General features: G+C 62.5%; 50 protein-coding genes and 4 pseudogenes (2 of these 54 cut by a window edge). 33 read left to right on the plus strand and 21 right to left on the minus strand.

Annotated features, from left to right (window positions below; translation table 11 throughout):
- The 4 genes from IVA74_RS16775 to IVA74_RS16790 all read left to right on the plus strand — a co-directional run.
- On the plus strand, nucleotides 1-165 hold the 3' portion of the coding sequence (locus tag IVA74_RS16775) for an ATPase domain-containing protein (RefSeq protein ID WP_247345932.1). It extends 1350 nt beyond the left edge of the window; only the last 165 of its 1515 coding nucleotides appear in the window; the start codon falls outside the window, past its left edge; it ends in the stop codon at nucleotides 163-165.
- Entirely contained in the window at nucleotides 162-1868 is a 1707-nt protein-coding gene (locus IVA74_RS16780; RefSeq protein WP_247345935.1) for a response regulator, read from the plus strand. Before IVA74_RS16775 ends, IVA74_RS16780 begins: the two co-directional genes overlap by 4 nt.
- A 247-nt stretch (nucleotides 1869-2115) precedes the next feature.
- Nucleotides 2116-2679: a hypothetical protein gene (locus tag IVA74_RS16785; RefSeq protein ID WP_247345938.1), complete on the plus strand. Its 564-nt coding sequence runs from the start codon at nucleotides 2116-2118 to the stop codon at nucleotides 2677-2679.
- A gap of 702 nt (nucleotides 2680-3381) precedes the next feature.
- Nucleotides 3382-3537, plus strand: a complete 156-nt coding sequence (locus tag IVA74_RS16790; protein ID WP_247345941.1) for a hypothetical protein — start codon at nucleotides 3382-3384, stop codon at nucleotides 3535-3537.
- On the opposite strand, the gene IVA74_RS16795 is transcribed toward IVA74_RS16790, so the two are convergent.
- The 3 genes from IVA74_RS16795 to IVA74_RS16805 form a co-directional block, all read right to left on the minus strand.
- Entirely contained in the window at nucleotides 3534-4829 is a 1296-nt protein-coding gene (locus tag IVA74_RS16795) for an MFS transporter (protein ID WP_247345944.1), read from the minus strand. The genes IVA74_RS16790 and IVA74_RS16795 overlap by 4 nt on opposite strands.
- Nucleotides 4830-4939: 110 nt before the next feature.
- Nucleotides 4940-6136, minus strand: coding sequence for an acetyl-CoA C-acyltransferase (locus tag IVA74_RS16800; RefSeq protein WP_247345947.1), 1197 nt, complete (start codon nucleotides 6134-6136; stop codon nucleotides 4940-4942).
- Between the two features lie 140 nt (nucleotides 6137-6276).
- Nucleotides 6277-7047, minus strand: a complete 771-nt coding sequence (locus IVA74_RS16805) for an enoyl-CoA hydratase (RefSeq protein ID WP_247345950.1) — start codon at nucleotides 7045-7047, stop codon at nucleotides 6277-6279.
- A gap of 154 nt (nucleotides 7048-7201) precedes the next feature.
- Between IVA74_RS16805 and IVA74_RS16810 the strand changes: the two genes are divergently transcribed.
- Both IVA74_RS16810 and IVA74_RS16815 read left to right on the plus strand, forming a co-directional pair.
- Nucleotides 7202-7735 carry a PaaI family thioesterase gene (locus tag IVA74_RS16810; protein WP_247345953.1) on the plus strand — a complete coding sequence of 178 codons (534 nt, stop codon included), beginning with the start codon at nucleotides 7202-7204 and terminating at the stop codon, nucleotides 7733-7735.
- Between the two features lie 64 nt (nucleotides 7736-7799).
- Nucleotides 7800-8420: a TetR/AcrR family transcriptional regulator gene (locus IVA74_RS16815; RefSeq protein WP_247345957.1), complete on the plus strand. Its 621-nt coding sequence runs from the start codon at nucleotides 7800-7802 to the stop codon at nucleotides 8418-8420.
- A 157-nt stretch (nucleotides 8421-8577) separates the two neighbouring features.
- Here IVA74_RS16815 and IVA74_RS16820 read toward each other — a convergent pair whose 3' ends face one another.
- Entirely contained in the window at nucleotides 8578-9486 is a 909-nt protein-coding gene (locus IVA74_RS16820) for a LysR family transcriptional regulator (RefSeq protein ID WP_247345960.1), read from the minus strand.
- Between the two features lie 103 nt (nucleotides 9487-9589).
- Between IVA74_RS16820 and IVA74_RS16825 the strand changes: the two genes are divergently transcribed.
- From IVA74_RS16825 to IVA74_RS16860, 8 genes and pseudogenes are all read left to right on the plus strand, one after another.
- Nucleotides 9590-11086 carry a CoA-acylating methylmalonate-semialdehyde dehydrogenase gene (locus IVA74_RS16825; protein ID WP_247345963.1) on the plus strand — a complete coding sequence of 499 codons (1497 nt, stop codon included), beginning with the start codon at nucleotides 9590-9592 and terminating at the stop codon, nucleotides 11084-11086.
- A 118-nt stretch (nucleotides 11087-11204) separates the two neighbouring features.
- Nucleotides 11205-12350: an isobutyryl-CoA dehydrogenase gene (locus tag IVA74_RS16830; protein ID WP_247345966.1), complete on the plus strand. Its 1146-nt coding sequence runs from the start codon at nucleotides 11205-11207 to the stop codon at nucleotides 12348-12350.
- Entirely contained in the window at nucleotides 12347-13414 is a 1068-nt protein-coding gene (locus IVA74_RS16835) for an enoyl-CoA hydratase/isomerase family protein (protein ID WP_247345969.1), read from the plus strand. Before IVA74_RS16830 ends, IVA74_RS16835 begins: the two co-directional genes overlap by 4 nt.
- Before the next feature lie 13 nt (nucleotides 13415-13427).
- A pseudogene (gene mmsB, locus IVA74_RS16840) lies at nucleotides 13428-14336 on the plus strand (3-hydroxyisobutyrate dehydrogenase); the annotation flags it as partial.
- Nucleotides 14336-16054, plus strand: a complete 1719-nt coding sequence (locus IVA74_RS16845) for an AMP-binding protein (protein WP_247345976.1) — start codon at nucleotides 14336-14338, stop codon at nucleotides 16052-16054. The pseudogene mmsB and the gene IVA74_RS16845, both read left to right, overlap by 1 nt.
- Entirely contained in the window at nucleotides 16055-16534 is a 480-nt protein-coding gene (locus tag IVA74_RS16850) for a MaoC family dehydratase (RefSeq protein ID WP_247345979.1), read from the plus strand.
- Nucleotides 16535-16768: 234 nt separating this feature from the next.
- Nucleotides 16769-17686, plus strand: a complete 918-nt coding sequence (locus IVA74_RS16855; RefSeq protein ID WP_247345982.1) for an SDR family NAD(P)-dependent oxidoreductase — start codon at nucleotides 16769-16771, stop codon at nucleotides 17684-17686.
- On the plus strand, nucleotides 17683-18900 hold the full coding sequence (locus tag IVA74_RS16860; RefSeq protein ID WP_256467598.1) for a TIGR03862 family flavoprotein: 1218 nt from the start codon (nucleotides 17683-17685) through the stop codon (nucleotides 18898-18900). The genes IVA74_RS16855 and IVA74_RS16860 overlap by 4 nt, the downstream gene beginning before the upstream one ends.
- A gap of 111 nt (nucleotides 18901-19011) precedes the next feature.
- On the opposite strand, the gene IVA74_RS16865 is transcribed toward IVA74_RS16860, so the two are convergent.
- The 3 genes from IVA74_RS16865 to IVA74_RS16875 are packed head-to-tail and all read right to left on the minus strand — an operon-like array spanning nucleotide 19012 to nucleotide 22406.
- Complete coding sequence (locus IVA74_RS16865) at nucleotides 19012-20091, minus strand: D-TA family PLP-dependent enzyme (RefSeq protein ID WP_247345987.1); 1080 nt, start codon at nucleotides 20089-20091, stop codon at nucleotides 19012-19014.
- 3 nt (nucleotides 20092-20094) lie between these two features.
- Nucleotides 20095-21900 (minus strand): ATP-binding cassette domain-containing protein, encoded by a 1806-nt coding sequence (locus IVA74_RS16870; RefSeq protein ID WP_247345990.1) that lies wholly within the window; start codon nucleotides 21898-21900, stop codon nucleotides 20095-20097.
- An 8-nt stretch (nucleotides 21901-21908) separates the two neighbouring features.
- On the minus strand, nucleotides 21909-22406 hold the full coding sequence (locus tag IVA74_RS16875) for a YaiI/YqxD family protein (protein WP_247345994.1): 498 nt from the start codon (nucleotides 22404-22406) through the stop codon (nucleotides 21909-21911).
- 154 nt (nucleotides 22407-22560) lie between these two features.
- On the opposite strand from IVA74_RS16875, the gene IVA74_RS16880 reads away from it, so the two are divergent.
- Nucleotides 22561-23364, plus strand: coding sequence for a hypothetical protein (locus IVA74_RS16880; protein ID WP_247345997.1), 804 nt, complete (start codon nucleotides 22561-22563; stop codon nucleotides 23362-23364).
- 164 nt (nucleotides 23365-23528) lie between these two features.
- Here IVA74_RS16880 and IVA74_RS16885 read toward each other — a convergent pair whose 3' ends face one another.
- A complete protein-coding gene (locus tag IVA74_RS16885; protein ID WP_247346000.1) occupies nucleotides 23529-25895 on the minus strand; it encodes a xanthine dehydrogenase family protein molybdopterin-binding subunit in 2367 nt (788 codons plus the stop codon).
- A gap of 209 nt (nucleotides 25896-26104) precedes the next feature.
- Between IVA74_RS16885 and IVA74_RS16890 the strand changes: the two genes are divergently transcribed.
- Both IVA74_RS16890 and IVA74_RS16895 read left to right on the plus strand, forming a co-directional pair.
- Nucleotides 26105-27175, plus strand: a complete 1071-nt coding sequence (locus IVA74_RS16890) for a Ppx/GppA phosphatase family protein (protein WP_247346002.1) — start codon at nucleotides 26105-26107, stop codon at nucleotides 27173-27175.
- Between the two features lies 1 nt (nucleotide 27176).
- Nucleotides 27177-27863: an RlmE family RNA methyltransferase gene (locus IVA74_RS16895; RefSeq protein WP_247346005.1), complete on the plus strand. Its 687-nt coding sequence runs from the start codon at nucleotides 27177-27179 to the stop codon at nucleotides 27861-27863.
- Nucleotides 27864-27903: 40 nt separating this feature from the next.
- Here the strand turns inward: IVA74_RS16895 and IVA74_RS16900 are convergent, their stop codons facing one another.
- Nucleotides 27904-29343 (minus strand): MFS transporter, encoded by a 1440-nt coding sequence (locus IVA74_RS16900; RefSeq protein WP_247346008.1) that lies wholly within the window; start codon nucleotides 29341-29343, stop codon nucleotides 27904-27906.
- Here IVA74_RS16900 and IVA74_RS16905 point away from each other — a divergent pair.
- Nucleotides 29318-29779: a hypothetical protein gene (locus IVA74_RS16905; RefSeq protein WP_247346800.1), complete on the plus strand. Its 462-nt coding sequence runs from the start codon at nucleotides 29318-29320 to the stop codon at nucleotides 29777-29779. The genes IVA74_RS16900 and IVA74_RS16905 overlap by 26 nt on opposite strands.
- 451 nt (nucleotides 29780-30230) lie before the next feature.
- Here IVA74_RS16905 and IVA74_RS16910 read toward each other — a convergent pair whose 3' ends face one another.
- Nucleotides 30231-34310 carry a hypothetical protein gene (locus IVA74_RS16910; RefSeq protein WP_247346011.1) on the minus strand — a complete coding sequence of 1360 codons (4080 nt, stop codon included), beginning with the start codon at nucleotides 34308-34310 and terminating at the stop codon, nucleotides 30231-30233.
- 393 nt (nucleotides 34311-34703) lie between these two features.
- On the opposite strand from IVA74_RS16910, the pseudogene IVA74_RS16915 reads away from it, so the two are divergent.
- Nucleotides 34704-35237 (plus strand): annotated as a pseudogene (locus tag IVA74_RS16915) (recombinase family protein); the annotation flags it as partial.
- A 982-nt stretch (nucleotides 35238-36219) separates the two neighbouring features.
- Here IVA74_RS16915 and IVA74_RS16920 read toward each other — a convergent pair.
- Both IVA74_RS16920 and IVA74_RS16925 read right to left on the minus strand, forming a co-directional pair.
- Nucleotides 36220-36489 (minus strand): hypothetical protein, encoded by a 270-nt coding sequence (locus IVA74_RS16920; RefSeq protein WP_247346014.1) that lies wholly within the window; start codon nucleotides 36487-36489, stop codon nucleotides 36220-36222.
- Nucleotides 36490-36587: 98 nt separating this feature from the next.
- Entirely contained in the window at nucleotides 36588-36833 is a 246-nt protein-coding gene (locus IVA74_RS16925; RefSeq protein WP_247346016.1) for a hypothetical protein, read from the minus strand.
- 342 nt (nucleotides 36834-37175) lie between these two features.
- Between IVA74_RS16925 and IVA74_RS16930 the strand changes: the two genes are divergently transcribed.
- Both IVA74_RS16930 and guaB read left to right on the plus strand, forming a co-directional pair.
- Nucleotides 37176-38126, plus strand: coding sequence for a site-specific integrase (locus IVA74_RS16930; RefSeq protein WP_247346019.1), 951 nt, complete (start codon nucleotides 37176-37178; stop codon nucleotides 38124-38126).
- 537 nt (nucleotides 38127-38663) lie between these two features.
- Nucleotides 38664-40157, plus strand: a complete 1494-nt coding sequence (guaB, locus tag IVA74_RS16935; RefSeq protein WP_247346022.1) for an IMP dehydrogenase — start codon at nucleotides 38664-38666, stop codon at nucleotides 40155-40157.
- Here guaB and IVA74_RS16940 read toward each other — a convergent pair whose 3' ends face one another.
- Nucleotides 40158-40697: a hypothetical protein gene (locus IVA74_RS16940; RefSeq protein ID WP_247346025.1), complete on the minus strand. Its 540-nt coding sequence runs from the start codon at nucleotides 40695-40697 to the stop codon at nucleotides 40158-40160.
- 476 nt (nucleotides 40698-41173) lie between these two features.
- Between IVA74_RS16940 and IVA74_RS16945 the strand changes: the two genes are divergently transcribed.
- Both IVA74_RS16945 and IVA74_RS16950 read left to right on the plus strand, forming a co-directional pair.
- Nucleotides 41174-42196: an NADP-dependent oxidoreductase gene (locus IVA74_RS16945; protein WP_247346027.1), complete on the plus strand. Its 1023-nt coding sequence runs from the start codon at nucleotides 41174-41176 to the stop codon at nucleotides 42194-42196.
- 150 nt (nucleotides 42197-42346) lie between these two features.
- Nucleotides 42347-42643 (plus strand): hypothetical protein, encoded by a 297-nt coding sequence (locus tag IVA74_RS16950; protein ID WP_247346777.1) that lies wholly within the window; start codon nucleotides 42347-42349, stop codon nucleotides 42641-42643.
- Between the two features lie 15 nt (nucleotides 42644-42658).
- Here the strand turns inward: IVA74_RS16950 and IVA74_RS16955 are convergent.
- Nucleotides 42659-42999 (minus strand): annotated as a pseudogene (locus IVA74_RS16955) (metallophosphoesterase); the annotation flags it as partial.
- A 146-nt stretch (nucleotides 43000-43145) separates the two neighbouring features.
- Between IVA74_RS16955 and IVA74_RS16960 the strand changes: the two are divergent.
- Together IVA74_RS16960 and IVA74_RS16965 are read left to right on the plus strand one after the other, a co-directional pair.
- Nucleotides 43146-43568, plus strand: coding sequence for an MAPEG family protein (locus IVA74_RS16960; protein WP_247346033.1), 423 nt, complete (start codon nucleotides 43146-43148; stop codon nucleotides 43566-43568).
- Nucleotides 43569-43615: 47 nt separating this feature from the next.
- Complete coding sequence (locus IVA74_RS16965; protein ID WP_247346036.1) at nucleotides 43616-44917, plus strand: RsmB/NOP family class I SAM-dependent RNA methyltransferase; 1302 nt, start codon at nucleotides 43616-43618, stop codon at nucleotides 44915-44917.
- A gap of 105 nt (nucleotides 44918-45022) precedes the next feature.
- Here the strand turns inward: IVA74_RS16965 and IVA74_RS16970 are convergent, their stop codons facing one another.
- From IVA74_RS16970 to IVA74_RS16980, 3 genes are all read right to left on the minus strand, one after another.
- Nucleotides 45023-45232, minus strand: a complete 210-nt coding sequence (locus tag IVA74_RS16970; protein WP_007592195.1) for a cold-shock protein — start codon at nucleotides 45230-45232, stop codon at nucleotides 45023-45025.
- A 259-nt stretch (nucleotides 45233-45491) separates the two neighbouring features.
- Nucleotides 45492-45824: a DHCW motif cupin fold protein gene (locus IVA74_RS16975; protein WP_247346038.1), complete on the minus strand. Its 333-nt coding sequence runs from the start codon at nucleotides 45822-45824 to the stop codon at nucleotides 45492-45494.
- Nucleotides 45825-45911: 87 nt separating this feature from the next.
- On the minus strand, nucleotides 45912-46283 hold the full coding sequence (locus tag IVA74_RS16980) for a nuclear transport factor 2 family protein (RefSeq protein WP_247346043.1): 372 nt from the start codon (nucleotides 46281-46283) through the stop codon (nucleotides 45912-45914).
- A gap of 148 nt (nucleotides 46284-46431) precedes the next feature.
- On the opposite strand from IVA74_RS16980, the gene guaA reads away from it, so the two are divergent.
- On the plus strand, nucleotides 46432-48030 hold the full coding sequence (gene guaA, locus IVA74_RS16985; protein WP_247346046.1) for a glutamine-hydrolyzing GMP synthase: 1599 nt from the start codon (nucleotides 46432-46434) through the stop codon (nucleotides 48028-48030).
- 113 nt (nucleotides 48031-48143) lie between these two features.
- Here the strand turns inward: guaA and IVA74_RS16990 are convergent, their stop codons facing one another.
- Nucleotides 48144-48569: a VOC family protein gene (locus tag IVA74_RS16990; protein ID WP_247346049.1), complete on the minus strand. Its 426-nt coding sequence runs from the start codon at nucleotides 48567-48569 to the stop codon at nucleotides 48144-48146.
- Between the two features lie 544 nt (nucleotides 48570-49113).
- Between IVA74_RS16990 and IVA74_RS16995 the strand changes: the two genes are divergently transcribed.
- The 3 genes from IVA74_RS16995 (at nucleotide 49114) to IVA74_RS17005 (ending at nucleotide 52415) form a co-directional block, all read left to right on the plus strand.
- Nucleotides 49114-50013 carry an HNH endonuclease gene (locus IVA74_RS16995; protein ID WP_247346051.1) on the plus strand — a complete coding sequence of 300 codons (900 nt, stop codon included), beginning with the start codon at nucleotides 49114-49116 and terminating at the stop codon, nucleotides 50011-50013.
- A gap of 158 nt (nucleotides 50014-50171) precedes the next feature.
- Nucleotides 50172-51053, plus strand: coding sequence for an AraC family transcriptional regulator (locus IVA74_RS17000; protein WP_247346054.1), 882 nt, complete (start codon nucleotides 50172-50174; stop codon nucleotides 51051-51053).
- Nucleotides 51054-51149: 96 nt separating this feature from the next.
- Nucleotides 51150-52415 (plus strand): serine hydrolase, encoded by a 1266-nt coding sequence (locus IVA74_RS17005; protein WP_247346057.1) that lies wholly within the window; start codon nucleotides 51150-51152, stop codon nucleotides 52413-52415.
- 6 nt (nucleotides 52416-52421) lie between these two features.
- On the opposite strand, the gene IVA74_RS17010 is transcribed toward IVA74_RS17005, so the two are convergent.
- Nucleotides 52422-53642: a carboxylesterase family protein gene (locus IVA74_RS17010; protein ID WP_247346102.1), complete on the minus strand. Its 1221-nt coding sequence runs from the start codon at nucleotides 53640-53642 to the stop codon at nucleotides 52422-52424.
- Between the two features lie 35 nt (nucleotides 53643-53677).
- A pseudogene (locus IVA74_RS17015) lies at nucleotides 53678-53971 on the minus strand (carboxylesterase family protein); the annotation flags it as partial.
- A gap of 125 nt (nucleotides 53972-54096) precedes the next feature.
- Here IVA74_RS17015 and IVA74_RS17020 point away from each other — a divergent pair.
- Genes IVA74_RS17020 through IVA74_RS17030 form a run of 3 tightly spaced genes read left to right on the plus strand, consistent with a single transcriptional unit; the run spans nucleotide 54097 to nucleotide 55975 of the window.
- Nucleotides 54097-54894 carry a helix-turn-helix transcriptional regulator gene (locus tag IVA74_RS17020; RefSeq protein WP_247346106.1) on the plus strand — a complete coding sequence of 266 codons (798 nt, stop codon included), beginning with the start codon at nucleotides 54097-54099 and terminating at the stop codon, nucleotides 54892-54894.
- Nucleotides 54895-54950: 56 nt separating this feature from the next.
- Entirely contained in the window at nucleotides 54951-55613 is a 663-nt protein-coding gene (locus tag IVA74_RS17025; RefSeq protein WP_247346109.1) for an SRPBCC family protein, read from the plus strand.
- Nucleotides 55613-55975 (plus strand): metalloregulator ArsR/SmtB family transcription factor, encoded by a 363-nt coding sequence (locus IVA74_RS17030; RefSeq protein ID WP_247346113.1) that lies wholly within the window; start codon nucleotides 55613-55615, stop codon nucleotides 55973-55975. Before IVA74_RS17025 ends, IVA74_RS17030 begins: the two co-directional genes overlap by 1 nt.
- A 42-nt stretch (nucleotides 55976-56017) precedes the next feature.
- Here the strand turns inward: IVA74_RS17030 and IVA74_RS17035 are convergent, their stop codons facing one another.
- Nucleotides 56018-56515, minus strand: a complete 498-nt coding sequence (locus IVA74_RS17035) for a peptide deformylase (protein ID WP_247346116.1) — start codon at nucleotides 56513-56515, stop codon at nucleotides 56018-56020.
- Between the two features lie 77 nt (nucleotides 56516-56592).
- Between IVA74_RS17035 and IVA74_RS17040 the strand changes: the two genes are divergently transcribed.
- A protein-coding gene (locus tag IVA74_RS17040; protein ID WP_247346119.1) for a TetR/AcrR family transcriptional regulator crosses the window boundary here: on the plus strand, nucleotides 56593-56938 show its 5' portion. Its footprint extends 239 nt past the window's final position; the window shows 346 of its 585 coding nt (coding positions 1-346); the start codon lies at nucleotides 56593-56595; the stop codon falls past the right edge of the window.

Below are 56938 nucleotides of genomic sequence, written 5' to 3' on the forward strand. Positions count from 1 at the left end.
TCGGTCGTGAAGAAACGCAGCGGCAATCATGAAAATACCATCCGCGAGTTTCGCCTTGGCCGTGCCGGCATCACGCTGGGTCCTCCGCTGAGCGAGTTCAGCGGCATCTTCTCCGGAAATCCACGTTATACGGGCACGGAGATACCAGAAGGACCGGCGGAATGAGCGCTGCCCGCGATCATTGCGTTCTCGTGTTTGCCCCGATCGGCCGCGATGGACCGGCATCGGTCGAGCTTTTACGTAATTCGAATCTCGTAGCGATCAATTGTCGAGGTCTCCCTGAACTGGTCAGCGAGATGTCGGCGGGCGTGGGCGCGGTCCTTCTGGCCGAGGAGGGGTTGTTCGGGAAGGATACCCAGCCGCTGGCACATTGGATCGAGAGGCAGCCGCCCTGGTCTGACCTGCCCTTTGTCATTCTCACCAGCCATCGGGAGCAGCCGGCGGTGGTTGCCTGGCGCCGCAGTATCGTCGAGACACTCCGCAACGTTTCGCTGCTTGAACGCCCGGTTCAGCCGATCACGCTGACGAGCGCGGTTCAATCCGCAATGCGGGCCCGCCGGCGGCAATATGAAATTCGAACCTTGCTGCAGGCGCGCGAGCGGACGGCCCAGGAGCTCGAGAAGCTCGTGGTCGAGCGCACCCGTGCGCTCGAGGAGGCCAACAAGCATCTGCGGGCCGAAATGGAAGAGCGCGCCCGCGTCGAGGAGACCCTTCGTCAGGCCCAGAAGATCGAGGCCATCGGACAATTGACCGGCGGCGTAGCTCACGACTTCAACAATTTGCTAATGGTGATCTCCGGCGGCCTCGATTTGCTCGACCGGCAGACAGATCCTGATCGTCGGCGTCGTCTCATGGAAGGAATGGTCCAGGCGGCGCAGCGCGGTGCCGGCTTGACCAGGCAGCTTCTGACTTTTTCGCGGCGGCAGAAGCTCCGGCCCGTGGCTGTCGACATCGCATCGCAGATCGGCGGCATGCGCGAATTGCTCGATCGGAGCCTGAGAGGCGACGTTCACGTCGAGTTCGATTTTCCGGATGGTCTTTGGCCGGTGGAAGTCGATCCGGGAGAGCTCGAACTGGTCATTCTCAACCTGGCGGTCAACGCCCGCGATGCGATGCCGAGCGGTGGCACGATCGTTGTCCGTGGCGAGAACCTGGCCGGCCTGACCGAGGACGAGATCGCGGGCGATTACGTTCGTCTGTCCGTGGTCGATAGAGGTGTTGGAATGAGCCCGGAGATCCTGGCGCGGGTCTTCGAGCCGTTCTTCACGACCAAGGATGTCGGGAAAGGCTCGGGCCTGGGGCTTGCCCAGGTCCACGGATTTGCGACGCAGTCACGAGGGACGGTTCGAATCAAATCGACGGTCGGCGAGGGCACCAGCATCGAGCTCTATCTGCCGCGATCCAGGAACATCCCTTCTGGTGAACGCCATTTCATCGATCTGAACAGGGCGCGGCCGAAGAAGGCCAACCATGGCCGGATCCTCCTCGTCGAAGACGATGACGAGGTCGCCGCGCTGGTGAGCGAGATGCTGGCGCAACTCGGCTACGAAGTGACGCGCGCGGCGAGTGCTGCGGCGGCGCTCGGTGCCCTGGCGGACGGCCGCTCCGTCGATCTGGTGTTTTCGGATATCATGATGCCGGGCGGCATGAACGGTGTCGAACTCGCGCGCGAGATCAAGAGACGGCGAAGCGACATCCCGGTTCTGCTGACGAGCGGATACGCCGAAGCCGCGGTTCGCGACGCCGAAACGGCCGGCGTCCAGATTTTGCCGAAACCCTACCACATCGACGAACTCGCCGCAGCGCTCGGCGCAGCCAAGTCGGACTTTCGAATTGACGCGGAAAGCAAGCGCTCTGGGGCGTCGTGATTGGGCCTCATGATCGGCTTGCAGTCCGGCGTCAGTAGCGAATGCACACGCAGCCGCGTCTCAGTTGCAACGATAAGCATTCGCGTTCTGCGAGCCAATCATGCCCGTCGCTACGTGTGGATTATGATGATTGCAGGGAGCGGCCTGCAAGGGCAGCCACTTTCAGCCGCTCTTTGAGCCCATTTCAGCCAAACTGTTGTTGGTTTCTCGTTGTCGGGGCAGGGTCCTTCCAATTTGGAGCCCTGCAATGTTCAAGCCGGTTCTTTCTGCGTGTCTATTTGTTGCCTTTAGCTCAGTCGCTTCCGAAGCACGGCCCTATCGAATTCATCAAGCACCCGAATGCAATGTCACGATGCCCTGCGACCTTTCGTATTCGCAAACGCGCCGTGAGCGGATTCCCAGGTCCTCGCTAACGTCCAGGTCCTCATTACAAGCCTATCGCGCGACGCAACTGACAGTGACCGACGCAGGCGGCGCCGCGACGGCGAGCATCGCTGGGGCTCGCATTGTCGGCAGTCGTCCGGCAGGTTGCCCTTCCTCCTTCTGCGGCTGCGGCGCGGCTCTGCGCGTGTTCGGCCGTATCGTGCCGGAGTTGAATCTTGCGGCGAACTGGCTGCGCTTTCCGCGGACATCACCCGCACCGGGAATGGTCGCAGCCCGACGCGGACATGTGTTCGTCCTCGAACAACACCTGGGAGGGGACACCTGGTTGGCCTACGACGCCAACTCGGGCGGACACGCGACTCGAATGCATGCGCGTTCATTGCGTGGGTATACGATCGTCAACCCGCGCGGCGGTTCGGTCACTTGAGAGACCAGCCGGCCAAGGGCAGGGGGCACGTAACGAGCCGTGGAGCCGTCGGGCAAAACACCCTGTCAAGCCTGCGCTGGAATGATATTCGTATTTACAGAAGTTCGGATAAGGCGTAGTTTGCGCTCATCCCGGCCCGCTACAAGGGCGTTTCGCGATCGTCACGAGACGCGGGCCGGGAGGCGGTGGCCGCGACTGCGTCGGCGCGCTGGGCAAGCTGCAGGGCGGGTTTTCCCGTGAGCAACTGCACACGCGGTACGACACGGCGCTGACAGCGTCCCCGTTCGGTCTCGATGGCGAGCGCACGCCAGGCATCGGGGACAGGGGCGGGGAGGTGCGCGGACGGCAAAATCGTGTGGTCCTGACGCCCGGGGTCTGTGCGTCAAGTCTTGTGGTGATGCTGCTGCCCAACCGGGCCAGCACATCAGCCATCCGCGAGGCGACGGGGGCAATAGTGCATCGCTCCCCGGGGAGAGCGCGTCATAAGCCGTAATACCATTCGCGCAGGGAAGGCCGGTTGCTCGGCGTCACCTGTGGTCCACCCCGTGCGCGTCTGGTTCGCACACGGGACTGCGGGTGCCAGCCGGCGCCCGGCCTTCCCTGTGCCCTTTCTTGCGAGAGGGTGCGAAGACGAGAGCAAAGCTCGGGCGAATGAGCCGCGAGAATGCGAAGCCATGCGTTCTGAGAAGCCATGCGTTCTGAATGGAAGGAATTTATGCGCAGTCTCGTGCCCCGGACGCAGCGCAGCGTCGCTTTGACGGTGCGCTGAAGAGCCGGGGCCCATATCACTGCGACGGCGCGCGCAATCTCGACGTCGACGCTGCGGTCTTCGGCGTCACCACCACGATCAGGTACTAGGCCATCGCGGCTTGCGGCTTTGGCTTCGGTTGTCGCGAGAGCGTCAGCACGATCAAGGAGGCGAACACGCAGAGTGCGCCGGCGATGAAGAAGGCGGGAAGATAGCTCTGATACACCGTCCGCGAAAATCCGGCGCCGAAGGCGGCGGTGCCCGCGCCGAGCTGGTGGCCGGCAAAGATCCAGCCGAACACCAGATTGGCGCGCTCGGGTCCGAATTTCTGGGCGGTGAGGCGCACCGTGGGCGGCACGGTTGCGATCCAGTCGAGCCCGTAGAACATCGCGAAGATCGAGAGCCCATAGAACGAGAAATCGCTGAAGGGGAGGAAGATCAGCGAGAGCCCGCGCAGGCCGTAGTACCAGAACAAGAGGTAGCGGTTGTCGTAGCGGTCCGACAGCCAGCCCGACATGATGGTGCCGAAGAAGTCGAAGATGCCCATCGCAGCCAGCAGACCGGCAGCCTGCACCTGCGGAATGCCGAAATCGAGGCACATCGGGATCAGGTGCACCTGCACGAGGCCGTTGGTGGATGCGCCGCAGACGAAGAAGGTCGCAAACAGGACCCAGAATGCGCGCGACTTCGAGGCGTCGCGCAGCGTGCCGAGTGCCACAGCCGTGATCGAGCCGTGGCTGACCGGCGGGGCGGGCAGGGGCTCGGTGCCTTCGTCGCCGAAGGGGCGCAGGCCGACGTCGCTCGGGCGGTCCCGCATCACGAGGAGAACTCCCAGAGCGGAAACGCAGAGCGCGATGCAGACAAAGCCGAGTGCAAGCCGCCAGCCGTATCGTTCGGTCAGGCTTGCAAGCAGCGGCAGGAAGACGAGCTGGCCGGTGGCGACGCTCGCGGTCAAAATGCCGACGACGAGGCCGCGCCGCGCCGCGAACCAACGGGTCGCAATGGTGGCGCCCAGCACCAGCGCGGTCATGCCGGTGCCGAGGCCGATCACGACGCCCCACAGTACGACGAGCTGCCAGACCTCTGTCATGCCGAGCGACAGGATCAGCCCGGAGACGACGATGAGCTGAGCCAGCAGCGTGACGTTGCGCAGGCCGTAGCGGTTCAGGAGCGCGGCAGCGAACGGCGCCATCAGCCCGAACAGGATGAAGCGGATCGACAGCGCGGACGAGATCTCCGCCGTGCTCCAGCCGAACTCTTTCTGAAGCGGAATGATGAACACGCCGGGCGCACCGACCGTGCCGGCGCTGATCAGCGCGGTGAGGAAGGTCACGCCGACCATCACCCAGCCGTAATGAATATTGCGGCGGCCCAGTGTTGCCGCGAGCCAGTTCGAGATCATTGGGCCTCAATCTTGGTGGGCAGGATTTGAAACACCTGCGCGAGTTTGCAGAATGGCACGGGACGCGTCTGTCGGAAATGACGGAGTTCCCGCATTTCCGGACTTTTGCGTCAATGCGTCAGGCGCTCCACCGCGATCGCAGTGGCTTCGCCGCCGCCGATGCAGAGCGCCGCCACACCGCGCTTGAGGTTTTTTGCTTCAAGCGCATGCAGCAGCGTCACGATCAGCCGTGCGCCGGTGGCGCCGATGGGGTGGCCGAGCGCGCAGGCGCCGCCGTTGATGTTGAGCTTCTCGCGGGGAATGCCGAGATCGCGCTGCGCCGCCATCGCCACCACGGCGAAGGCTTCGTTGATCTCGAACAGATCGACATCGCCGGCACTCCAGCCGACCTTGTCCAGGAGCTTGCGGATCGCCGGGATCGGCGCCGTGGTGAACCATTGCGGCTCCTGGCTATGGGTGGCGTGGCCCTTGATCTCTGCCAATGCGGGCAGGCCGTTGCGATCGGCGAGCGACCGCGTCGTCAGCACCAGCGCGGCGGCGCCGTCGGCGTTGGCGGAGGAGGCCGCCGGCGTGATGGTGCCGTTGGCGCGGAACGCCGGCTTCAGCCCGGGAATCTTTGCGGGATCGACCTTCAGCGGATGCTCGTCATTGGCGACGATGCGGGGGCCTGCCTTCTCGCTCAGCGTGATCGGCGCGATCTCGGCCTTGAACGCGCCACCCTCGACCGCCTTGCGCGCGCGACTCAGCGTCTCCATCGCATAGGCGTCCTGGTCCTTGCGGGTAAACTGATAGGCTTCCGCAGTCGCCTCGCCGAAATCGCCCATCGAGCGGCCGGTCTCGTAGGCGTCTTCGAGGCCGTCCATCATCATGTGGTCGATGATGCGGTCATGGCCGGCGCGATAGCCGCCGCGTGCCTTCGCCAGCAGATACGGCGCGTTGCTCATGCTCTCCATGCCGCCGGAGACGACGATCTCGGCCGAACCGGCGCGAATGATGTCGTGCGCCAACATGGTCGCCTTCATGCCGGAGCCGCAGACCTTGTTGACGGTTGTCGCGCCGGTGGCGTCGGGCAGGCCGGCTGCGCGCGCAGCCTGGCGCGCCGGGGCCTGGCCCTGGCCGGCCGGCAGCACGCAGCCCATGAAGACTTCGTCGACCTTTTCCGGCGCGAGCTTCGCACGCTCCAACGCCGCGGCGATCACATGCGAGCCGAGCTTGTGTGCGGGCAGCGGCGACAGCTCACCCATGAAACGGCCGAGCGGGCTACGGACGGCGGAGACAATGACGACAGGATCAGCGGTTTCGGCCATGGCGGGACTCCCTGCGATGGTGGGTAAGATTATGACCATCATATGATGCGGCGCAAAAAATGCAACCGCATCCGGCATGAGAAATTGTCGTGGCTCGGATGAGATTTGCTCGTTCGAAGGAAGGAGGCTGTGGGGCAGGCCTACCGCTTCCGGTTGACGAACGCCTGCATCAGCCGCGTCGGCTCGTCGGTCAGGAACGATTGGCCGAACACTTTCACGCTCAAATTCACCGACTCCGTCAGCGGCAGTTCCTCCCATTGCCGAAGCAGTGCCTTCTGCGATCGCAGCGCCTCGGGGCCGCATTCGAGCAGCGCCTGCACGAGGTGCTCGACGGCCGCGTCGAGTCCGCCCTCCGGCGCGACCTTGTCGACCAGACCCCAGGCCAGCGCCGTCGGCGCGTCGATGTTTTCGGCGGTCATCACCAGCCAGCGCGCGCGGGCCCAGCCGATCAGGCGCGGCAGCAGCGCGGCATGGATCACCGAGGGGATACCGACGCGCACCTCCGGCATGCCGAAATGCGCATCATGCGCGGCAATGCGGAAGTCGCAGGCCGCGGCCACTTCGAGCCCGCCGCCGAGGCACCAGCCCGGCATGCGTGCGATCACGGGGGCGGGGAAGGCGCGCACGGCCTCGCAGAGATCGCGCAGGCGGCTGATGAAGGCTTCGGCCGATGTCTGGTCGAGCTTCACCATCTCCTTGATGTCGGCGCCGCCGATCATGCTTTTCTCGCTCTGGCCGCGCAGCACCATGACGCGGATGCTGCGATCAGTCGCGAGCTTCTGCAAACCTTCGCGGACCGCGTCGGTCACGGGGGAGCCGAGGATGTTGAGCGAGCCGGCGTTGCAGATCGCGACATGAACGACGCCGCGCGCATCGCGCGTCACGCCGCAGTGGTGGTTGAGCATTTCCATGATGGGATCTCTGATTTCGTGGACGTTGCGCAAAGGTACGCCGTTCGGGATCACTTCCGAGCCGAAACGCATTGGTTGTCAAGCGGTGGGGGGGCGGAGTTGCCAGCGCGAAGTCCGCGAGATAGCATGATGCACATCATGCAATGGAGTGTCCATGTCCGACAACGATCAACTCGACCTGTTTTCACCCGCGCAACGGCGCGAGCGTGTCGTGGACTGGCAAGTGCCCGCGCCGGTCGCAAAGGCGGCCATGGGGCTATCGGGCATGGATGCGATGATGGGCATCCGCGACGGCCGCTTGCCGCCGCCACCTTTTGCAAAACTGATCGGCTTCACCATGGCCGTGGTCGAACCGGGCCGGATCGTGATGGAACTGGAGCCGCGCGAAGATCTCGAAAATACCATCGGCCTGCTGCACGGGGCGACCGCCGCGGCGCTGATCGATACTGCCATGGGCTGTGCGATCTCGACCCGGTTGGAGGCCGGGCAGAGCTCGGTCACTCTCGACCTGAAAATGACCTTCCTGCGTCCGCTCTCGGTCCGTTCCGGGCTGATCTCGGCCGAAGGCAAAGTGATCAAGCTGGGACGCCAGAGCAGCTACGCCGAAGGTTTTGTGCGCGACGGCAAGGGGGCGCTTGCGGTCCATGCAACTGCAACCTTTTCGATGATCGGCAATATCTTAACATGAATTAATGCGCCGCCTGCTCCATTTCTGTGTTATGAGATGATCTTCGACATTCAATGAGACCAGCATGCGCTATTCCCGGGAACACAAGCAGGAAACACACGACCGTATCGTGAAGAAGGCTTCCGTGCGGCTGCGCGAAAAGGGCGCCCACGGCATTGGCGTCGCCGACCTCATGAAGGAAGCGGGCCTGACCCATGGCGGCTTCTACGCGCATTTCGATTCTCGCGAGGCGCTGGTGATCGAGGCGTTTGGCTACGCCATGGATCGCGGGATGGACCATTGGCGCAAGATCACCGACGAGGTCGCGCCGGAGAAGCGGCTGGCGCTGATCGCGGAAGCCTATCTCTCAGCGCTCCATCGCGACAATCCCGGCCATGGTTGCTCGATCCCCGCGCTCGGCGCCGAGATCGCCCGCGAGAGCCCGAAAACGCGAAAGGCCTTTGCCGGCAAGCTCGACGAGATGATCGAGATGATGACCGACTTCATCCCGAACCTCCCGCGCAAGGCAGCGCGCAAGCAGGCAATCGCGACGCTGACCACCATGGCCGGCACCATGCTGCTGGCGCGCATCGCCGGCTCGAGCGAGCTGTCGGACGAGGTGCTGAAGACGGGCAGGGAGAGCGCGCTGGATGGCGCGCGCCGTGAGCCGAAGACTGCGGCGGCGAAGAAGGCGAAGCAGAATTAGCGACAGCCAGAGGCTCCAGGCCTCATCCTGAGGAGACCGCGAAGCGGTCGTCTCGAAGGATGGTCGCGGGTGAGATACCGGCCTCTATGGTTCGAGACGGCGCTGCGCGCCTCCTCACCATGAGGATCTGGCAGTTGGGCTCTCAACACCCCCGAATTCACCGCCCCGCGAACAGCGCCCGCTCGCGCTCGACGATCTCGCTGATGTAATCCGCCACAGCCCTGATCCGCGCGAGGTCCTTGCTGTCGGCGTGCATCAGCATCCAGAAGGTGCGGGTGATCGAGACCTCTTCCGTCAGTACCGCAATCAGCTGCGGATAGTCGGCCGCCATGAAGTGCGGCAGGACAGCGATACCGAAGCCCGCGAGCGTGGCATTGAGCTGCGCGATCAGATTGGCGCTGCGCAAGCGTGCGGAGATCTTCGGCGACACCTGCGGCAGATAATCGAGCTCGGGCGTGAACAGCAGCTCCTCGATATAGCCGACGAAGCGGTGTTGCGGCAGGACCTCGCGCGAGGTGATTTTCGGGAAACGATCGAGATAGGCGGGCGCGGCATAGAGCCCGAGGCGGTAGTCGAGCAGTTTGCGGCCGACGATGCGGCCTTCCTTCGGCATGGTCAGGCTGATGGCAATATCGGCCTCGCGCTTGGAGAGGCTGAACAGCCGCGCGGTCGCGACCAGTTGCAGATCGAGGTCGGGATAGCGGTCGGCGAAGGGCGCGAGCCGCGGCGCCAGGAACGCAGTCCCAAAACCGTCGGGCGCGCCGATCCGCACCGTGCCGGTCAGCCGGGCCACGGAGCCGCCAACCTGCTCCTGGTTGGCGACGATGGTCGATTCCATGGCCTCCGCGCTGTCGGCGACGCGCTGCCCGGCCTCCGTCAGGAGGTAGCCGGTCTTGCGCCGGTCAAACAGCTTTGCCGAGAGGTGCTTCTCCAGCCGGTCGACGCGGCGGATGACGGTGGCATGGTCGACGCCGAGCTGTTTTGCCGCAGCCGAAACCGAGCCGCCCCGCACGATGGCCAGCACAAAGCGGAAGTCGTCCCAGTCGATAGCGCCTTGATCCAGCATTTTCGCACATCTATGGTGCATTATCTCAGACTTGAATCCTATAAAATGCAGGTTGATAGGATTTGTCAAAGCGATCGTGCTCGACTTCCAGGGAGATCATTCCATGCGTTCAATCGGACATTTCATCGGCGGCAGGGAGGTCAAGGGCACATCGGGCCGCACCGCCGACGTTTTCGAGCCGATGACCGGTGACGTCCAGGGCAAGGTAGCGCTGGCGTCCAAAGCCGAGGTCCGCGCTGCCGTCGAGAACGCCCGCGCCGCGCAGCCGGAATGGGCCGCGACCAACCCGCAGCGCCGTGCCCGCGTGATGATGAAATTCGTCGAGCTGGTGCAGCGCGACTACGACAAGCTTGCCGAGATGCTGGCGCGTGAGCACGGCAAGACCGTGCCCGACGCCAAGGGCGACATCCAGCGCGGCCTCGAAGTCGCGGAATTCGCCTGCGGCATCCCGCATCTGATGAAGGGCGAATACACCGAAGGCGCCGGACCCGGCATCGACATCTACTCCATGCGCCAGGCGCTCGGCGTCGTCGCCGGCATCACGCCGTTCAATTTCCCGGCGATGATCCCGATGTGGAAGTTCGCCCCCGCGATCGCCTGTGGCAACGCCTTCATCCTGAAGCCGTCGGAGCGCGATCCCGGCGTGCCGATGATGCTGGCCGCGCTGATGATCGAGGCGGGCCTGCCGGCTGGCATCCTCAACGTCGTCAACGGCGACAAGGAAGCGGTCGACGCCATCCTCGACGATCCCGACATCAAGGCCGTCGGCTTCGTCGGCTCCACGCCGATCGCGCAATACATCTACGAGCGTGCCGCGCAGACCGGCAAGCGCTGCCAGTGTTTTGGCGGCGCCAAGAACCACGCCATCATCATGCCCGATGCCGACATGGATCAGGCCGTCGACGCACTGATCGGCGCCGGCTACGGTTCGGCCGGCGAACGCTGCATGGCCGTCTCGGTGGCCGTGCCCGTCGGCAAGTCCGCCGCCGACCGCCTGATGGAAAAGCTGATCCCGCGCGTCGAGTCGCTCAAGATCGGCACCTCGATCGATCCGTCGGCCGATTACGGTCCGCTGGTGACGCGCGAGGCGGTCGAGAAGGTCAAGGGCTATATCGATATCGGCATCAAGGAAGGCGCGACGCTCGCCGTCGACGGCCGCGGCTTCAAGATGCAGGGCTACGAGAACGGTTTCTATCTCGGCGGTTCGCTGTTCGACAACGTCACCAAGGACATGCGGATCTACAAGGAAGAGATCTTTGGTCCCGTGCTCTCGGTCGTGCGCGCGCACGACTACAAGGAAGCGCTGGCGCTGCCGTCCGAGCATGACTACGGCAACGGTGTTGCGATCTTCACCCGCGACGGCGATGCCGCACGCGACTTCGCGGCCAAGGTCAATGTCGGCATGGTCGGCATCAACGTGCCGATCCCTGTGCCGATCGCCTACTACACCTTCGGCGGCTGGAAGAAGTCCGGCTTCGGCGATCTCAACCAGCACGGCCCGGATTCAGTCCGCTTCTACACCAAGACCAAGACGGTGACCTCGCGCTGGCCGTCCGGCGTCAAGGAAGGCGCGGAGTTCTCGATTCCGCTGATGAAGTAAGGCTGTAGCCCAGCCCGTCATGCGAGCGTAGCGAAGCAATCCAGACTTTCTCCTCGGACACACTGGATTGCTTCGTCGCTTCGCTCCTCGCAATGACGAGAACAGTGAGCAGCCCATCATGCAGTTCGCTTTGAACGAGGATCAGATCGCGGTTCGCGACATGGCGTTGGCGTTTGCGGCTTCGAGGATCGCGCCGCACGCGCTACGCTGGGACGAGGAGAAACATTTTCCCGTCGAAACCATGCGCGAGGCCGCCACGCTCGGCATGGGCGGCATCTACATCCGCGAGGATGTCGGCGGCTCCGCCATGACGCGGTTCGACGCGGCGCTGATTTTTGAGGCGCTGGCGACGGGCTGTCCGACCACCTCGGCTTTCATCTCCATCCACAACATGGCGTCCTGGATGATCGATGCCTACGGCAGCGACACCCAGCGCCACACATGGTTGCCAAAGCTCTGCACCATGGAGCTGATTGCGAGCTACTGCCTGACCGAGCCCGGCGCCGGCTCGGACGCTGCAGCGCTGCGCACCCGCGCCGTGCGTGACGGCGATCATTATGTGCTGAACGGCCAGAAGCAGTTCATCTCCGGCGCCGGCGGCACTGATCTCCTGGTCGCGATGGTGCGCACCGGTGGCGATGGTCCCGGCGGCATCTCGACCCTAGTCATCGACGGCAAGACGCCGGGCGTCTCGTTCGGCGCCAACGAGCGCAAGATGGGCTGGAACGCGCAGCCGACCCGCGCCGTGATTTTCGAGAACGCCCGCGTGCCGGTCGCCGATCGCTTAAGCGAAGAGGGCGTCGGCTTCAAGATTGCGATGGCCGGTCTCGACGGCGGACGTCTCAACATCACGGCATGCTCGCTCGGTGGTGCGCAGACCGCGTTCGACAAGGCGCGTTCCTACATGAAAGAGCGCAAAGCCTTCGGCAAGCGCCTAGACGAATTCCAGGCGCTGCAATTCCGCCTCGCCGACATGGCAATCGAGCTCGAGGCCGCGCGCACATTCTTGTGGCGCGCAGCGGCGGCGCTGGACCGCAAGGACCCGGACGCCACCATGCTGTGTGCCATGGCCAAGCGTTTTGGGACCGACGCCGGCTTCGAGGTCGCCAACCAGGCGCTCCAGCTCCATGGCGGCTACGGTTACCTCAGCGAATACGGGATCGAGAAGATCGTGCGCGATTTGCGGGTGCACCAGATCCTCGAAGGCACCAATGAAATCATGCGGCTCATCGTCGCGCGCAAACTGATCGAGGGCGGGCGATGAGTGGTGTGGAAGAGCACGATCTGGTCGCACGGGTCGAAGGCTCGGCCGGCATTATCAGGCTCAACCGTCCGAAGGCGATCAACGCCGTGACGCTGGAGATGTTTCGCGGCATCGACAAGGCGCTCGACCGTTTTGAGGCCGATCCTGCCGTTGCCGTGATCGTGCTGGAAGGTGCCGGCGAGCGCGGCCTGTGTGCCGGCGGCGACATCCGCGCGCTCTGGGAGAGCTCGAAGGTCGACGGCGATCTCGGCAAGATTCTGTGGCGGGAGGAGTACATCCTCAACGCCCGGATCAAGAAATTCCCAAAACCCTATGTCGCTTTCATGGACGGCATCGTGATGGGCGGCGGCGTCGGGCTCTCGGCCCATGCGAGCCATCGAATCGTCACCGAGCGCACCAGGCTCGCGATGCCCGAGGTCGGGCTCGGTTTCTTCCCCGATGTCGGCGGCACCTATCTGTTGTCACGCTCGCCGGGCGAGATCGGCACCTATTTTGGTCTCACCGGCCAGACCATGAACGGCCCCGACGCCATCCATGCGAAATTCGCCGATGCCGTGGTGCCGGTTGCCAAATGGCCGGGGCTGCGCGAGGCACTGACCAAGGTTCGCCAGGGCGTGACCGCGGCTGATGTGAGCAAGTTGATCAACGGTTTTGCCACAGGCGAGGCCGCGGGGCCGGTGGCAGCCAGGCAGGCGACGATCGACGCATTGTTCGGCTTCGACCGCATGGAGGACATCGTCGCTGCGCTCAAGCACGACGGCTCGGAGTTCGCCCATGCGACATTGAAGACGCTCAATGAAAAGTCACCGCGCGGCATGGTGGTGACGCTCAAGCTTTTGCGGCTCGCGCGCGCGGCGGCGAGCCTGGAGGAGTGCTTGGCGCGCGAATATCGCGCCGCGCTGGAAGTCTTCCGCAGCGACGATTTTCGCGAGGGCGTACGCGCCGCCGTAATCGACAAGGACCGCAATCCGACCTGGTCGCCGCCGCGCATCGAGGATGTCACGCCGGACCTGCTTGCGCCGTATCTCACCGAGATTGGCGCCGACGAATTGAAGTTCAACTAATCAACGAAACGCATCACGGGAGGACATCGAGATGGCCACGATTGCATTCATCGGTCTCGGCAACATGGGCGGCCCGATGGCGGCCAATCTGGTCAAAGCCGGCCACAAGGTGGTGGCCTTCGATCTCGCCGAGGGCTCGCGCAACCAGGCCAAGGCCGATGGCGCCGGCATAGCCGACAGCGCGGCGGGCGCAGTGAAGGGCGCTGATGTGGTCGTCACGATGCTGCCCGCCGGCAAGCACGTTCTCGGCGTGTGGGGCGAGGTCGTTCCTGCGATGTCCAAGGGCGCGCTGATCATCGATAGTTCCACCATCGACGTCGAGAGTGCAAGGCAGGCGCATGCGCTGGCCACCAAGAGCGGCGTGCTCGCGGTCGATGCGCCGGTCTCCGGTGGCACCGGTGGCGCCAAGGGTGCGACGCTCACTTTCATGTGCGGCGGCGAGGAGCGCGCATTTGCGGCGGCCAAGCCGGTGCTGGAGAAGATGGGCAAGAAGATCGTCCATTGCGGCGGCGCCGGCGCTGGCCAGGCGGCAAAGATCTGCAACAACATGATCCTCGGCATTTCCATGATCGCGGTGAGCGAAGCCTTTGCGTTGGCTGAGAAGCTCGGCCTCTCGCATCAGGCGCTGTTCGACGTCGCCTCGACCTCGTCGGGCCAGTGCTGGTCGCTCACGACCTATTGCCCGGTGCCGGGACCGGTGCCGACCTCACCGGCCAACAACGACTATAAGCCGGGTTTTGCCTCGGCGCTGATGGTAAAGGATCTGACGCTGGCGCAGGACGCCGCCAAGGCCGCGGGTGCGGCGACGCCGCTCGGCAAGCATGCGCAGGAGATCTATCAGTCCTTCGACGCAGCCGGCCAGGGCGGGGTGGATTTTTCCGGAATTATCAAGCACGTTAGGAGTCTGGCCGGGAAAGCTTGATGACGACATTTCAGGAAGCGCGCGCGTTTCTGCTTCACAACCGCACGGACTACGAGACAGCGGTCAAGGACTTCCGCTGGCCCGATCCGGTTCCTTTCAACTGGGCGCTCGACTGGTTCGACGCCGAGCTGGCGGCGAATATTGACAGCAAGGATCGTCCTGCGATCTGGATTGTCGATGCCGCGCAGGACCGGCAGACCAAATTGTCTTTCGCGGCACTCTCGCGCCGCTCCAACCAGGTGGCGAACTTCCTGCGCGCGCAGGGCCTGAAGCGCGGCGATCATCTCCTGCTGCTGCTCGGCAATGTGGTTCCGCTGTGGGAGACCATGCTGGCTGCGATGAAGCTCGGCGTCGTCGTGATTCCCGCCACCACGCTGCTCACGGCCGACGAACTCCGCGACCGGCTCGATCGCGGCAAGGCGAAGGCGGTGGTCGCCGCCGAGGATCAGGTCGCAAAATTCACCAGCCTTGGTGCGGAGAACATCGTCCGCATTGTGGTCGGTGCGGCCTGCGACGGCTGGCTTGCCTATGACGGAGCGGCAAAAGCTTCGGAGCAATTCACGCCTGACGGCCCGACCAACGCCGATGACGCGATGCTGCTCTATTTCACCTCGGGCACCACGGCAAAGCCAAAACTGGTGCGGCACAGCCAGCGCAGCTATCCCGTCGGCCATCTCTCGACCATGTACTGGATCGGGTTGAAGCCTGGCGATGTCCATCTCAACATTTCCTCGCCCGGCTGGGCCAAGCACGCCTGGAGCTGTTTGTTCGCGCCGTGGAATGCGGGCGCGACCGTGTTTGTGGTCAACCAGCCGCGCTTCGACGCGAAGGGATTGCTTGCCACCATCGGCCGCTGCGGCGTCACCACGCTGTGCGCGCCGCCGACGGTGTGGCGGCTGTTCATCCAGGAGAACCTCGCAGCTTTCAAGGTGGCGTTGCGCGAGGTCTGCGGCGCGGGCGAGCCGCTCAACCCTGAAGTGATCGACCAGGTGCAGGCCGCCTGGGGCCTCACCATCCGCGACGGCTATGGCCAGACTGAAACGACCGCGCTCGCCGGCAACTCGCCGGGGCAAAAGATCAAGGTCGGATCGATGGGCCGGCCCTTGCCGGGCTACCGCGTGCAGGTCAGCGACGCCGACGGCTATCCTGCCAGGGAAGGCGAGGTGGCGCTGCTGCTGGGCCGTGAGCGTCCCGCCGGCCTGATGCAGGGATATCAGGGCGACGACGGCGGGCTGTCCGGCACCGAAGGCGAACTCTATCGCAGCGGCGACGTCGTGTTCGAAGACGAGGATGGCTATCTCACGTTCGTCGGCCGCTCCGACGACGTGTTCAAATCCTCCGATTATCGCATCAGCCCGTTCGAGCTGGAGAGCGTGTTGCTCGAGCATGAGCTGGTGGCGGAAGCCGCCGTGGTGCCGAGCCCGGATCCGATCCGGCTCGCGGTTCCCAAGGCCTTCGTGCTGCTGACCGCGGGCGCGGAGCGATCGCCAGCGACGGCGCTCTCCATCTTCCAACATCTGCATACGCGCCTTGCGCCGTTCAAGCGCATCCGCCGCCTCGAAATCGTCACGGAGCTGCCGAAGACGATCTCAGGCAAGATCCGCCGCGTGCAGCTACGACGTCTCGAGCGCGACGACGACCGCAACGATCCCCTGCGCGGCCGGGAATTCCGGGAAGAGGATTTTCCGGAGCTGCCGAAAACACGGAGTGAGACCTAAGTGAACGAGGTCTGGAAGAAGCCGCCGATTTCCTTGGACGCCTATCAGGCCATGGTCGGCAAGGAGATCGGCGTGTCGTCGTGGCACCTGGTCGACCAGCCCCGCATCGACACCTATGCCGACGTGATCGAGGATCACCAGTTCATCCATGTCGATCCGGAGCGTGCGAAGAAGGAGACGGCGTTCGGCACCACCATCGCGCACGGCTTCCTCACGATGTCGCTGCTGTCGATCATGTCCTACGAGGTGATGCCCGTCATCGCGGGCACCACGATGGGCGTCAATTACGGTTTCGACAAGCTGCGCTTTATCTCGCCGGTGCGCTCGGGCAAGCGCGTTCGGGGCCGTTTCGTGCTGGCGGAAGCCAAGCTGCGCAAGCCGAACGAGCTGCAGTCCCGCACCAACGTCACGGTGGAGATCGAAGGCGAAGACAAGCCCGCGCTGGTCGCGGAGTGGCTTGGCTTGGTCTATTTCGCCTAGGGTAGGTCGGCATGGCCGGGCTTGACCCGGCCAGCCATCGCTGCTCAAAAGCTGTTCAAATCTCTCGCGGAGCTTTCTCACCCTCTCCCCTGTGGGAGAGGGTGGCTTCGCGGAACGCGAAGCCGGGTGAGGGTATCTCTCCGCGAGCTCCGCCGTCGATAGAGACCCCTCATCCGGCGCTTCGCGCCACCTTCTCCCACAAGGGGAGAAGTAAGAAGAAGCAGGAACTGCACAATGGCAATCAGGTTCGACGGACGCGTCGCCATCGTTACCGGCGCGGGCAATGGTCTCGGACGGGCGCATGCGCTGGGGCTGGCGAGCCGCGGTGCGAAAGTCGTAGTCAACGATTTCGGCGGCGCGCGCGACGGCAGCGGCGGTTCGCTCTCGCCCGCGGAAGCCGTGGTCGAGGAAATCCGCAAGGCCGGCGGCACCGCGATGGCCGACGGCGCCGACGTTTCGAATTTCGAGCAGGTCACCGCCATGGTCGAGCGTGCCACCAAGGAGTGGGGCAGCGTGGACCTCGTGTGCGCCAATGCCGGCATTTTGCGCGACAAGTCGTTCGGCAAGATGGAAGCGGCCGATTTCCAGAAGGTGCTCGACGTGCACCTCGTCGGCACCTTCTATTGCTGCAAGGCAGCCTGGGCCGGCATGCGCGACCGCAGCTACGGCCGCATCGTGCTGACCACGTCGTCCTCCGGCCTCTACGGCAATTTCGGCCAGGCCAATTACGGTGCGGCCAAGTCGGGCATGGTCGGCCTGATGAACGTGCTGGCGGAAGAGGGCCGCAAGTCAGACATCCGCGTCAACATCATCTCGCCGACGGCGGCAACCCGCATGACGGAAGAGCTGCTGCCGCCGCAGGCGCTGCAATTGATGAAGCCGAACGCGATCACGCCCGCGGTCGAGTACATGCTCAGTGAGGATGCGCCGACCCGCACCATCATGGGCGCCGGCGCCGGTTCGTTTGCGGTGATCAAGATCGTCGAGAGCGAAGGCGTCAACCTGCCGGAGTCCGAGTGGACCCCGGACGGGGTCGCGGCGCATTTCGCCGAGATCAGCGACATGTCGAAGGCGAAGGCGCTGCAGGGCGCGTTCGAGCAGACGCAGAAATACGTGGCGCAGGCCGCGGCGCGCGCCGGGGTAAAACTCTGACAGGCGTCGCCGTCATCGGCGCCGGCCCTGCCGGGCTGATGGCGGCCGAAGTGCTGGCGCAAGGCGGTGCTCGCGTCACCGTCTACGACGCGATGCCGTCGGCGGGCCGCAAATTGTTGATGGCCGGCCGCGGCGGACTCAATCTCACCCACAGCGAGCCGCTGCCGCAGTTCATGGCGCGCTACCGCGAGGCGGCGCCGAAACTGAACGCGGCGATCGAAACGCTTCCACCTGACGCCTTGCGCGCCTGGAGCGAGGCGCTGGGTGAGCCGACTTTTGTCGGCTCCAGCGGGCGTGTGTTTCCGAAAGCGTTCAAGGCCTCGCCCTTGCTGCGGGCCTGGCTGCGACGGCTCGATGCCGCCGGCGTGCGCTTTGCCTTTCGCCATCGCTGGATGGGCTGGGACGGGGAGGGACGGCTAGTCCTTGAAAAACCCGGCGGCGGCGCCGCCATCGCCGCAGACGCCACGGTGCTGGCACTCGGCGGCGCAAGCTGGCCGCGACTGGGCTCCGATGGCGGCTGGACTACGATCCTGGCCGACAAAGACATTTCAATCTCGCCGCTGCGGCCTGCGAACTCCGGCTTCATCGTCGCCTGGTCCGAAATCTTCCGCACGCGCTTCGAAGGCCATCCGCTCAAGGGTGCTGTGCTGTCCTTCGGCCCGCACCGCGCGCGCGGCGAAGCCGTCATCACAAGCGGCGGGATCGAGGGCGGGACGATCTATGGATTGTCGGCCGAACTGCGCGAGGCGATTGCGGCGAACGGCGAAGCGGTCCTGCACGTCGCTTTGCGGCCGGACGTGCATCATGGCGAACTCGTCAAGCGTCTGTCCGCCTCGCGCGGCAAGCAATCATTCTCCAACTTCTTGCGCAAGGCTGCGCAGCTGTCTCCGGTCGCTGTCGGGCTGTTGCAGGAAGCGGCCATCGGTGCGGGTCAATCGTTGTCGGCAATGTCGGCTGAACGATTGGCGGAGCTGATTAACGCCGTGCCGATCAAGCTCGCAGGCGTGGCGCCGATCGCGCGCGCGATCTCCAGCGCCGGCGGGATTTCGTTCGACGAGCTCGACGCGGACTTCATGATCCGCAAGCTGCCGGGCGTGTTCGCAGCCGGTGAGATGCTGGACTGGGAGGCGCCGACGGGTGGCTATTTGCTTCAGGCCTCGTTCGCGACGGGGGCTGCGGCGGGGCGGGGTATGCTTAAGTGGCTCGACCGCTAAACACCGTCATTGCGAGCGTAGCGAAGCAATCCAGAATCCTCCACGGAGGTAGTCTGGATTGCTTCGTCGCAAGAGCTCCTCGCAATGACGGCTGTGGAATCGTCGAAGCCCCTACCGCAGCTTCCCCCGTGCCGCGACTGGAAGCGTGCCGATGATTTCTTCGCCGCGCACCATCACCACCTCGTCCATCATGTTGACGACGACGCAGACATGATTGGGCACGATCCGCACGATGTCGCCGACATTGGGCCTGGTGTTGCTGCGGGAGAGGTCGAGGAAGCCGTGTTCTTCCGCGAAGCGCGCGATCTTGGCTTCGGGGTGCTCCAGGATCAGGCCGTGGCCGTCGAGGCCGCCGGTGTCCGTGGTCAGCGTCTTTGAGCCGGCATCGAGGATGCCGCGCTCGGGCGCGGCGCGGCTGACCACCGTCGAATAGATGTGCAGCGCGCAATCGTCCCAGGTGGCGGAGCCGGCGGCGACCTGCATGCGGTCGTTGTAGATGTAGGTGCCGAAGCGGTGCTCGGTGCCGCCCTTGAGTTTGCCGAGATTCTTCAGGTTTGGCGTGCCACCGGTCGAGACGATTTTTGCATCCAGCCCGTGCGCGCGCACGCCGGCCAGGGCCTCGTCGTAGAACTTTTGCGCGTCCGCCCAGCCGGTCTCGGTCGGATACAGCATGAAGCCGGCGAACTCGAGCCCCTTGGACGCGGCGATCTCGCGCGCGAGCGCAACCGCCTCGGCCGGCGTTTCAACACCGGCGCGCTTGCGCCCAGTATCGCATTCGACCACGACCGACAGCGGTCGGCCCGACGCAGCGGCGGCCTTGGGCAGACCGGCGACGACGGTCGAGTTGTCGGCGGCGGCCGTCATGTTGGCCTTGGCCTGCAACGCCCCTAACCGCGCCATCTTCTCGTCGCCGAGCAGGTTGTAGCTGATCAGGATATTATCGATGCCGGCATTGGCCATGATCTCGGCTTCACCGAGCTTCTGGCAGGTGATGCCTTTCGCGCCGGCCGCGATCTGCATCTTCGCGATGGTCGGATTCTTGTGCGTCTTGATGTGGGGACGGTTGGCGACACCCGCGTCATCGCAGGCCTTCTGGATGCGCGCGATGTTGCGTTCGACCTTGTCCATGTCGATGACGGCGCAGGGCGTGCCGTATTCGCGGGCAATTTTTGCAGCGAGTGTCGTTGTCATGGGTCAAGCTTTCTCGATCTCTTCGCGCCGCACTTCGAGCTCCAGCCATTTGTCCTCGGCCTCGGCCAGTTCCCCTTGCGCTTTCGTCAGAGCGTCGGAGGCCTGATCGAAGCGCTTGCGATCTTTGCGGAACAGATCGGGGTCGTCAAGGAACCGCTGCTGCTTGGCGATTTCGGCCTGCAGTCTGGCGATGGTCTTGGGCAGCGTCTCCAGCGCGTGTTGCTCGTTGAACGTCAACCGTCGTTTCGTGACGCCGGAAGGTGCTGCTGACCGCGTCTCTCTCTTCTCTTCGGCGGCTTTCGCCGTCGCGCGCTTCAAGTCGACGCCGCGCTGGGCCAGCATGTCGGTGTAACCGCCGGCATATTCGAGCCAGCGCCCATCGCCCTCGGGCGCGATCACGGACGTCACCACGCGGTCGAGAAAATCGCGATCATGGCTGATCAGAATTACGGTGCCCTCGTAGTCGCCGAGCATTTCCTCGAGGACGTCGAGGGTCTCGAGATCGAGGTCGTTGGTCGGCTCGTCCAGCACCAGGAGATTGGAGGGCTTCGCCAGCGCGCGTGCCAGCATCAGCCGGCCGCGCTCGCCGCCGGACAGCACCTCCAGCGGCGTGCGCATCTGTTCCTGGGCGAACAGGAAGTCCTTCATGTAGCTGACGACATGCTTTGGCTTGCCGCCGACCATGACGTGGTCGCCGCGGCCGCCGGTCAGCGCCTCGGCCAGCGTCGATTTGGGATCGAGACTTTCGCGGTGCTGGTCGAGCGTCGCCATCTCGATGTTGGCGCCGAGCCGTAAGCTGCCGCTGTCCGGTGCGCTGCCGCCGGTCAGCATCTCGATCAGCGTCGTCTTGCCGGCGCCGTTCGGGCCGACGATGCCGATGCGATCGCCGCGCTGGACGCGGATCGAGAAGCCGTCGACGATCTTTCGCTCGCCATAGGACCGGCTGATATTCTTAGCCTCGATGACGAGCTTGCCGGACTTGTCGGCTTCGGCAGCCGCGAGGTTGGCGTTGCCCGTCGCGCCGCGATGGGTGCGGCGCTGGTCACGCAGCGCGTGCAGGTTTCCAAGCCGCTTGACGTTGCGCTTGCGGCGGCCCGAGACGCCGTAGCGCAACCAGTGCTCCTCGTTGACGATCTTGCGGTCGAGCTTGTGCTGGTCGCGCTCTTCCTCCGCGAGCACCTCGTCGCGCCAGGCCTCAAAGGCGCTGAAGCCGCGGTCGATCTGCCGGATCTGGCCGCGGTCGAGCCAGGCGGTGCTGCGCGAGAGATTGCTCAGGAAGCGCCGATCGTGGCTGATGATCACCAGCGCGCAGCGGCGGCTCTCCAGTTCGCCCTCCAGCCATTCGATGGTCGTGAGATCCAGATGGTTGGTCGGCTCGTCCAGCAGCAGGATATCGGGCGAGGGCGCCAGCACGCGCGCCAGCGCGGCGCGGCGCGCTTCGCCGCCCGACACATGCGCCGGGTCTTCTTCGCCGCTGAGGCCGAGCTGTTCGACCAGATAGCGCGCCTGATAGTGATCGTCGCCGGCATGGAGGCCGGCCTCGACATAGGCCAGCGTGGTGGAGAAGCCGGCAAAATCCGGCTCCTGCGGCAGGTAGCGGATGGTGGCGCCGGGCTGCACGAAACGGCTGCCGCCATCCGGTTCGACCAGGCCGGCAGCGATCTTGAGCAGCGTCGATTTGCCCGAACCGTTGCGGCCGATCAGGCAGACGCGCTCACCGGTCGAAACCGACAGTTCGACGTTCGCCAGGAGCGGCGTGCCGCCAAAGGTCAGCTTGATATCGCGCAGTTGAATCAGCGGTGGCGCCATGCGGTGTCTCAGTCCTGTCTTGTTGCGGCCTGGTCGGCGCGGCGGCGCTGAATGCGGCGGATGGTCTGGTCGAGCGTCGACAGAAACGTCGAGCGGTCGCGTGGTGCAAACGATTTCGGGCCGCCGGTGACTTCGCCCGCCGAGCGCAAATCCGTCATCAGGTTGCGGACCGCGAGCGTCATCCCGATCGATTCTTCCGTGAATGGCTTGCCGTTGGATGCAATCACATCGGCGCCGGCCTTCACGCAGCGGCTCGCGAGCGGAATATCCGTGGTAATAACGATATCGCCGGGCCCCGCGCGCTCGGCGATCCAGTCGTCGGCGGCATCCATACCGGCGCCCGCGGCCACCCGCTCGATCAGCGGGTCCTGCGGCACGCGGATGAAATTGCCCGCGACCACGCTCACGGGCAAGCCGTGCCTGCCGGCGACGCGATAGATTTCGTCCTTGACGGGGCAGGCGTCGGCGTCGACGTAGATGCGGGTGGTGTTTTGAGGGTTCGTCATTATCCGTAGATGGGGCTTGCGAAGCGGTTCCGCAGCCCGCGCGTGGTACCCCATCCCGGCCGCAAAGGCGAGGGGATTGACCCCGGTTCCTCAAGGCCTACGATCGGTCCGCAACAACAAGAATTCAGAGCAAGAATTGAGGGAAGGTGACCCCATGCCGAACCGGCTCGAAACCCATCGCGTCGTGGCCTACAACACTGCAAAGCAATCCGAAAACAAGATGCATGACGACAATGTGGCGCGCCGCTTCGGCTTTTCCGGCGGGCTGGTTCCGGGCGTCGATGTCTTCGCCTACATGATGCACGTGCCGGTGGCGCGCTGGGGCCGCGATTTCCTGTCGCGCGGGCTGGTCGAGGCTCGCTTCATCAAGCCGGTCTATGACGGCGAGACCGCCGATGTCGATGCGACCGAGCACAATGGCTTGCTCACGATCGAGGTGTTCAGCCGCAACGAACTCTGCGCCACCGGGACGGCAACGCTGCCGGCGGCCCCCGCGACTGCGGTGTCGTTGAGCGAATATATCGCGGTGCCTATGGTGGCCGAGCGTAAGCCAGTCAGCGCAGCGACCTTCGAAACCGGAAATTGGCTGGGCACGACGCCCCGGCGCTGGGCCGGGCAGGATGCAGCCGACTACCTCGCCGACATCAGGGAGCCCGATCCGATCTTCGCGCGCGAGGGGCTCGGCCATCCCGGCCTGATCCAGCGCGTCATGAACCGCGTGCTGGTGGACAACACCATTCTGGGCCCGTGGATCCATGTCGGCAGCCGCATGCAGCTGCTGTCAGCCGCACGCGTCGGCGACGAGATCACCGCGCGGGCAAAAGTCACCGCGAACTACGAGAAGAAAGGCCACCGCTTCGTCGAGCTCGACGCGCTGGTGCTCGCCAACGGCACGACGCCGCTGGCGCATTGCCAGCACACCGCGATCTACCAGCCGCGCGAGCAGGCGGCGGCGTAGCGCGGGAGGGGCAAGCCTGTCACTCCACAAACGGTGTCGTGCCCCGCGCAGGCGGGGCATCCAATACGCCGCGCCCTGTCGGTCGATCACTACGAGCTCGGAGTACTGGATCGCCCGCTTTCGCGGGCGATGACAGCGAGAGCGTGGAAACTGAATTGCGTCCCTTACGCCGCCTTTGCATCCTGGATCGCGCGCCACACCCGCTCCGGGGTCAGCGGCATGTCGATGTGCTTGATGCCGTAGTCGGAGAGGGCGTCGATCACCGCGTTCACCACCGTCGACAGGCTGCCGGCGCAGCCGGCTTCGCCGCAGCCCTTGCTGCCGAGCGGATTGGTCGTCGCCGGCACGGGGTGGTCGCCGACCGTCATGAACGGAACGTCCTCGGCGCGCGGCAGGGCGTAGTCCATCAGCGAGCCCGTGATCGGCTGGCCGCTCTCGTCGTAGCGGATGTGCTCCATCAGCGCCTGCCCAATGCCCTGGACGACGCCGCCATGGAGCTGGCCCGCGACCAGCAGTGGGTTGATCACCGTGCCGAAATCGTTGACGGCGCTGTAGCGCACGATCTGCACGACGCCGGTTTCAGGGTCGATCTCGACCTCGGCGACATGGCAGCCGTTCGGGAAGGCCGACGGCACCGGTTCGCTGGTGTGGTCGACGTCGAGGCTGTCGGGCACGCCCTCCGGCGTCTTGCCGTCATGCAGGCGCTTGGCGAGCTCCATGATGTCGATGCTGCGGTCGGTGCCGGCGATCGTGAAACTGCCGTCGGCGAATTCGATGTCGGCTTCGGACGCTTCCAGCATGTGCGCAGCGGCACGCTTGCCCTTTTCGATCACGAGCTTGGCGGCACCTACGATCGCCATGCCGCTCGCGGTGATCGAGCGCGAACCGCCGGTGCCGTTGCCGGTGTGGACGATGTCGCTGTCGCCCTGCACCAGATTGACGCTGTCGAAGGGCACGCCAAGCTGCGCACACAGCACCTGCGCGAATGCGGATGCGTGGCCCTGGCCGTAATCGAGCGTGCCGGTGATGAGCTGCACGGAGCCGTCGGGATCGAACACGATCTTGCCGAGCTCGACGCCGGGAGGTGCCGTAACCTCCAGATAGGAGCCGACGGCGATACCGCGCAGCTTGCCGGCCTTCTTGCTCTCCTTCTTGCGCTTGGCAAAATTCTCGTGGTCGGAGATTTCGAGCGCCTTGTTGAAGACAGCCTGGAAGTCGCCGCTGTCATAAGTGACGCCGGAGGACGCGGCGAACGGCATCTGGTTCTGCTTGATGAAGTTGCGCTTGCGCAAGGTCAGCCGGTTGATGCCCATCTCGCCGGCGGCGCGGTCGATCAGCCGCTCCATGTAGTAGTTGGCCTCGGGCCGGCCGGCGCCGCGATAGGCGCCCATCAGCGTGGTGTTGGTCAGCACCGTCTTGATGTCGACGGCCATCAGCGGTGTGCGATAGACGCTGGAAAAGTTCTTGCTGGTGTTGAGCGAGAGCGGACTGGGCGCAACGCCGGTGATGTAGGCACCGAGATTGCCGTAGCCTTCGAGCTTTGCCGCGAGGAAATGCCCCTCGGCGTCAAGCGCCAGCTCGGCATGAATCTTCTGGGCGCGGCCGTGGCTGTCGGACAAGAAGCTGGTGGAGCGTTCGTCCAGCCACTTCACCGGGCGGCCGAGCTCCTTGGCCGCGTACAGGATGCACATGTATTCAGGGTAGTTGACGTTCTTCATGCCGAAGGAGCCGCCGACATTGGCGGTGAGGATGCGCACCTTCTCGTTCGGCACTTTCAGGTTCTTGGCGAGGTTGGCGCGGTTGCCGGCGACGCCCTGCGTCGGCATCTGGATGGTGTAGCGCTCGGTCTTCTTGTCGTAGGAGGCAAGGCCAACGCGGGGCTCCATCGAGACCACGGCGACGCGGGTGTTCTCGATGTCGACCTTGGTCACGTGAGCGGCGCCGGCGAAGGCGGCGTTGACCTTCTCGATGTCGCCATAATGGTAGTCGAGCGCGACATTGTTCGGGATGTGGTCGTAGAGTTGCGGCGCGCCGGGTTTTGCGGCGTCCTCGGGCTCGGTCACCGCGGCCAGCGGCTCGATGTCGAGCTCGACCGCCTCGGCCGCGTCGCGCGCCTGGGCCAGCGTCTCCGCGACCACGAAGGCGACGGGATCGCCGACGAAGCGAACCTTGTCGGTCGCCAGCGGCTGGCGGTTGGTCTGGCGCAGGGGGGAGCCGTCGCGGTTCTTCAGCGGCAGGCCGCAGGTGAAGGGGCCATAGCCGGCCGCATCGAGGTCCGTGCCGGTCCAGACCCCCAGCACGCCCGGCAGTGCCTTGGCGGCGTCGGTGTTGATGCCGCGGATGATACCATGGGCATGGGCGGAGCGGACGACGACGGCATGGGCCTGGCCGGGCAGGTTGAAATCGTCGGTATAGCGGCCCTTGCCGCGCACCAGCGTGTCGTCCTCCTTGCGGCGGACCGGCTGCCCGACACCGTATTTTTGCAGTGCAATAGCGTTTTCGAGCGTGGATGATTTCGTGTGTTCTTGCATGGAAATGACCTGAAAAGCCGGCATTTGCGCATTTTCGCGCCAGCGGGGGACCGGATCCTGTTGAGATAACCCACCGGCCCGTTCACGACAACGCACGAATGGACATGGTCCCATGTGATGCGTTGTTGCGCAGGACTGACGCACTGCTAATGTTTCAGGCGAAAAAGCAATTCCAGCTCGGCCCACCCGGCCGCGGAAAGACAATTTGTATGAATGACCACACGCGGCTCCGCGACGGCCTTGCGCCGCACGGTGAGCTGGGGTCGATGGCGGCGGTGGCGTTTGCCACGGAACCGGCCGTCGGCGCGCAAGCGCCGGGAACCGGCGTCTATGCGGCGCTGGACCTCGGCACCAACAATTGCAGGCTCCTGATCGCCTGTCCCACCCATGACGGCTTTCGCGTGGTCGATTCGTTCTCGCGCATCATCCGGCTCGGCGAGGGTGTCTCGGCAACCGGCTGCATCAGCGAGGCCGCGATCGAGCGCGCCGTCGTGGCGCTCGGCATCTGCCGCGACAAGATCAATCTGCGCAAAGCCAAGCGATTGCGGCTGATCGCCACCGAGGCCTGCCGTGCGGCTTCGAATGCGGAGGATTTTCGCAGCCGCGTCGCGGCCGAGACCGGCATCGAGCTCGAGGTGATCGACCGCGAGACCGAGGCGGCGCTCGCCGTGCTCGGCTGCTCGCCGCTGGTCGATCCCAGGGGGCGGGGCGCGATCCTGTTCGACATCGGCGGCGGCTCGACCGAGCTGGTGCGGATCGAGCGCGACTCGGAGAATCCAGAGCCGCGCATAAAAGCCTGGATGTCGATTCCGTTCGGTGTGGTCACACTGGCCGAGCAATTCGGCGGGCGCGACGTGACGCCGGAGATCTACGCTGCGATGGAGCGCGAGGTCGCCCGTCACATCACGCCGTTCGCCGAACAGCATGGCGGCGATCTTGCCGACATGCATCTGCTCGGCACGTCGGGCACGGTGACGACGCTTGCCGGCATCCATCTCAAGCTCGCGCGCTACGACCGGCGCCGGATCGACAGCATCTGGATGAATGATACCGACGTCACCGCGACCATCAACATGCTGCTCGGCATGAGCTACGAGGAACGCGCCGGCAACAGCTGCATCAGCGTCGAGCGCGCCGATCTCGTGCTGGCCGGCTGCGCCATCCTCGATGCGATCCGCCGCGCCTTTCCGCTGCCGCGCCTGCGCGTCGCCGACCGGGGCCTGCGCGAGGGCATGCTGGTCGAGATGATGCGCGAAGACGGCGCACTCAGGAGCTGGTGAGATGGCCAAGGACACCACCGGCCGCTTGCACGTCCAGGTCAAGACCCATGGCAAGCGCAAATTGTCGTCGAAGCTCTGGCTGGAGCGGCAGCTCAACGACCCCTATGTCATCAAGGCGAAGGCGCTGGGCTATCGCTCGCGCGCCGCGTTCAAGCTGCTGGAGATCGACGACAAATATCGGCTGCTCAAGCACGGCATGGCGGTGGTCGATCTCGGCGCTGCGCCGGGCGGCTGGAGCCAGATCGCCGCCAAGCGCGTCGGCTCGGTCGACGGCAAGGGCAAGGTGATCGCGATCGACCTGTTGGACATCCCCGAGATTGCCGGCGTCGAGTTCGCTCAGCTCGATTTCATGGACAATGACGCGCCGGACAAGCTCAAGGCCATGCTCGACGGCGGCGCCGATGTCGTGATGTCCGACATGGCCGCCAACACCACGGGCCACCGCAAGACCGACCAGCTCCGCATCGTCGGCCTGATCGAGACCGCCGCCGCCTTTGCCTGCGACGTGCTGAAGCCCGGCGGAACTTTTTTGGCAAAGGCGTTCCAGAGCGGCGCCGACGCCGAGCTGCTCGCCCAGCTCAAGCGCGATTTTGCGACGGTGCGTCACGTCAAGCCTGCCGCAAGCCGTGCGGATTCCTCGGAGCGCTACGTGCTCGCGACGGGATTTCGGGGCGGGGCGACGGAATAGCAACAAACTCCGTCATTGCTCGCAATGGCGAGAAGAGAGACTATCCCAGCCGCTGATCCCGCGCGTCCTGGGTATCCTCCGTCGCTGCCTTGATGGCGGCACTCGCCGCGCCCTTGCCCGCACCCTTGCGGCTCGCGATCTCGACCGCCTTGCGGCCGGAGACTTCGTGGCCGGCATCATCGGGCATCTGCCAGAAGAACCAGCTCGACGCAGCCGAGGTCAGGGCGATCACGACGAAGGCCGGCGCAAACACGGTGGCGTTGAGCTCGCTGACATGGCTGAGCCACATCGTGGTCTCCACCGAGGCGGCACCCACGGCGACGCCGGCCGAGACCGCGAGCTGCTGGTTGACGCTGACGAGCGTGGTGGCGCGGCTCATCTGCGCAGTCTCGACGTCGGCATAGGCCACCGTGTTGATCGCGGTGAACTCCAGCGAGCGGAAGAAGCCGCCGATCACCAGGATGATCATGATGATGAGCAGTGGCGTCGTCACAGTGAACAGCGCACAGGCGGCGAGGAAAACCGCGCTGACGAGTGCGTTCACCGTCATCAGATTGCGGAAGCCGAACGTGCGGATGATGCGTGCGGCCAGCGCCTTCATGCCCATGGCGCCGAGCGAAGAGCCAAACGTGACGAGACCGGACTTGAACGGTGACAGGCCGAAGCCGATCTGCATCAGCAGCGGCAACAGGAACGGCAGCGCGCCGATGCCGAGCCGGAATATGAACCCGCCGAGAATGGCCGCGCGCAGCGTCGGAAGCCTCAGCAGCGAGAAGTCGAGCACCGGCGATCCCGTCCGCCGCGCGTGAATGACGTAGAGCGTCATCGAGATCGATCCGCCGACGACCAGGGCGGCAATCGTGCTCCACGGCAACAGATTGAGACCGGCAACCGACAGCCCGAAGGCGATGCCGGCGAGGCCGAGGCCCGCCAGCACCATGCCGTAGAGGTCGAACGGCTCGCGTTCCTCGCTCTTGATGGGATCGATGAAGCGCAAGGCCATGAAAATGCCGAGCAGCCCGATCGGGATGTTGATCAGGAAGATCCAGTGCCACGACGCATAGGTGGTGATGAAGCCGCCGAGCGGCGGCCCGATCACTGGGCCGATCAGGGCAGGGACCGTCACCCAGGCCATTGCATTGACCAGCGCGCTCTTGTCGACGGAGCGCAGCAGCACGAGGCGTCCGACCGGGGTCATCATCGCTCCGCCCATGCCTTGCAGGATGCGCGCGAACACGAAATCGTTGACGGATGTCGAGAGCGCGCAGCCGACCGAGCCGACCATGAACACGCCGACCGCGATCGCAAACACCATGCGCGCGCCGAACCGGTCGGCAGTCCAGCCGCTCGCCGGGATGAACACCGCAAGCGACAGCAGATAGGAGGTGATCGCGAGCTTGAGCGTCAACGGGCTGGTGCCGATGTCGGCCGCGATCGCCGGCAGCGATGTGGCGATGACCGTCGAATCCATGTTCTCCATGAATAGCGCCGTAGCGACAATCAAAGGTATTACACGCTGTTTATTCAATAGCTTAGCCCGTTCGCTGCGGCCTTTGGGTATGTACAAATGGCACGGAATGGTAGGCTTTTGCACCCAATTCCGGGGAATATCCGGGGAGCGCATTTGCCTTAGCAAGACGGCTCAAGTTGAACTGGTGGGCGGCGGCACCAGTATAGGACTCAGCACTTGCGGACTTCCCCCGGATGAGGGCGACCGCGAGTTTTTGAGCCGCTTCGTGGTACGGTGGGTCTATGCGCACTCTAAGGTATCTTTTGATTATTACGTCGTTCGGGACGGCGGCGTTTCTGACGTACATCTGCTTAACCGAGCGGGTGCACGCCCCGGAGACGATCGCCTTCTTCATCGCTGCCTGCGTGGTGAACGGCATATATTTGACAAGAACGGCACCGTCTAACTGGCCAGCAAAGTCGCGGATATACCGTCTGTTTGATCTCTGGCTCGATGCCAAGGAGAGCGAGCTAAAGGCGCGGTCGAGGCACACCACGAAATCCGAGGGCTGAAACGCGCAATGTTTCGCGGATGGTGGGCCCGGCAGGAGCATCCACCATTCTCGCAAAGCCTTGATCTCTCAGAGGCAACTGGAAGAGTGTGGAACAGAATGTCCCACCCAAATGCTCCACATCCATCCATAGCCTATGCATGCGCAATTTCATAGTCAGCAAGCCTGCGGACGAGCAGACATCAATGGAGTTCAGCGCACATTGTTGGTGCCCGGTGTCGCGGGGAGCCTTGGTTATATCTGTAGGTTGGCCTGTAGCCGGGAAACGCCGCTTGATAGCACGTTAGGTCCTACGCGCGCTGTGCATCCGGCACTCAAGACCAGGAGGCTATACCGTTCCCTGCCATCATCCATTGGTAAGTCGCGCCGGCTGATGACGTGCTGAGACCACGGGTAACAGCACCTCAAAGCTCTCCTGTGGTAGCTCTAAAGCTTCCCAAACGCTTGCGTTGGTTAGGTCCGACTTACGTGCATCAAGCGCCTTCCGTGCGGGCCCAATATAGTTCCTCCACTTTGGCGAATTACTCTGCCTCAGTTTCTTTATTACCATTGTCAAAATATCCAACCGGCGTTCGATCTCAAGAAGCTCCCCGGACAAAAAGGCGCTGATCAGCGCCGAGTGGTCAGAGATGCCCAACACATCCTCGACACACTCTTCCAGATTGGGACAATCCACGAGCCTAACAATAGCCGTGGCGAGCCGAGCATTGAGACTGCTGTCTTCGCTCAAGGGACCAACCTTTGAGAAGAGTTGCAATAGTCTAGCGGTTCCGTTTGCATCGTCGTTGCAGAGGATGAGTGCAGCCGGGTACAGCAATCCCTCGAAGTCTGGGTGTTCCTCAACGGTTTTAAGAACAATGTCGCGAATTGCGGGATGGTTTGCCTCATAGCCGTCGGATAACGAGAGCAGATTCCCCAGCTTGTTTGCGATGGCGGGCGGGCTCCACATCCGTTGGTCCAGTCCCAAAGCAAACTCGATTGCTCCATGGGAAAACCGGTATCTGCTACTCAGTAGAACATCCAAAATAAGTTCAGCCTCACTTTCGGACGAAACATCTCGGCGAGGACCAAATGAAACTAAGGAGGCCGCTGCGTCGCGGAGTGCGGCGCCCATTCTGCGGTTTTCTACCTTCCTAGAGATAGCAATTAGCCGCTGAATCATAGCCATTGGCGCGCTAGGCCGATCGACCCCGTCCAGCCATAGAGGTGCACCTCGTTCAGCAATCTCCGGACCGAACCAGCCTACCTCTGTTGCACAGCAGAAGTCATTCTCGACGAGCCCGACTGTTTTCCAACGCTTTTCCGCGGCGATCCATTGATCGACGTCGCCCCTAGATCCTGCCTCAATCTCAGAAGCAAGCCTCTTAAGGTGCTCTGCCGCTCCGGTAGCCTCCCTAAGTAGGGTCGAAATGGGCCATGGCAAAATCCGAGACAGCGCGCGCACCGATCCTACTTTGCTGTCAGCAAAAGCCCTTATGCAAGCAGCCAAGTTCTTCTTTGATGGTGAACTCGCGAACTGCGCAGCAAGTCGCATTGCCTCCCATGCGGGTTTTGAAAAATCGTCGCCCTCAAGCGTGCCAATTGGGCTGTGAATTGGGACGAACCGCAAGTTGCACGCTTTTGGAAATTCGGAGTCTAGCAGCCGCACATTCCTCCAGGGTGGGGCTTTCTCTCCTGTAACGAGGCGATCCGCAAAATTCATTTTGCGGAGACGGGTGTAGTCGAGACGGTCGTCTCGTTTTTGTCGTGTCAGCCGGTTTGCAAATCCGTGTATCAGCAATCCCAAAGTTGGCCCGGCGTTCGAGAGAGCGAGAGCCAAATGATCGATCACGCGCTGACTTCCAAGAGGAAAGGCAATCTCCTCCCAAGCTTCGATGTCAATCGTTCCGTCGGTGGGCCAAAGCTGAATTATGAGATCATCTGCCCAAGCCTTGCCCAATTGGCTGATTTGAAAAATCAGCTTCCAAGTAGACAGTGCACTCGCTCGGCTACCCTCCACTATTCGACGAGTGAGGTCGTCACGTAAAAGCTCGGCCATGCTTTCATCGCAGACGGTAGCCAGCCGATAATCTAAGGTATCCTTACCCAAATCGAGTTGTTCGAGCGCATGCTGAAGTAAGGGGCGCCTGAAGTTTGGGTGGTCTAGCGCAACGCCGTCAGCCAACAAGTCCAGAGCAAGGCGCGCTCCGTTCCTGGACACCATATCAGGTTCAGTCGTGTCCATCTGTCTCGCTATTTGGGTAATGACGGGGCGCCGGTAGTGGAGTGCGTCATCCGCGAAGCAGCGGCTCGCCGCAATTTGAAAGACGTGGCGCCAATGTGAATGCCCTGCGATATGTGACAGGCGCTTATCCATTTCCGCTTGGTCACCTGAGGTGATGGCCGCAGCAGCCATAAACTCCTGAAGGGACCTGACGTCAAAGCTGACCGTGCCCTCGACCTGTTGAGACAACAGAACGAGGCGATCGATCGCCAGCTTCATTAGTTCGTCAACTCGGTGTGACAATTCAGCGCCTGCAAAACCCTCGGAGCTGAGATAATTGTGGATCAGGAGGCGAAGCCGTTCATGCGTAAAGCGGCTTCCCGCGCCACCGCCGTGCTCGCTGTCAGTTTGCAGCACCAGCCCCGCCCGGTGATGTATTGGGCCCAAATGCCCCCAGTGTCGCTCAAGGATTTTTTGGAGTTCTCCGCCTTTTGCTTTCTCTCGTTTTTTCAAAACTTCAAAGTATTCGTGGAATAGCGTCCAACGTGCGGTGGGAACTCCACCGCCAGTGTCAACGATGAAATGCAAGATCGTAACTTGAAGCGGCGACGTCATAAGTCGTGCTGTAGCTGCTTGGCCTGCTGCCACAACGAGCGAAGCATGAACGTCCGCTCTTCTCAAAGAATCGTCTGGATAGCGAGCTTCTCCGAAGGCTTTTGCATACCGAAGGGCCTGCTCCGGCCGCAAGTCTGCTAGCCGCCAGTGTTCCCAGACGTTTTCATCTAAGTCCTTATTGTAGCCTTGTGGCCGCGTTGTAACTAGGATCAGGATGTCAGCATTCAGCTCGTTAACTTCCATCAGAAATGAGTTTATGGCTTCCAAGACCGCGGGGCGCTCTCCGGTCGGCGGGACTTCATCCAAACCATCAAGTACCAATAGCCACGGGTAGTCTTGGAGCCACTTCCGCAAGTCGGAACGATCAATGTCATCGTCTCCAGCCGAGCCGATCTCGCTTGCAATATGACTTAGCAGCGAGGGAGGGCGGATGCTCTGTTGACGAGCGGCGCTGACAACGTCGGCGAACCTCGGAAGCGAAACGTGGCACGGAAAACGCGGGGGAAAGTGCGTGGAGATCAGTTCGATCTCCGCTCGCTTTAGAATTTCCGAGACAAGCCGATTGACACTCTGATCGCGCCGCAGCGTTGTCTGGCGCTTCAGTATGGCGGCTCGAAATAGCTGGGTAAGAAAGAGGCTAATGGTTGACTTGCCCTGTCCCGGACCTCCCAGCAGCACGATCCTGTTTCGGCATTGTTGCCGGTCGGGCCGATCAGGTCCGTCGCCGTCTTCAAGCAGCGTTTCTGGGTCTAATTTTTCTCTGGCACGCTCGACCAGCTCCGCAATTGCATTGTCAGGCGGTATGTCCGAATCGTCCTCGATGCTTTCGTAAACGACTTCATCGCCAAATTCGGCTATCGTTCTGAACCGACCGTCAATCTCATAGTTAGCGAGCGGGAGGTCGACGATTACTTGGCTGGTGCGTATCTGCAGATCGCCGACGCTACCAGCATCCTTCAAGCGGACAAACTGATCACGGGTCAGCGAGTTTTTGAGCGAACGATTAGTTACTTCAGCAAAATTTGGTTGCTTTGATTGAAATTGCTGGAATGCCTTGCTGAGGACGTCGCCCGAAGTAACCCACTGTGCGTACGCTTCTCGAATATCGGGATGGCCGACAAGTAGATCAACGATTTTGTCGTGGGACCAAATGTCGACGTCTTTCAGCTTCAACTTTTGCTTCCAAGGGCCAAATAGCTCTAAGGCCTTGGTCATGCCTCCTTTTCGCTGACGCCCCGTTTTTTTCTTGGCCGCGCCATCGGCGCCTGACAGCCGAACGTTAGTTACGAGAATGTAGAATTGTGGCTTCCGTAGCACTGAGCCATGACGTGTGTACTTTTTGAACTCATCATCGAGCTGTGTTGCTAACCATTTGATGTCGTCTGCTTGCGACAACATCGGGTCTTTGAACTTCGCTTGGATGACGAGGTACCCATCCCACTTCTTGCCTTCATAGCCAGCAATTGAACCTTCATACGTGAAGTCTCGTCCACCGTCAGGGCCCGAAGAATAAACGGTACCTGCCGGTCCTAGCTTTGCGAAGCAGAGAGCCCGTACAAGCCGCTCAAACGAGACAGGGTTAAGCCGCCCCAGATCGAACCCCTCCATATATCCCCCTAAACCTCGTTCTGACTTCCGGCGCCATGCACAATTATTGCGCGAATCTTTCGTCAGCATATCCGATCACTCGCCCGCTCTACCTATGCGAAAGGCGCATTGATCAGTTTCAAATCGCGCATCCACAACCAAAGCTCGTGAAGCTTGGGAGAACGACGAATTTTTCGCGTGGGTATATTAGACAAGATCGTGGTCACCATTCCCCCGGTGGTCCACGCAGCAAAACACCGTCTAACTGGGAGGTACCCTCTTGCGGGCCATTTGGGTATACGCTAGCGAGACATTGAAGCGAGACGAAATCCGCGTCTCACATGGGTGCCTTTACATTTATGAGACGTCATGCGATGTAGCGTCTAGACCTTAATGAGACAGGGACGTTCTCGCATGACGATCTACGGATACGCCCGCGTAAGCACCGCCGATCAAGACCTGACCGTACAGCAGGACGCACTAAAGGCGGCTGGATGCGAGACCATACGTGCGGAGAAGGTAAGCGGCACAAGTACGAAGGGCCGAACGGAGCTTGCGATCTTGCGAGACTTCATGAGGAAGGGTGACACAATAGTCGTTACACGGATTGATCGCCTGGCTCGTTCAATAGGAGACCTACAGGACATTGTGCGATCCCTGAAGGAGAAGGGTGTTGCCCTGCGAGCTACCGAACAGCCTATTGATACTAGCACGGCAGCCGGGAAAGCGTTCTTGGACATGCTCGGTGTGTTTGCTGAGTTCGAGACGAACTTGCGCAGAGAAAGGCAACTAGAGGGTATTGCTCAGGCGAAGGCACGAGGTGTGTACAAAGGTCGAAAGCCTTCAGTGGACGTTGCGATGGTTCGTGAGTTGCAAGCAACAGGTCTTGGACCGACTGCGATTGCAGAGAAGCTACAGATCGGGCGTGCATCCGTGTATCGCGTTCTGAATGCACGAACAGCAACGACGCAGATCACAGGTTCTGTTGCTAAAAAGCCGAAGCGGAGCGCGGCGGAAATTGAGCGAGATGCCAAGCTCGGATTCATAGACTGAGGTGGACCGTGCGGGCCTCAGAGAAGCTCGTTGAGGATATCTCCAATTTCGTGGAGAACGGTGAGCCGCATCCGGCAAAACGCATCAGCAAGGCTGCCTGATCCGCTGAGAACGCTTGGCGCGGCTTGCTCGCGAAGTATCAGCGCGCTTCCAAACATTGTGTCGGCTGCCTCCCTATTAGGAAATATAGGGGAAGGCTCTACAAGCACGCTCAATGTATGCGCTCAGGTAATGACGCTAATCGGCGAATGTGTTGTATCGCTCCGCTTACTTGCAATGATCAAATGCGCCGCTCGGCGTATCTGTCTAAGAAGTAAGAGGGGAAGGATACAGCACAACTCATGCATCACTAGGTAATATATTAAGATACAATTGATCGGTCGAGCGAAGCGAGCGATCATACTTACAAGCGCAACTAGATATCAGAATGCAATGTCGAGCGAAGCAAGCTTGCATACTTACATGATGGTCCACGGCCGAACGAGCATGGATGTGTTGTCTGACGACGCTTCATGGTCAACATCAGCTCCAATGCAGTTCGTAGGCTTGTATCGTCACACAGTTCTATACTGTAGAGCCGCGCGTACTTCTGAACAAAGACGATTATCGCGACTTTTCAAACGGACCCTGTTTGATCCATTCACTAGAAATGCATTGTAGCCTGCGGCTCGCCATGCCTTGCACTGTACGTGAGAAGAATTTGGATCTGTAACGTTCTCCCACCATTGAGGTCGGTCCGCACTAGGCGGCAATTGATCGCCGATTATATCTTCGATCTCTTTGAAACTCAGTACGAACTTCTGTAAAGTCTGCTTGCAGAGATGATCGTGCAGAGGGTCGTATTTTGCCACGCTGCTTCCTTTCTGCCCATATTAGTTTAGCGCAGTGCAAGTCCTTGCCGCTTCGCGTCCGCTATCATGGGCAGTTGTTTGCCGCCGTATAACGCCTGTGCATACAGCTTAGCACCGCGAATAGTTTCCGGCGACGGACTGTAGCTAGGTCCGCCAGCCATCTGGTTCGCCTCCTCGACCGAGCACCTGTCGCGAATGGCGATCAAATAGAGATAAGCGCGTACGGCATTCCTGCCTCGCTCGGTGGCGTGTTTGAGAAAAAAGAAGCCAGCTACGCCCGCCAGAAGGATGATCACGACTAGTTCCATATCCGCTTCCCTAGAACTGCCTCGGTGACGTCGTAAGGAGCGCGCCAAGGTCGCCGCTGTTTGCGAACTACTCAGAGCGTGCCGGTTTAAGCAACTCGCTCAGTGCCCTTCCTGGCTTCGTCTAGGCCCGTTTCTATAAGGGATGGCGTCGGGTAGTCGAAGCGCAGCTTTTCAATCGCATCTCGTCTTTGGATCAGAGTATATCCTGTGGCGAAGTATTTTTGTTGCGTTACGCCCTGCCGTTCATGACCGACAATGCGTTTGGACCAATGCTGCTCAATCCAGCCTGCAACAGCTCGCGGGCTGAGTTTCGCTCGATGCTTGTCTTTCAAGCTTTCGTCCGAAGCGTCTTTGCATCTGTTTTTTTGGCACTCTTCCGGGGCGTCTCGCGCCGTCTCAGCTCGTTTTCCACAGCCGCTCGCACGAAGTCGGTGCGATCCTCCTCCGGCGCTAGTACGGCTGTAATACGGCCAAACGTCCCATCAGGGAAGCGAGCTTGCATGTCTTCGCTCCATCGCTTCTTACGTCCCATCGAAAGCAGCCATCGTATCTGACTCATTTTCTCATATGAGTTATTGACTGGTATATCTCATACGAGTTATAGCCTCGGCAACAGTCGCTAAGGCGGGAAGATGCTAAAACTCGTACGACGTCACGGATCACCATTCTTTTACATGCGGGGCACTGTACGAGGCATCAGTATTGACGAGAGCACGCGTGTCAACTTCCGAAACAGGAAGGCGGCAGAGGAGATTAAAACTAAGCGCCAAAACGAACTGCTTGAAGAGAGCATATACGGTAAGCGCGTAACCGTAACCTTCTCGCAGGCCGCTCTCAGCTACAGAGAGAGTGGCGGCAAGCAGGGCGGAGCATACAGGCTGGACGACGTGATCAAGCATTTCGGTACAACGAAGCTCGCTAAGATTGGTGCACCAGAAATTCATGCGGGCGCTGTTGCTGTGTTTCCTACAATGCAGCCAGCGTCCCGCCGCACTCACTTCTACATCCCGGTCTCTGCGATACTCAGCCACGCTCACAAGATGGGCTGGTGCGACGAGATCAAGTTCGAGTGGCCGTCGCCTAGCGAAGGTGTTGTGCGCTGGCTTACCAAAGAGGAAGCGCACAGTCTGATAGACGAAGGCAAGCACATCAAGCCGCTGATGACATTCCTGTTCTACACCGGTGCGCGTATCTCGGAGGCGATGGACTTGCAGATGCAAGACCTCGATCTAGACAGAGCGCATGTGCAGTTCATCGACACTAAGAACGGTACGTCTCGCGGCGTGCCGCTTCACACGCGTGTCGTTGAGGCGATGCGGAAGTACCTCGCTGTCTATCGTCATAACGGCGGTGACGTGTTCAGACGCGAGGACGGGCTGGAGTACAAGCACGAGGCTAAGGCGAGTGATCGCATCAAAACGGTGTTCAAGCGTGCCTGCAAGCGAGCAGGCATCACAAACTTCCGTATCCACGACACGCGGCACACATGGGCAACGTGGCACTACCAGAAGAACCGTGACCTTGGAGCACTACAGAAGCTCGGAGGCTGGAAGACGCTGGAAATGGTGATGCGCTACGCTCACACGAACGTCGAAGAGTTGGGCGACACTATCGCCCGGCTCTGATTGTTTTGGGGAAAATCCGGGGACTAGAAAGCGCAGGCAGAATAACGCCGCGCTTTCAACTCCTTCTAGCGTAGTCCAGTGTTCTCCATGAAGAGAGCAGTGGCCACGATCAGTGGAATGACGCGTTGCTTGTCGACCATGACGAATTGGTAATGGAAATCGGAAGGAAGGGCGGAGTTGCGGCTTATCATCGCCGCCGACCCGCCACCATTGCGGATCAACGCATAGCACCTAAATCCTGCGTGACCCAGATGGGCGCGCCCCTGCGCCGGAGATCGCGATGATTTACCGGCACGGGGCCGTCGTGGACGCCATCTGGCGGCACGGGCCGCGGAGCTATCCGCGCTGAACTTGCCTAAAAAGGCCTGTGCATGGCTGGCCGGCGGTCCGATTTGCTTTGATTCGTCACCCTCCCGTGCTATCGACCCGCGTCAACCCCACCGATGGGCTCCGATTCTCCGGCGATGCCGCAAGGTACGCCGAGGGCGGCGCTCATCCATAGCTATTTGCGGCAGGGCCGCAGGAAGGAGTTGGCAAATGGCCACGGTGCAACTTCAGGGCATTCGCGAAGCCTTTACGTTCGACGACGTGCTGTTGAAGCCGGGCCTGTCGGACGTCATGCCGGGCGAGGTCGACATCCGCTCCCGCGTCACCCGCGCCATCCCGCTCAACATCCCGATCATGGCCTCCGCCATGGACACGGTCACCGAAGCCCGCATGGCGATCGCCATGGCGCAAGCCGGCGGCCTGGGCGTCATCCACCGCAATTTCGATCCCGAAGGGCAGGCCGCCCAGGTGCGGCAGGTCAAGCGCTACGAGTCGGGCATGGTGGTGAATCCGCTCACCATCAGTCCCGACGCCACGCTGGACGACGCGCTCAAGCTGATGAGCGATCACGGCATCTCGGGCATTCCCGTCGTCACCGGTGCGGGCAAGTCCACGCCGGGCAAGCTGGTCGGCATCCTCACCAACCGCGACGTCCGCTTTGCCACCGACCGCCAGCAAAAAATCTCCGAGCTGATGACGCATGAAGGTCTCGTCACGGTGCGTGAGAATGTCAGCCAGGACGAGGCGCGGCGGTTGCTGCACCATCACCGCATCGAGAAGCTGCTCGTCGTCGACGATCAATATCGCTGCGTCGGACTGGTCACCGTGAAGGACATAGAGAAGGCGGTCGCGCATCCGCTGGCCTGCAAGGACGCGCAGGGGCGCCTGCGCGTCGCCGCCGCCACCACGGTCGGTGATAGCGGCTTCGAGCGCACCGAGCGGCTGATCGATGCCGGCGTCGATCTCGTCGTGGTCGACACCGCGCACGGCCATTCCCGTCACGTGCTCCATGCGGTCAACCGCATCAAGCGACTGTCCAACTCAGTGCAGGTTGTTGCCGGCAACGTCGCGACCTCTGAGGGCGCACAGGCGCTGATCGATGCGGGGGCGGACTGCATCAAGGTCGGCATCGGCCCGGGCTCGATCTGCACCACGCGCATCGTCGCCGGCGTCGGCGTGCCGCAGCTCACCGCGATCATGGATGCGGTCGAAGCTGCCAAGAAGGCCGACATTCCCGTCATCGCCGACGGCGGCATCAAGTTCTCCGGCGATCTTGCTAAAGCGCTCGCCGCCGGCGCCGACATCGCGATGGTCGGCTCGCTGCTCGCCGGCACCGACGAGACGCCCGGCGAGGTGTTCCTGTGGCAGGGCCGCTCCTACAAGGCCTATCGCGGCATGGGCTCGGTCGGCGCGATGGCGCGCGGCTCGGCCGACCGCTACTTCCAGCAGGACATCAAGGACACGCTGAAGCTCGTGCCTGAGGGCATCGAGGGCCAGGTGCCTTACAAGGGCCCGGTCGGCAACGTCATGCACCAGCTCGCCGGGGGCTTGCGCGCCGCGATGGGTTATGTCGGTGCAAAGGACATGAAGGAGCTGCATGAGAAGGCGAACTTCGTCCGCATCACCGGTGCGGGCCTGCGCGAAAGCCACGTCCACGACGTGACCATCACGCGTGAAGCGCCGAACTATCCGGGCGGCGGTTAGTTACGCCTGACGCAAGGTCACGTGTTGATCGTTCAGTGATGAGATCGACGGACCGGACTCGCCTAACTCCGGGGCGTCCGGTCTTTTGCTGTTGATAAACGACCAGATGAGCGCGACTTGCCACCCCAGAAATGACCACCACGCTTCGCCGCCGAGGCCGACCCAACTGAGAACGGATATGCCGGCCCAGCAGAGGACGGCGATCAAGACACAAAGGAGATTTGACAAGAATATAAACAGGGCATGGCGATGATTGAGAAAGAGTGCGATCCATGTTGGCAAGAGGATCAGCACTAAAACTGCAAGAGCACCTGCCGATTCACGAAAGTCAGGGGACGCGTCTGCGAGCCACGCTGTGAGCGTAGGGCCGATCACAAAGATGAGGATCGGCAAGGCAGCGATGGCGGCCGTTATTTTCCATGCCGTGCTCTTTGGGGCTATGAGACCCATTCGCCCGACTTGCTGCCTCCACAGCGCCATTCCCTGTCCAACTGTCATTTTGCTTGCCGTTTCGAAGCCGCTTGCTGTGGTCTTATTCATCGTGTTCGTGAGGACGGCACGCCGGGCAGTGTCGAGGCTGTCTCCTCGATACAGCCTAGACTAGTGCGGATAGCTGATTGCGACCTTAATCCGGCACTTAAAATTCGCCGGAAGCATAACAACTTCCTCGATTGCACGATCGAGGAGCGCGCTTCGTATTCGCATGTCCGGTTGGCGAAGCGGGACCTACGCGGGAGGCGCCGAACGATCCGGGCGGGAGTAGGCGTCGGTGTCGTGCCCCGGACGCAGCGCAGCGCTTCTTTAGCGGTGCGCTGCAGAGCCGGGGCCCATCTTTCCACCTGATCGCATGGGGCGTTCTGGGTCCCGGCTCTGCGCAGCAGCGCAAGGGCGCTGCAGCGCGTCCGGGACACGAGAGGCGCGCTCGCATCAGCGCCGGTTACCCCAATGCTTTTGTATTGACGCGCTTGCCTCCCTCCGCTTCGCTCGCGACGAAGAACACTCTGGAGGAAGCCATCATGACCCAAGCAAAACGCATCGTTCTCGCCGCGCGTCCCGTGGGCGAGCCGAAGTCATCCGATTTCCGCCTTGAGGAATTCGCAGTCCCGACGCCAGGCGCGGGCGAAGTCCTGCTGCGCACGATCTGGCTGTCGCTCGATCCCTATATGCGTGGGCGCATGAGCGACGGTCCGTCTTACGCGACGCCGGTGCCGGTCGGCGGCGTGATGGAAGCCGGTACGGTTTGCGAGGTCGCGACGTCCAACAATCCGAACTTCGCCAAGGGCGACATCGTGCTGTCGCGCGCGGGCTGGCAGACGCATGCGATCTCCGACGGCAAGGGGCTGAACAAGATCGACCCGAAGCTCGCGCCAATCTCGACGGCCATTGGCGTGCTCGGCATGCCCGGCATGACCGCCTACACGGGCCTGCTCGATATCGGCAAGCCGCAGGAAGGCGAGACCGTCGTCGTCGCCGGCGCCTCCGGTGCCGTCGGCTCGGCGGTAGGCCAGATCGCGAAGGTCAAGGGGGCACGCGCAGTCGGCATCGCCGGCGGCAAGGACAAATGCGACTACGTGGTGAAGGAGCTCGGCTTCGATGCCTGCCTCGATCACCGCGATCCTGATCTGGCGGCGAAGCTGAAAGACGCCTGTCCGAAGGGCATCGATGTCTATTTCGAGAATGTCGGCGGCGCCGTGTTCGAGGCGGTGTTCCCGCTGCTCAACCCATTCGCGCGCGTGCCGGTCTGCGGCCTGATCGCGCACTACAACGACACCGAGGCCAAGCCGCCGAAATGGGCGGCCAGCATGATGCGCGCGATCCTGACCAAGCGGCTGACCTTCCGCGGCTTCATCGTCTCCGACTTCGCCTCCCGCCATGGTGACTTCCTGCGCGATATGTCCGGCTGGGTCCGGGACGGCAAGGTCAAGTACAGGGAGTTCGTCACCGAGGGCCTGGAAAGCGCGCCCGGAGCCTTCATGGGGCTCCTGAAGGGCGCCAATTTCGGCAAGCAGCTGGTGCGGGTCGGGCCGGACAAGGCTTGATCCGCCGCTCCGGCCCCCTCGGGGGCCGGAGATGGTTAATAAAAAGTGACCGATCGGCCACACCTGCCCGCAAAAGCCGCAAGTGTGACCGTCGGTTCATTGACGGGCCGGCGAAGGCATTGAATCATTGCGCATATTTCAGGTGCGATGATGTTAGAGATTGTTGTTTTCTGCGTAGTCCTTTTGGCCGCCGGCTATTGGGCGACCATGTTCGTCATGGGCCGTCGAGACGACGTCATCCATGGCAAATTCGTTCACGGCGATGATGAGCGCGCGTTCACGCAACCCGCGATGCCCACGCCTTTGCCGCCATTCCCCAAGCGTCCGGTCAAAGCCGCGCGGCCTGCCAATGTTCAGTCTGCCAATACCGGGGCCAAGCCGGTGAACAGCGAGGCGCTGCAATCCTTGCTTGCCGCGATCCAGCAGGATCTCAAAAGCGTCGCTTGAACACCGGCCGGCGAGCTAGTGCTCGCCGCCCATCTGCGCGAACAGCTCCTCGATGTCGACATCGACCTGGCCGGCCGCCCTGACGTGGCGGACCTCAAAGCTGTCGGGCTGGAAGCGGTACTCCACGAGCCCGACCTTCTTGATCGCGATCCGGTCCTGGCGCGCGTCGTTGATCCCTGAAGCCGGCTGAGGCGCCCAGACGTGGTGGGTGTGGCGCCAGGTGAAGTCGCGCCGCTGGTGCACGTGACCGGCGGCTTCGGCGAGGGGCCGATCACGGTCGGATTGTCGCCGATGTCGTGATTGCCGGGGATGTAACGGCAGGCGACGGGCAGGGCGGCGTGCAGGCTTTGCGCCCAAAGGGGCCAAAATCGCTTTAACTATCGACAGTTGGCCGCCTCATCGGGAACGCCGGTTCAACTCGTTGATTGTCAGGAACAGCGGTGACGGCTAATGGACGCTAGCTGTGCCTTCCGCCGGATGGGAAGATCCCGGGAAAATTCCGATGTCCATTCAAATGGTTTTGCTGCCGGTCTTCGTGCAGGTCGGTCTCACCTTCGCGCTCCTGATCGCCATGGCGCTGGGGCGCCGGCGCGCGCTCGTCTCCGGCGAGACCAAGAGCCGCGACATTGCCCTGGGCGAGCCCAACTGGCCGCAGGGCGCCACACAATTCGCCAATTGCTACCGCAACCAGTTCGAGCTGCCGGTGCTGCTCTATGTCCTGATCGCGCTGGCGCTTCCCTTGCGCCATGCCGATCTCTTCATCGTGCTGATGTCCTGGGTGTTCGTGGCGACGCGGTTCGTCCATGCCGGCGTATTTGTCTCCTCGAACCAGCTCGGCCCGCGCTCCACGATCTGGCTCGCCGGCGTGCTCGTGCTGCTGGCGATGTGGATCTACTTCGCGCTGAAAATGCTGTTGCTGATCTAGGCGCTAATCGCCAATCCTGATCTGCAGGATTCACTGAAAGATTTGAAATGACTCCCGCTGCCCGGCTGTCCGCAGCCATCCAACTGATCGACACCATCGAGAAGGACCGCGTTCCTGCCGCCAAGGCACTCAAGGAGTGGGGCACTGCGCACCGCTTCGCCGGCTCCGGCGACCGCGCCGCGATCGCCGGCCTCGTCTGGGACGTGCTGCGCCGCTATGCCTCGAGTGCGTTCCTGATGGATGCCGACACCGCCCGGGCGCGGCTGATCGGGATGCTCCGCCTCGAGCGCAACATGGACGCGGCCACCATGGCCGCGCTGTTCGACGGTAGCCGCTTTGCCCCCGCGCCGCTGACCGACGCCGAGCAGGCCGCGCTCGCCGTGCGCTCGCTGAAGGACGCCCCGGCCGCGATCGCCGGCGACTATCCGGAATGGCTGGATCCATACTTTGCGAAAGCGTTCGGCAAGGACCGCGTGGCGGAGGCCGCCGCGATGGCGAGCCGGGCGCCGCTCGACTTGCGCGTCAACACGCTAAAATCCAATCGCGACAAGGTGCTGGGGGCGCTTGCTCATCTTCATGCGAAACCGACGCATTGGTCCGCAACCGGCCTGCGCATCGCGCTTTCGGCCGATGCACGCAACCCCGGCGTCCAGGCGGAAGAGGATTTCATCAAGGGCGCAATTGAAGTGCAGGATGAGGGATCGCAGCTTGCGGCCGCTTTGACCGCGGCAAAACCCGGCGAGCAGGTGATCGATCTCTGCGCCGGCGCCGGCGGCAAGACGCTGGCGCTCGCCGCGATGATGCAGGGCAAGGGCCGGCTGATCGCAACCGACAGCGACAAGCGGCAGCTCGTACCCATTCACGAACGCCTGTCGCGCGCCGGCGTCCACAATGCCGATGTGCGCACGCCCAAGGGCGAGGCCGATCCGCTGGCCGACATCAGCGCCACCGCCGACCTTGTCGTGATCGACGCGCCGTGCACGGGAACCGGAACCTGGCGCCGCAACCCCGACGCCAAATGGCGCATGCGCCCGGGGGCACTGGAGATTCGCCTGAGGGACCAGACCGCGGTGCTCGATCGCGCGGTTCCGCTGGTCAAGGCCGGCGGCCGCATCGCCTACATCACCTGCTCGGTGCTGCCCGAGGAGAACAGCGAGCAGGTGAGGGCGTTCACCGGCCGCCATCCCGAATTCGCGGTGGTGCCACCCGAGCAGACCGCGAGTGTGCTCTGGGACAAGTCGGAGGAGTTTGCGCAGGCCGCGCTGCAATCGCCGGAGGGATGGCTGATGACGCCGCGGCGGACGGGCACGGACGGGTTCTTCGTTTCGGTGCTGAAGAAGTCTGGCTAGATCCACTCAAAACAAAAACCCCGCGAACCGTTACCGGTCGCGGGGTCTGTTGTCTCAACGCCTCTAACCGGTACGTCCGTGGTCAGAGCGCTGTTGCGCCGGCGATTAGCCGACGCGGAGATTGTCAGCGGAGGACTTGCCGCTGCGACGATCGGCGACGATGTCGAACGAGACCTTCTGGCCCTCGTTGAGGGTCGAGAGGCCGGCGCGCTCGACGGCGCTGATGTGCACGAACACGTCCTTGTCGCCGTCATCCGGCTGGATGAAACCAAAACCCTTTTGATTGTTGAACCACTTCACGGTGCCCATAGCCATGGGGAATTTCCTTTGCTTGAGAAGTTAACACGCAGACCGGAACGCGACATTGCGTCCATAGTCCTCATCAGTCGATGTTGGAGAATTCATCTGAAGCGTGCGCGCCCGTCAGCAACGAAGCGAAGCGGCCCAGTCGTTCGGCCAAATATCGATGATCACAATATAGCGAGATTTTGGGGCCACTTCAAGGCACCACCCGTGGTTCGGGATGTCGCGCCAATTTGCTATTTTGCGGTGCAAATTAACCACCCGGGAGGCCTCAATCGACGATGAAAAGCGTTGCCCCGGTCGCTGTGGAGGACCGATGCGCGGCGTCGCCGAAATCCGAGACTTGGTAGCTCATCCCCGCCGTGAGCTTGAACGTGCGGCCGTCGCGCAGCTCGCTGTCGAGCTCGCCTTGCAGCACGTAGAGCACGTGGCCGCGATCGCACCAATGGTCGGCGAGATAACCCGGTGAATACTCGACCATCCGCACCCGGAGATCGCCGATGTTGAGCGTGCGCCACTGGGCCTGCCCGGTCTCGCCGGGATGGATGGTCGGGGTGACCTTGCTCCAGTCGGTGACCGTGAAGGGGGACGTCGGGAGTTTCATGGTGGGGGTCCTGGTCGTGGTCCGGCGGCGGTGTTGTTAGCGTATGCGTTCGCCACAGTCTCCGTCATTGCAATGACGAGGATAGGCTTAGGGCGCCAAATGATTAGCCGAGCCCTGCACGATCAGCCCCGCCGCGTTCACCCGCAAATACTCGCAGATCCGCTTTCCCCGCTCGTTCTCGTAGAACACCACCACGCTGTCAGGGCTGACGAACAATTCGATCAACGAGAAATGCAGGTTGGGCAACAGCCCGAGCGCCTTTCCCCAATAGGCGCGCAAAGCGTCCTTGCCGCGCACGGTGCCATCCGGCTCGAATCCCATCGCGGGGATGCGGTCCGAGGTCATCACGGCGTCCTCGTCATAGAGGGTGAGCACGCGTTCGAGATCGCCAGTATTCCAGGCCTCGACCCAGGTGTGGCCGAGCGCGGCGAGATTCGACGGCTGATGATGCGGTGGCATGGCGTCCTCCCTGATCGGCCCCTGGTGATTGACGAGGCGTATTAGGTCAATAATACTGACCTATATCCATTTGTCCACGCCCAAAGAAGAATGTGGGCGCGCGGCCCGCGCGGTTGCGGGAAAAGCCTCCGTCGCGTATCTGCTTGCCATGACAGCAGCACAGAACGACCGCTCCGCGTCGACGCCCTCAGTGGCCTCGGCGCACGACAAGATTCTCATCGTCGACTTCGGCAGCCAGGTGACGCAGCTGATTGCGCGTCGCGTGCGCGAGGACGGCGTCTATTGCGAGATCGTCCCGTTCAACAAGGCCGAACAAGCCTTCAAGGAGATGAAGCCGAAGGCGGTGATTCTCTCCGGCGGGCCTGAGTCGGTGCATGAGGCCGGCTCGCCCCGCGCGCCCCAAGCAATCTTCGATTCCGGCGTGCCCGTGCTCGGCATCTGCTACGGCCAGATGACCATGGCGGCCCAGCTCGGCGGCACCGTCGAGGGCGGCCATCACCGCGAATTCGGCCGCGCCGATGTCGAGGTGAAAGCCGCGAGCAAGCTGTTCGAGGACGTCTGGTCGTCAGGCGGCAAGAACCAGGTCTGGATGAGCCATGGCGACCGCATCACGAAGATGCCGCCGGGCTTCTCCGTCGCCGGCACCTCGCCGAACGCGCCCTTCGCGATCATCCAGGACGAGACGCGCAAATATTACGGCCTGATGTTCCACCCGGAAGTGGTGCACACGCCCGACGGCGCAAAACTGATCCGCAATTTCGTCCGCAAGATCGCGGGCCTCTCCGGCGACTGGACCATGCGCGCCTTCCGCGAGGAGGAGATCGCTAAGATCCGCAGCCAAGTCGGCAAGGGCAAGGTGATCTGCGGCCTCTCCGGCGGCGTCGATTCCGCCGTGGCCGCCGTGCTGATCCACGAAGCCATCGGCGACCAGCTCACCTGTGTGTTCGTCGATCACGGCATGCTCCGCCTCGACGAAGCCAAGACGGTGGTTGACCTGTTCCGCCACCATTACAACATCCCGCTCGTGCACGTGGATGCCTCGAAGCAATTTTTGGGCGAGCTCGAAGGCGTCACCGACCCCGAGACCAAGCGCAAGACCATCGGCCGCCTCTTCATCGAGGTGTTCGAGCAGGAGGCCAAGAAGGTCGGCGGCGCCGACTTCCTGGCGCAAGGCACGCTCTATCCCGACGTGATCGAGAGCGTCTCCTTCACCGGCGGCCCCTCGGTGACGATCAAGTCGCACCACAATGTCGGCGGTCTCCCTGCGCGCATGAACATGAAGCTCGTCGAGCCCTTGCGCGAGCTGTTCAAGGACGAGGTGCGCAAGCTCGGGCGCGAGCTCGGCCTGCCCGAAATCTTCGTCGGCCGCCATCCGTTCCCGGGCCCCGGCCTCGCCATCCGCTGCCCCGGCGATATCACGCGCGAAAAACTCGACATCCTGCGCCAGGCCGACGCCGTCTACATCGACCAGATCCGGAAAGCGGGCCTCTACGACGACATCTGGCAGGCTTTCGCCGTGCTGCTGCCCGTGAAGACGGTAGGCGTCATGGGCGACGGCCGTACCTACGACTTCGTCGTGGGCCTGCGCGCCGTCACCTCAACCGACGGCATGACCGCGGACTTCTACCAGTTCGACATGAAGTTCCTCGGCGAGACCGCCACGCGCATCATCAACGAGGTGAAGGGCGTGAACCGGGTGGTTTATGATGTGACCAGCAAGCCGCCGGGGACGATTGAGTGGGAGTAGGGGGCGTAGAAAGGCGGCGTTTGGATAGTCGCGGATAGGATTAGGAATTCAGTTTAACAGATCGTCTTCGATAATGTCGAAATGAGCGGGACACCAAACATTCACCGAGGCACTCATGAGTCCCGCATCGATGGAGTGATTGTTAGTCCAACCAGAATTCCTTCCGGCGAAAGGAACCGTGTGACAGTCTGACCCCATGGCTCCTTCTTGTTCTTGATGAGCAGTCGATAGCCTCGCGATTCCAGTTCCGCAGTTGCGCGTTCAACGTCTTCGACATCAAATTCGAGCCATGCTTGGGGAACAGGTGTATTGTCTGGCCAGGAATCTTTGCCAAAGCAGGACTGTGCCGCCTGATCGAGCGGCCACAAGGCGAAAGTCCGAACTCCTTTCAGAGCCTCAGTATGCAGGTAACCACCCTGCTCCTTCTTGAATGAGATATTGAGGGTCTCGCCGTATAGTTTTCCGCCCGCGACTCTGTCGCGGACGATTGGCCCAAACCCGGCAACGAACAAGACTTTGATACGCTCGAACTCTTGCATATGAGCTCCTCTTGCAGAAGCGGGACTTACGGTTCCATCAGAGACTGGCCCACACGATGGGCGCGCGTAGGCGCTGCACAGGTCGGCCATTGTGTGAACGCCAGTGCCGCCATATGGGTTTCCTGCAAGGGAAACACTACGGATGTGGGTTTGGACTGACCCTTCACGGCGCTCGCCGATCCGACGCGCCATATCGGCGCGATTGGACCAAAAATCCCCGGTCGCATGGACGGTGACGGTCTTTTTTCAGCGAGGCGTTTCTGCTTACATTCGTCGGGCTTTCAAAAAAATCGACCGATCGTCGGCGATAGTCGCTGAAACCGAGCAGATTCCAAATCGCCGAAATTCTCCTTTGAATTCAAGAGTGCAAAATTTCTGACGGATCGGGCAGTCGGTTCTTCGTCGTACAGGGAAAGACTTTTGTCTGTTAAATCAAAGCATTATGATCGCTCAAATAATCGAGTGGGAGTAGGGAGTTTCCTCTCCAGGTTCGGCATCACTGGATTAGGCAGTTACTTCCTGGAGAGGCGTCGTCGCATAAATCATGGGATTTGGGGTATTCATCCATCGATCGGACTCGATCTACGATGACAGCCCGGCTGAACAATATCAGTTTCCCAGTCAATATCTCCGCCGCGTTGAAGCCTGCATCGGCGATTGGATCATCTATTACGAACCAAGCAAGGTCTCGGAGACGCGCGGCTACTTTGCGATTGCTCGGGTTCAGCAGGTGATTCCCGACCCTGGTGCCTCGGGGATGTATCTCGCTCTGATCGAGCCCGGAAGTTATCTCGATTTTGCCAATCCAGTCCCTTTCAACGGGCCGACTGGTCCCGTAGAGCGCGGCGTCCTGAACGAGCAGGGCCGAATTTCAGGACGTGCGCAGTCGGCAGTCCGCCCAATCTCTCCGGACGATTTCAATAGAATATGCGAACTCGGCTTGGCGGAGGGCGCGCCCTTGTTGCCCCGGGTGGATGAGGACGTTCGACTGCTTCAGGTTGAGGAGAGGCAGGCGCCGTTTAAGTTCGACCAGCAGAGAGACCGCGTTAGCCTCACAGTGTCGAGAGTCTTACGCGATCGAGTTTTTCGTCGGATCGTGTTGCGGGCCTATGATGAGCGTTGCGCGATTACTGGGCTAAAGCTCATCAACGGGATGGGGCGCGCAGAAGTCGTCGCGGCTCACATACGACCGGTTGAGGCGAGCGGTCCGGACATCATCAGCAATGGCATCGCTCTTTCAGGTACCGCGCATTGGATGTTCGATCGCGGTCTGATCAGTTTGGCAGACGATTTGGAGATATTGATCTCGCGCCAAACAAATGATCCCGACGGAGTGCGGTCGATCATCAACAAGACCGGTCGCGCCCTTGCGCCGCATCGGATATCCGATCGGCCTCACCCCCATTTTCTTAATTGGCATCGCGAGCATTGTTTCAAGCAATAGGTGCGGTCGTGTCAGGCACTTCCGGCCGCTCGGCGTGCCTGTGCTCGATCACATTGTCGAGTTGCCGCCCTCCTGACGGAATCCATGCCAAACCGCAAGATCGGTCGAGCGGATCATGGCCGTCGGCGATTAGATGGAGCCGCCACGGAGGAGGGACGATGAAGGCGGCGCTGCAAAACTATCAGACCCGGATGCGGCGGGTGCTGGATCATATTGACCGGCATCTCGACGATGATCTGGACCTGGAAACGGTGAGCGGTGTTGCGGCCTTCTCAAAATTTCATTTCCACCGGCAGTTCACGGCGACTTTCGGGTTGTCAGTGCATCGCTATATCCATCTGGCCCGTATGAAGCGCGCTTCGCATCAGCTGGCCTACATGGACGCCCTTGATGTCACTGAGATCGCGATGGATGCAGGTTACGATGCACCCGACGCCTTCGCCCGCGCCTTTCGGCAACGGTTCGGGCAATCGCCGTCATCGTTCCGGAAGTCTCCCGACTGGGAGCCGTGGCTTGCGGCCTTCGTGCCTCTCGACAACGCCAGGAGCAAGCTCATGCAGACAATTTTTACCACTGACGACGTAACGATACGCGATGTGTCCCCGACACCAGTGGCGATCATGGAGCATCGGGGGAGCCCTGAAACACTTCCCGCCACCATCCAGCGGTTCATCGCGTGGCGCAGGGCCGCCGGCCTTCACCCCAGGACAAGTCCGACCTTCAATGTCTGGCATTCCGAGCGGCGTCCTGTGCCGCCCGCCGAATATCGCATGGACCTTTGTGTCGGGACCGGCCAGCCCATCGAAGCGAACGGCGAAGAGGTCAAAGCTGGCGAGATTCCCGGCGGACGCTGCGCCGTGCTGCGCGTCGTCGGCTACACCGACAATCTGGAGCCGGCCGCGCTCTTTCTTTATCGCGAGTGGCTCCCGGCCAGCGGCGAGGAAGCGCGCGACTTCCCGATCTATTGCCAGCGGCTGAGCTTCTTCCCGGAGGTGCCGGAGCATGAGACGGTCGCGGAGCTTTTTCTGCCGCTGAAATAGCTGCGCCTCATCGTGCAGGTCTCCGTGCACAAACGCCGGGTCTCTGTTGCGCGCTCCCGTGCTACGACCATGACGTCCCCTCTGGAGCCTGCCTTCATGTCCACCGCCGCCGACCCCAGCCAGTCACCCGCACCCGCAACCGCCACCGAAACCGACCCCGAAACCCTCGGCTGGATGAAAGGCTTCCCGCCGGCACCGGACCGCACCGTCAGCTTCCAGAACGGCTCGTTCCGCAGCTTCCCCGAGCTGCGCTGGGCGTGGAGCAACATCCGCCAGCTGGTGCCGACCGTGAACGTCTGGCGCGGGGCGGGGCCCGCGTCGGTGCTTCCGCGCGAAGACCATGACATCGGTGCGGTCGCCTCGATCACGATGGATGGACGTCCCATGACCTTCGCAAAAATGCTGGAGGAGACCTATGCCGACGGCATCGCCGTGATGCATCGGGGCAAGCTGATCTACGAGCGCTACTTTGGCGCGTTGAAGCCGCACAAGCCGCATATCGCGATGTCGGTGACGAAATCGTTCACCGGCACGCTCGCCGGCATTCTGGTCGCCGAGGGCAAAATCGATCCGCAGGCGCCTGTTACGGAGTATGTGCCGGAGCTGAGGGCCAGCGCATTCGGCGATGCGCGCGTGCGGGAGGCCATGGATATGACCACGGGGCTCGCATACACCGAAGTTTACACCGACAGGAATTCCGCGGTGTGGGGGCTGCGGCGGGCGAACGGCATGGCGCCGATTCCGCCGGGCTATGACGGCGCGACCAATATTTTCGATTTCCTCGTCGCGCAGAAAAAGCAGGGCGAGCACGGCAAGGCCTTTGCCTACAAGACCGTCAATTCCGACGTGCTGGCCTGGATCATCAGGCGCGCCAGCGGCATGACGTTGTCCGATCTTCTCTCCGAGCGGATATGGACGCCGATGGGCGCGGAGGAGGACGCGCATTACCACGTCGATCGTATCGGCACCGAAAGCGGCGGCGGCGGCCTGTCGACCTGCTTGCGCGATCTCGCCCGCTTCGGCGAGACCATCCGCAATCACGGCCGCTTCAACGGCCGCCAGATCGTGCCATCATCTGTCGTCGAGGACATCGCGCGCGGCGGCGATCCCGAAAAATTCAAGCCGGCCGGCTACACCACGCTGCCCGGTGCGTCCTATCGCAATCAATGGTGGGTCACGCACAACGCCCACGGCGCCTACATGGCGCGCGGCGTTCACGGCCAGGGCATCTACGTCGATCCCAAAGCCGAGATGGTGATCGCGCGCTACGCCTCGCATCCGGCCGCGGGCAACGCCGCCAACGATCCCGTGACGCTGCCGGCCTACATGGCGCTGGCGAAAGAGTTGATGGCGGGCGGGTGAGGCCGCTTACGGCACCTCCCGCCAGCGCATCGGCAATATGCCGTCCTGCCTGAAACTGTCGAGGAAGCGGAAGCGAGCGGCTTGCGGATTGCGGTGGGCTTTGATCTTTGTGCCCAGGATCTGCACGACATCGTTCTCGTCATAGGCGGGCCAGGGCGGCAGGCCGGATCCGTTGGGATCTCCGTGTGCGGCGAAATTCACCCAATAGCTCATCATCGTCTGCGCCAGGGCGCGGTCTTCTTCGGCCGGTGGCGTCGTGCTGCCGATCACCTGTTGCGGCGTCAGGCTGCCGAACACGAACGGAATGTCCGTGACATGCGAGGCGATCGGCGTGTAACGCGAGGTGTAGCTGAAGTGATAACCGTAAACGGGCGCACGTCCCTCGCGCCGATGCAGCCGCAGCCACTGCCAGCATTGCTCGCCGACCACAGTGTCGCCGTTAAGCGCCGCCGCGGACGCTTTGGCCTCCACGTCGGTCGCGGCGGGATAGACCTTCAGGAAATCGGCGATGCGTTCCTTGCCGAACATCTCCGCAGCCGCGGCGACAAAGGCTTTCGCCGATTGATCGGGGAGGGACTGCGGGGCGAAAGGGACTTCCTCGGCGGCATTCCAGCCCGCCAGCAAGGGGATGTGCATCTGTTCGCCGCGCAGGAATCGCCGCGCGGGCACATCAGGCACGACGTGATGATCGATACTCGGCGAGAACGCGGTCACGACGGGGCTGGTCCTGAAACTCCACGGCGCGGCTGCATTCAACCGGTCGGCCGGCATGCTGCGCAAGGCCGCGATGGACCCGTTGCCCTGTTGCCGGGCGAAAGCGAGGCCACGCGCGCGAGCTTCTTCAAAGCCCTGGAGTGGGCCGTGCTTGCCATCCCAGAACGCGCCGCTCTGTCCAATAGCCTTGTGAAACAGTCCATGCGCGAGCGGCGAGGCCATCAAAATGCCGACGGCCATGGCGCCGGCGGATTCGCCGAACAGGGTGACGTTATCGGGGTCACCGCCAAAGCCGGCGATGTTGGCCTTGACCCAGCGCAGCGCCATCAACTGGTCCTGCAGGCCGTAATTGCCTGAGGGTGCCTCCGTGTCGAGATCGGGATGGGCGTAGAAGCCGAAGATGCCGAGGCGATAATTGAAGCTGACCACGACGACACCCTTGGCGGCCAACGCGCCGCCGTCGGTCGCGGGATTGGCCGAGGAGCCGAACTGAAGCCGCCGCCGTGAATCCACACCATCACGGGCCGCTTCTCGTCCGCGTGCTTCGCCGCGGTCCAGACATTGAGATAGAGGCAATCCTCGTCGCGCGGTCCCGGCCGCTGGTCGTTTTCGAGCGCCGATAGACACCCCGCGCCGAACGCCAACGCATCGCGCACGCCGTCCCATGGTGAGGGCGGCTGCGGTGCGCACCAACGCAAAGGTCCGACCGGCGGTGCTGCGTAGGGAATGCCTTTGAACGCCAGCACGCCGCTGGCATCGCGCGAGCCGCCACGCACGGAGCCGCCTTGTGTGCTAACCACACGTTCCAGCCCGGCGGCTGTCTCGATCGTGAAGGCATGCATGGTCGTATCTCTTGCTCGCGTGTGCGCACCTGGCCGCAGCCAGGCAGGTTCAGGCGACAGCCTATCGACTTTCTTGTCTGCTCGATTTAGGTATTCTGCCAATCAATTGCTAAAAACAGGCAAGCATGCGGCAGTCCCTTCGCTTTCCGTGGACGAATCTCGATGTGGACGATCGCTCCGCACCTGTCATCGCCGTGCGCGTTGACGTGATCGGGACCAAGGCGGAGGTGCCCGATCACAGGCACCGCAAAGGGCAACTTGTTTTTGCGTTGGGAGGCGGCGTCACCTGCCGCGTTCCCAATGGCCTGTGGATGGTGCCGCCGCATTGCGCAGTTTGGGTGCCCGGGGGCATGCAGCACAGCAACCTCGCGACAGAAAATGCCCGGCTGTTCTTCGTCTATATCGAGCCCGACGTCGTGGATTTGCCGGATCGGTGCTGCACGCTCTCGATCTCCCCGCTGCTGCGTGAATTGATCGTCGAGCTGTCCGATCAGATTGCGGATGACGAGGCGAGGGTGGACCTCCTGGCGAGCGTCCTTCTGCGCGAACTCCCTCGCATGCCGGTTCAGCAGCTCCATCTGCCGCTCTCGCCCGAGCCGCGCTTGAAGAAGATTGCTGCAGCGCTGGCAAAAGACCCTTCCGACCGCAGGACCCTGGCCGAATGGGCCCATCGCGTTGCGCTGAGCGAGAGCAGCCTCGCGCGTCTCGTCGTCAGGGAGACGGGATTGAGCTTCGGGCGCTGGCGTCAGCAACTGCACCTGATCGTCGCCTTGCGAGAACTCACCTCCGGCGCCAGCGTGCAGCAGGTTTCGGCCGACCTCGGCTACGAGTCGGTCGCGGCCTTCATCACGATGTTCAAGAAGGCGCTCGGGAAGCCGCCGGCGAAATATTTGAGCAGCATCTCTCCTGAATATAAGAATTGACTTATATTAGCTTCGACCGGTATTCATTCTTGCATGAAACGACAAGGAGGAGCGCCATGGAAATCGACGTTGCCAGGGTATTGGGGCTTGTGACGCGTTCGGTAAAGAATTTCGAGAAGGACGGGAGAGCGGCCAGTGCAGTGACATTGACCCGGCTTTACGAGACGAGCGTCGACGATCTCTGGGACGCAGTGACCAGCCAGCAGCGCATTCCGCGGTGGTTCTTGCCGGTCGAGGGAGACCTCCGGCTCGGTGGAAAGTACCAGCTCAAGGGGAATGCAGGCGGTACCATCACGGCATGCACGCCGCCGACCCATTTTGCTGCGACGTGGGAATTCGGCGGCGCCATGAGCTGGATCGATGTCATACTGAAAGCAGAACGAAGTCAGGCGCGCTTGACGCTCGAGCACACTGCGATGATCGAGGATCATTGGAATCAGTTCGGTCCGGGGGCCGTGGGGATCGGCTGGGATCTCGCCATTGCGGGACTCGAGCGATATGTTGCGACCGGGGCATCGGTCGACCACGAAACGGCCGAGGCATGGATGGGCTCTCCCGCGGGCAAGGAATTCATGACGAGTAGCGGCGAGTATTGGCGCGCGGCGCACGTCGCGAGCGGGGTCGATGCGGCTTCGGCGAAGCAGCGCTCTGACCGCACCATCGCATTTTATCGCGGTGAGATGCCGCCTGACATCGCCCATCCGGGCACAGGAAGCTGATGCAAATCTTCGAGGTCCTCGCTGATCCCGTGCGCCGTCGCATCCTCGAGCTGCTCGCGCCTCGGGAAATGGCGTCCGGCGAGGTCGTCGAAGTGATCGGGGCCGAGTTCGGGATCACGCAGGCGGCTGTGTCGCAGCACCTCAAGGTGCTGCGCGAGAGCGGCTTTGCAACGGTTCGGGCGGAGGCGCAGAGACGACTCTATTCGGTCGATGTCGCGGGCCTGCGGGCGGTGGATGCATGGATCGATCAATTCAGAAATTTTTGGGAGCCGAAGCTGGACGCGCTGGCGACCGAGATCGCGCGCGGCAAACGCGAGCGTCGTAACGCTCCCATGACCAAACGGAGCGGGAAGAGGGCTTGATAAACTACGAACAAAAATGGCGAGAGGAGCGAACAGTCACCTTCAGCCCCGCGACATCTTCTCATACCGTTTCACCAGCCGCTCCCTTTTCAGCCGCGACAGCCGCTGAATCCAGAACGTCCCGTCGAGCTGGTCGATCTCGTGCTGGTGGCAGACGGCGCGCAAGGCTTCCGACTCCTCGCTCTGCATGTTGCCGTCGAGATCCCAATAGCTGATCCGCACGCGGGCGTGGCGCTGGACCTCGTCGTTGACCCCGGGCATCGAGACGCTGCCTTCGCGATGCAGGATCATCTCGGGTGAGGCCCATTCGATCTCCGGATTGACGTAGGTGCGCGCGCCCTCCCTGGCGTCGAGCTCGAGCACGACGACGCGCAAGGGCACGCCGATATGCGGCGCCGTGATGCCGATGCCGGGCGCGGCGCGCATGGTCTCAAGCAAATCCGCTGCAAGCTCGCGCAAGGCGGCGTCGAATGCAGTGACGGGGCGAGCCGGCATCGCGAGGCGGCGGTCGGGATAGCGGACGATCGGGCGAATGGTCATGCAGGCTCCTACCACTCACGGATGGTTGAAGCATCCCGTTCTTGACGCCCTACCAACTGGAAGGTAGCTAATCGGCCATGACCAATGTTTCCTCGACTGCCGACGACATCCTCGCCTGCGCGCGCACCTTGATCATCGCGGGCGGCTATAACGGCTTCAGCTACGCCGACGTGGCCGATGTTGTCGGCATCCGCAAGCCGAGCATCCACCACCATTTCGCCAGCAAGGTCGATCTGGTCCGCACCCTCGTGTCGCGCTACCGCGCCGAAGCCGAGGCGGGACTGTCGGCGCTCGAGCGCAATGTCCCTGATCCGCGCGATCAGCTCAAAAACTATGTCGCGTATTGGGAAGCGTGCATCAATGATGCGACGGCGCCGTTCTGCGTGTGCGCGCTGCTTGCCAGCGAGCTTCCGATCTTGCCGG

It is taken from the genome of Bradyrhizobium sp. 132, assembly GCF_023074185.1.
In the GTDB taxonomy this organism is placed as follows: domain Bacteria; phylum Pseudomonadota; class Alphaproteobacteria; order Rhizobiales; family Xanthobacteraceae; genus Bradyrhizobium.

Coding starts and splice junctions, on each gene's coding strand:
- IVA74_RS16780 (WP_247345935.1), top strand. CDS start 162: ATGAGCGCTGCCCGCGATCATTGCGTTCTCGTGTTTGCCCCGATCGGC.
- IVA74_RS16785 (WP_247345938.1), top strand. CDS start 2,116: ATGTTCAAGCCGGTTCTTTCTGCGTGTCTATTTGTTGCCTTTAGCTCA.
- IVA74_RS16790 (WP_247345941.1), top strand. CDS start 3,382: ATGGAAGGAATTTATGCGCAGTCTCGTGCCCCGGACGCAGCGCAGCGT.
- IVA74_RS16795 (WP_247345944.1), bottom strand. CDS start 4,829: ATGATCTCGAACTGGCTCGCGGCAACACTGGGCCGCCGCAATATTCAT.
- IVA74_RS16800 (WP_247345947.1), bottom strand. CDS start 6,136: ATGGCCGAAACCGCTGATCCTGTCGTCATTGTCTCCGCCGTCCGTAGC.
- IVA74_RS16805 (WP_247345950.1), bottom strand. CDS start 7,047: ATGGAAATGCTCAACCACCACTGCGGCGTGACGCGCGATGCGCGCGGC.
- IVA74_RS16810 (WP_247345953.1), top strand. CDS start 7,202: ATGTCCGACAACGATCAACTCGACCTGTTTTCACCCGCGCAACGGCGC.
- IVA74_RS16815 (WP_247345957.1), top strand. CDS start 7,800: ATGCGCTATTCCCGGGAACACAAGCAGGAAACACACGACCGTATCGTG.
- IVA74_RS16820 (WP_247345960.1), bottom strand. CDS start 9,486: ATGCTGGATCAAGGCGCTATCGACTGGGACGACTTCCGCTTTGTGCTG.
- IVA74_RS16825 (WP_247345963.1), top strand. CDS start 9,590: ATGCGTTCAATCGGACATTTCATCGGCGGCAGGGAGGTCAAGGGCACA.
- IVA74_RS16830 (WP_247345966.1), top strand. CDS start 11,205: ATGCAGTTCGCTTTGAACGAGGATCAGATCGCGGTTCGCGACATGGCG.
- IVA74_RS16835 (WP_247345969.1), top strand. CDS start 12,347: ATGAGTGGTGTGGAAGAGCACGATCTGGTCGCACGGGTCGAAGGCTCG.
- IVA74_RS16845 (WP_247345976.1), top strand. CDS start 14,336: ATGACGACATTTCAGGAAGCGCGCGCGTTTCTGCTTCACAACCGCACG.
- IVA74_RS16855 (WP_247345982.1), top strand. CDS start 16,769: ATGGCAATCAGGTTCGACGGACGCGTCGCCATCGTTACCGGCGCGGGC.
- IVA74_RS16865 (WP_247345987.1), bottom strand. CDS start 20,091: ATGACAACGACACTCGCTGCAAAAATTGCCCGCGAATACGGCACGCCC.
- IVA74_RS16870 (WP_247345990.1), bottom strand. CDS start 21,900: ATGGCGCCACCGCTGATTCAACTGCGCGATATCAAGCTGACCTTTGGC.
- IVA74_RS16875 (WP_247345994.1), bottom strand. CDS start 22,406: ATGACGAACCCTCAAAACACCACCCGCATCTACGTCGACGCCGACGCC.
- IVA74_RS16880 (WP_247345997.1), top strand. CDS start 22,561: ATGCCGAACCGGCTCGAAACCCATCGCGTCGTGGCCTACAACACTGCA.
- IVA74_RS16885 (WP_247346000.1), bottom strand. CDS start 25,895: ATGCAAGAACACACGAAATCATCCACGCTCGAAAACGCTATTGCACTG.
- IVA74_RS16890 (WP_247346002.1), top strand. CDS start 26,105: ATGAATGACCACACGCGGCTCCGCGACGGCCTTGCGCCGCACGGTGAG.
- IVA74_RS16895 (WP_247346005.1), top strand. CDS start 27,177: ATGGCCAAGGACACCACCGGCCGCTTGCACGTCCAGGTCAAGACCCAT.
- IVA74_RS16905 (WP_247346800.1), top strand. CDS start 29,318: ATGACCGTCGAATCCATGTTCTCCATGAATAGCGCCGTAGCGACAATC.
- IVA74_RS16900 (WP_247346008.1), bottom strand. CDS start 29,343: ATGGAGAACATGGATTCGACGGTCATCGCCACATCGCTGCCGGCGATC.
- IVA74_RS16910 (WP_247346011.1), bottom strand. CDS start 34,310: ATGGAGGGGTTCGATCTGGGGCGGCTTAACCCTGTCTCGTTTGAGCGG.
- IVA74_RS16930 (WP_247346019.1), top strand. CDS start 37,176: ATGCGGGGCACTGTACGAGGCATCAGTATTGACGAGAGCACGCGTGTC.
- guaB (WP_247346022.1), top strand. CDS start 38,664: ATGGCCACGGTGCAACTTCAGGGCATTCGCGAAGCCTTTACGTTCGAC.
- IVA74_RS16940 (WP_247346025.1), bottom strand. CDS start 40,697: ATGAATAAGACCACAGCAAGCGGCTTCGAAACGGCAAGCAAAATGACA.
- IVA74_RS16945 (WP_247346027.1), top strand. CDS start 41,174: ATGACCCAAGCAAAACGCATCGTTCTCGCCGCGCGTCCCGTGGGCGAG.
- IVA74_RS16950 (WP_247346777.1), top strand. CDS start 42,347: ATGTTAGAGATTGTTGTTTTCTGCGTAGTCCTTTTGGCCGCCGGCTAT.
- IVA74_RS16960 (WP_247346033.1), top strand. CDS start 43,146: ATGTCCATTCAAATGGTTTTGCTGCCGGTCTTCGTGCAGGTCGGTCTC.
- IVA74_RS16965 (WP_247346036.1), top strand. CDS start 43,616: ATGACTCCCGCTGCCCGGCTGTCCGCAGCCATCCAACTGATCGACACC.
- IVA74_RS16970 (WP_007592195.1), bottom strand. CDS start 45,232: ATGGCTATGGGCACCGTGAAGTGGTTCAACAATCAAAAGGGTTTTGGT.
- IVA74_RS16975 (WP_247346038.1), bottom strand. CDS start 45,824: ATGAAACTCCCGACGTCCCCCTTCACGGTCACCGACTGGAGCAAGGTC.
- IVA74_RS16980 (WP_247346043.1), bottom strand. CDS start 46,283: ATGCCACCGCATCATCAGCCGTCGAATCTCGCCGCGCTCGGCCACACC.
- guaA (WP_247346046.1), top strand. CDS start 46,432: ATGACAGCAGCACAGAACGACCGCTCCGCGTCGACGCCCTCAGTGGCC.
- IVA74_RS16990 (WP_247346049.1), bottom strand. CDS start 48,569: ATGCAAGAGTTCGAGCGTATCAAAGTCTTGTTCGTTGCCGGGTTTGGG.
- IVA74_RS16995 (WP_247346051.1), top strand. CDS start 49,114: ATGGGATTTGGGGTATTCATCCATCGATCGGACTCGATCTACGATGAC.
- IVA74_RS17000 (WP_247346054.1), top strand. CDS start 50,172: ATGAAGGCGGCGCTGCAAAACTATCAGACCCGGATGCGGCGGGTGCTG.
- IVA74_RS17005 (WP_247346057.1), top strand. CDS start 51,150: ATGTCCACCGCCGCCGACCCCAGCCAGTCACCCGCACCCGCAACCGCC.
- IVA74_RS17020 (WP_247346106.1), top strand. CDS start 54,097: ATGCGGCAGTCCCTTCGCTTTCCGTGGACGAATCTCGATGTGGACGAT.
- IVA74_RS17025 (WP_247346109.1), top strand. CDS start 54,951: ATGGAAATCGACGTTGCCAGGGTATTGGGGCTTGTGACGCGTTCGGTA.
- IVA74_RS17030 (WP_247346113.1), top strand. CDS start 55,613: ATGCAAATCTTCGAGGTCCTCGCTGATCCCGTGCGCCGTCGCATCCTC.
- IVA74_RS17035 (WP_247346116.1), bottom strand. CDS start 56,515: ATGACCATTCGCCCGATCGTCCGCTATCCCGACCGCCGCCTCGCGATG.